General features: G+C 70.4%; 46 protein-coding genes and 3 pseudogenes. 23 read left to right on the forward strand and 26 right to left on the reverse strand.

Translation table 11 applies throughout. From position 1 onward, the window contains the following. A partial coding sequence (locus GXP76_RS09970) for a lyase family protein (protein ID WP_374360422.1) occupies positions 1-1822 on the reverse strand: 1822 nt, incomplete at its 3' end. Between the two features lie 283 nt (positions 1823-2105). On the opposite strand from GXP76_RS09970, the gene GXP76_RS09975 reads away from it, so the two are divergent. Continuing rightward, entirely contained in the window at positions 2106-3398 is a 1293-nt protein-coding gene (locus GXP76_RS09975) for an FAD-dependent oxidoreductase (protein ID WP_242571092.1), read from the forward strand. 94 nt (positions 3399-3492) lie between these two features. On the opposite strand, the gene GXP76_RS09980 is transcribed toward GXP76_RS09975, so the two are convergent. Further along, positions 3493-4542, reverse strand: a complete 1050-nt coding sequence (locus tag GXP76_RS09980) for an aldo/keto reductase (RefSeq protein WP_242571093.1) — start codon at positions 4540-4542, stop codon at positions 3493-3495. Positions 4543-4754: 212 nt separating this feature from the next. On the opposite strand from GXP76_RS09980, the gene GXP76_RS09985 reads away from it, so the two are divergent. Beyond that, a complete protein-coding gene (locus GXP76_RS09985) occupies positions 4755-5450 on the forward strand; it encodes a hypothetical protein (RefSeq protein ID WP_242571094.1) in 696 nt (231 codons plus the stop codon). 132 nt (positions 5451-5582) lie between these two features. Next, positions 5583-6533 carry an SDR family NAD(P)-dependent oxidoreductase gene (locus GXP76_RS09990; protein ID WP_242571095.1) on the forward strand — a complete coding sequence of 317 codons (951 nt, stop codon included), beginning with the start codon at positions 5583-5585 and terminating at the stop codon, positions 6531-6533. 11 nt (positions 6534-6544) lie between these two features. Here the strand turns inward: GXP76_RS09990 and GXP76_RS09995 are convergent, their stop codons facing one another. Then, the gene (locus tag GXP76_RS09995; RefSeq protein ID WP_242571096.1) at positions 6545-6955 is read right to left on the reverse strand and encodes an ankyrin repeat domain-containing protein; all 411 of its coding nucleotides are present in this window, start codon (positions 6953-6955) and stop codon (positions 6545-6547) included. A gap of 985 nt (positions 6956-7940) precedes the next feature. Here GXP76_RS09995 and GXP76_RS10000 point away from each other — a divergent pair. Continuing rightward, a complete protein-coding gene (locus GXP76_RS10000) occupies positions 7941-8861 on the forward strand; it encodes an aminoglycoside phosphotransferase family protein (RefSeq protein ID WP_242571097.1) in 921 nt (306 codons plus the stop codon). Positions 8862-8867: 6 nt separating this feature from the next. Here the strand turns inward: GXP76_RS10000 and GXP76_RS10005 are convergent, their stop codons facing one another. From GXP76_RS10005 to GXP76_RS10030, 5 genes and pseudogenes are all read right to left on the reverse strand, one after another. Beyond that, positions 8868-10241 carry a sporulation protein gene (locus tag GXP76_RS10005; protein ID WP_242571098.1) on the reverse strand — a complete coding sequence of 458 codons (1374 nt, stop codon included), beginning with the start codon at positions 10239-10241 and terminating at the stop codon, positions 8868-8870. A gap of 1541 nt (positions 10242-11782) precedes the next feature. Then, positions 11783-12910, reverse strand: a complete 1128-nt coding sequence (locus tag GXP76_RS10015) for a toll/interleukin-1 receptor domain-containing protein (RefSeq protein WP_242571099.1) — start codon at positions 12908-12910, stop codon at positions 11783-11785. A gap of 514 nt (positions 12911-13424) precedes the next feature. Further along, positions 13425-14276, reverse strand: a complete 852-nt coding sequence (locus GXP76_RS10020; protein ID WP_242571100.1) for a DMT family transporter — start codon at positions 14274-14276, stop codon at positions 13425-13427. Then, positions 14273-14788, reverse strand: coding sequence for a YbaK/EbsC family protein (locus GXP76_RS10025; RefSeq protein WP_242571137.1), 516 nt, complete (start codon positions 14786-14788; stop codon positions 14273-14275). The genes GXP76_RS10020 and GXP76_RS10025 overlap by 4 nt, the downstream gene beginning before the upstream one ends. A gap of 63 nt (positions 14789-14851) precedes the next feature. Beyond that, positions 14852-15844: pseudogene (locus GXP76_RS10030) on the reverse strand (helix-turn-helix transcriptional regulator); the annotation flags it as partial. 99 nt (positions 15845-15943) lie between these two features. Here GXP76_RS10030 and GXP76_RS10035 point away from each other — a divergent pair. Together GXP76_RS10035 and GXP76_RS10040 are read left to right on the forward strand one after the other, a co-directional pair. After that, entirely contained in the window at positions 15944-16405 is a 462-nt protein-coding gene (locus GXP76_RS10035; RefSeq protein WP_242571101.1) for a VOC family protein, read from the forward strand. Positions 16406-16486: 81 nt separating this feature from the next. Further along, positions 16487-17662 (forward strand): epoxide hydrolase family protein, encoded by a 1176-nt coding sequence (locus tag GXP76_RS10040; protein ID WP_242571102.1) that lies wholly within the window; start codon positions 16487-16489, stop codon positions 17660-17662. A gap of 183 nt (positions 17663-17845) precedes the next feature. On the opposite strand, the gene GXP76_RS10045 is transcribed toward GXP76_RS10040, so the two are convergent. Continuing rightward, entirely contained in the window at positions 17846-19468 is a 1623-nt protein-coding gene (locus GXP76_RS10045; protein WP_242571103.1) for a penicillin-binding transpeptidase domain-containing protein, read from the reverse strand. Between the two features lie 262 nt (positions 19469-19730). On the opposite strand from GXP76_RS10045, the gene GXP76_RS10050 reads away from it, so the two are divergent. From GXP76_RS10050 to GXP76_RS10100, 11 genes and pseudogenes are all read left to right on the forward strand, one after another. Next, positions 19731-20693, forward strand: a complete 963-nt coding sequence (locus GXP76_RS10050) for a MaoC family dehydratase (protein WP_242571104.1) — start codon at positions 19731-19733, stop codon at positions 20691-20693. A 66-nt stretch (positions 20694-20759) separates the two neighbouring features. Further along, a pseudogene (locus GXP76_RS10055) lies at positions 20760-22049 on the forward strand (MFS transporter); the annotation flags it as partial. Then, positions 22046-23053: a hypothetical protein gene (locus tag GXP76_RS10060; RefSeq protein WP_242571105.1), complete on the forward strand. Its 1008-nt coding sequence runs from the start codon at positions 22046-22048 to the stop codon at positions 23051-23053. The pseudogene GXP76_RS10055 and the gene GXP76_RS10060, both read left to right, overlap by 4 nt. 86 nt (positions 23054-23139) lie before the next feature. Next, positions 23140-24831 (forward strand): thiamine pyrophosphate-binding protein, encoded by a 1692-nt coding sequence (locus GXP76_RS10065; protein ID WP_242571106.1) that lies wholly within the window; start codon positions 23140-23142, stop codon positions 24829-24831. A gap of 36 nt (positions 24832-24867) precedes the next feature. Continuing rightward, on the forward strand, positions 24868-26088 hold the full coding sequence (locus tag GXP76_RS10070) for a CaiB/BaiF CoA-transferase family protein (RefSeq protein WP_242571107.1): 1221 nt from the start codon (positions 24868-24870) through the stop codon (positions 26086-26088). Between the two features lie 2 nt (positions 26089-26090). Then, positions 26091-26807: a GntR family transcriptional regulator gene (locus tag GXP76_RS10075; protein ID WP_242571108.1), complete on the forward strand. Its 717-nt coding sequence runs from the start codon at positions 26091-26093 to the stop codon at positions 26805-26807. Continuing rightward, positions 26804-28243, forward strand: a complete 1440-nt coding sequence (locus tag GXP76_RS10080) for an FGGY-family carbohydrate kinase (protein ID WP_242571109.1) — start codon at positions 26804-26806, stop codon at positions 28241-28243. The genes GXP76_RS10075 and GXP76_RS10080 overlap by 4 nt, the downstream gene beginning before the upstream one ends. Before the next feature lie 8 nt (positions 28244-28251). Continuing rightward, positions 28252-28794: a helix-turn-helix transcriptional regulator gene (locus GXP76_RS10085; protein ID WP_242571110.1), complete on the forward strand. Its 543-nt coding sequence runs from the start codon at positions 28252-28254 to the stop codon at positions 28792-28794. A 192-nt stretch (positions 28795-28986) separates the two neighbouring features. Beyond that, on the forward strand, positions 28987-29352 hold the full coding sequence (locus tag GXP76_RS10090) for an SH3 domain-containing protein (RefSeq protein WP_242571111.1): 366 nt from the start codon (positions 28987-28989) through the stop codon (positions 29350-29352). Between the two features lie 174 nt (positions 29353-29526). Further along, a complete protein-coding gene (locus GXP76_RS10095; RefSeq protein ID WP_242571112.1) occupies positions 29527-29913 on the forward strand; it encodes a hypothetical protein in 387 nt (128 codons plus the stop codon). A 272-nt stretch (positions 29914-30185) separates the two neighbouring features. Beyond that, complete coding sequence (locus GXP76_RS10100) at positions 30186-33062, forward strand: BTAD domain-containing putative transcriptional regulator (protein ID WP_242571113.1); 2877 nt, start codon at positions 30186-30188, stop codon at positions 33060-33062. A 28-nt stretch (positions 33063-33090) separates the two neighbouring features. On the opposite strand, the gene GXP76_RS10105 is transcribed toward GXP76_RS10100, so the two are convergent. From GXP76_RS10105 to GXP76_RS10180, 16 genes are all read right to left on the reverse strand, one after another. After that, on the reverse strand, positions 33091-33534 hold the full coding sequence (locus GXP76_RS10105; RefSeq protein WP_242571114.1) for a hypothetical protein: 444 nt from the start codon (positions 33532-33534) through the stop codon (positions 33091-33093). 423 nt (positions 33535-33957) lie between these two features. After that, entirely contained in the window at positions 33958-35217 is a 1260-nt protein-coding gene (locus tag GXP76_RS10110) for a site-specific integrase (RefSeq protein WP_242571115.1), read from the reverse strand. 69 nt (positions 35218-35286) lie between these two features. Further along, positions 35287-35502, reverse strand: a complete 216-nt coding sequence (locus GXP76_RS10115) for a helix-turn-helix domain-containing protein (protein WP_242571116.1) — start codon at positions 35500-35502, stop codon at positions 35287-35289. Positions 35503-35907: 405 nt separating this feature from the next. Then, on the reverse strand, positions 35908-37389 hold the full coding sequence (locus tag GXP76_RS10120; RefSeq protein ID WP_242571117.1) for an ATP-binding protein: 1482 nt from the start codon (positions 37387-37389) through the stop codon (positions 35908-35910). Beyond that, on the reverse strand, positions 37382-38248 hold the full coding sequence (locus GXP76_RS10125) for a bifunctional DNA primase/polymerase (RefSeq protein ID WP_242571118.1): 867 nt from the start codon (positions 38246-38248) through the stop codon (positions 37382-37384). Before GXP76_RS10125 ends, GXP76_RS10120 begins: the two co-directional genes overlap by 8 nt. 82 nt (positions 38249-38330) lie before the next feature. Continuing rightward, complete coding sequence (locus GXP76_RS10130; RefSeq protein ID WP_242571119.1) at positions 38331-38621, reverse strand: hypothetical protein; 291 nt, start codon at positions 38619-38621, stop codon at positions 38331-38333. Positions 38622-38843: 222 nt separating this feature from the next. Next, positions 38844-40979: an ATP-binding protein gene (locus GXP76_RS10135; protein ID WP_242571120.1), complete on the reverse strand. Its 2136-nt coding sequence runs from the start codon at positions 40977-40979 to the stop codon at positions 38844-38846. A gap of 89 nt (positions 40980-41068) precedes the next feature. Next, the gene (locus GXP76_RS10140; RefSeq protein WP_242571121.1) at positions 41069-41404 is read right to left on the reverse strand and encodes a hypothetical protein; all 336 of its coding nucleotides are present in this window, start codon (positions 41402-41404) and stop codon (positions 41069-41071) included. 16 nt (positions 41405-41420) lie between these two features. Then, complete coding sequence (locus GXP76_RS10145; RefSeq protein ID WP_242571122.1) at positions 41421-41837, reverse strand: hypothetical protein; 417 nt, start codon at positions 41835-41837, stop codon at positions 41421-41423. A gap of 34 nt (positions 41838-41871) precedes the next feature. Then, positions 41872-42234: a DUF6251 family protein gene (locus GXP76_RS10150; RefSeq protein WP_242571123.1), complete on the reverse strand. Its 363-nt coding sequence runs from the start codon at positions 42232-42234 to the stop codon at positions 41872-41874. 23 nt (positions 42235-42257) lie between these two features. After that, positions 42258-42647, reverse strand: coding sequence for an RRQRL motif-containing zinc-binding protein (locus GXP76_RS10155; RefSeq protein ID WP_242571124.1), 390 nt, complete (start codon positions 42645-42647; stop codon positions 42258-42260). Further along, positions 42647-43507: a protein spdB gene (locus GXP76_RS10160; RefSeq protein ID WP_242571125.1), complete on the reverse strand. Its 861-nt coding sequence runs from the start codon at positions 43505-43507 to the stop codon at positions 42647-42649. The genes GXP76_RS10155 and GXP76_RS10160 overlap by 1 nt, the downstream gene beginning before the upstream one ends. Beyond that, positions 43504-43854 (reverse strand): hypothetical protein, encoded by a 351-nt coding sequence (locus tag GXP76_RS10165; protein ID WP_242571126.1) that lies wholly within the window; start codon positions 43852-43854, stop codon positions 43504-43506. The genes GXP76_RS10160 and GXP76_RS10165 overlap by 4 nt, the downstream gene beginning before the upstream one ends. Next, on the reverse strand, positions 43851-44120 hold the full coding sequence (locus tag GXP76_RS10170; protein ID WP_242571127.1) for a DUF6284 family protein: 270 nt from the start codon (positions 44118-44120) through the stop codon (positions 43851-43853). The genes GXP76_RS10165 and GXP76_RS10170 overlap by 4 nt, the downstream gene beginning before the upstream one ends. Before the next feature lie 149 nt (positions 44121-44269). Continuing rightward, on the reverse strand, positions 44270-44686 hold the full coding sequence (locus tag GXP76_RS10175) for an NUDIX hydrolase (RefSeq protein ID WP_242571128.1): 417 nt from the start codon (positions 44684-44686) through the stop codon (positions 44270-44272). Positions 44687-44780: 94 nt separating this feature from the next. After that, positions 44781-45251 carry a transcriptional regulator gene (locus GXP76_RS10180; RefSeq protein WP_242571129.1) on the reverse strand — a complete coding sequence of 157 codons (471 nt, stop codon included), beginning with the start codon at positions 45249-45251 and terminating at the stop codon, positions 44781-44783. Positions 45252-45805: 554 nt separating this feature from the next. Between GXP76_RS10180 and GXP76_RS10185 the strand changes: the two genes are divergently transcribed. Both GXP76_RS10185 and GXP76_RS10190 read left to right on the forward strand, forming a co-directional pair. Then, positions 45806-46606 carry a GntR family transcriptional regulator gene (locus GXP76_RS10185; RefSeq protein ID WP_242571130.1) on the forward strand — a complete coding sequence of 267 codons (801 nt, stop codon included), beginning with the start codon at positions 45806-45808 and terminating at the stop codon, positions 46604-46606. Next, complete coding sequence (locus GXP76_RS10190; RefSeq protein WP_242571131.1) at positions 46603-47271, forward strand: YdcF family protein; 669 nt, start codon at positions 46603-46605, stop codon at positions 47269-47271. The genes GXP76_RS10185 and GXP76_RS10190 overlap by 4 nt, the downstream gene beginning before the upstream one ends. A 109-nt stretch (positions 47272-47380) precedes the next feature. Here GXP76_RS10190 and GXP76_RS10195 read toward each other — a convergent pair whose 3' ends face one another. Continuing rightward, the gene (locus GXP76_RS10195; RefSeq protein WP_242571132.1) at positions 47381-49102 is read right to left on the reverse strand and encodes a dolichyl-phosphate-mannose--protein mannosyltransferase; all 1722 of its coding nucleotides are present in this window, start codon (positions 49100-49102) and stop codon (positions 47381-47383) included. Positions 49103-49208: 106 nt separating this feature from the next. Between GXP76_RS10195 and rsmI the strand changes: the two genes are divergently transcribed. The 4 genes and pseudogenes from rsmI to GXP76_RS10215 form a co-directional block, all read left to right on the forward strand. Further along, positions 49209-50123, forward strand: a complete 915-nt coding sequence (rsmI, locus tag GXP76_RS10200) for a 16S rRNA (cytidine(1402)-2'-O)-methyltransferase (protein WP_242571133.1) — start codon at positions 49209-49211, stop codon at positions 50121-50123. Positions 50124-50251: 128 nt separating this feature from the next. Then, positions 50252-50728 carry a hypothetical protein gene (locus GXP76_RS10205; protein ID WP_242571134.1) on the forward strand — a complete coding sequence of 159 codons (477 nt, stop codon included), beginning with the start codon at positions 50252-50254 and terminating at the stop codon, positions 50726-50728. A gap of 53 nt (positions 50729-50781) precedes the next feature. Beyond that, positions 50782-51684 (forward strand): TatD family hydrolase, encoded by a 903-nt coding sequence (locus tag GXP76_RS10210; protein WP_242571135.1) that lies wholly within the window; start codon positions 50782-50784, stop codon positions 51682-51684. Positions 51685-51847: 163 nt separating this feature from the next. Beyond that, positions 51848-52064: pseudogene (locus tag GXP76_RS10215) on the forward strand (hypothetical protein); the annotation flags it as partial.

A 52064-nucleotide genomic window follows, 5' to 3' on the forward strand; every position in this document is an offset into this window, starting at 1 on the left:
CGGCTTCCGCCGCCGCGTCGCCGTCGGCTTCGTGTTCGGCGAGGGCGCGGTCCACGAAGGCCGGGGCGGAACCCGTGTATCCGGCCGGGTCGGTGAGGGCACGCATCCGCTCGGGGCCGATGAGCTCGGCGACCGCCGGGTCGGTCTCCGTCAGCGCCTGCGCGAGCGGGATGCCCGCGCCCGCCGCGAGCCGTTCGGCGGCGCCGAGAAGCTCCCGCGCGCGGGCCCGGCCGACGGCAGGGGTCAGGGCCGTCGCGAGGCGTTCGGCGGTGAGCACCCCATGGGTGAGGGCGAGGTTGTCCCGCATCCGGTCGGGGAACACGCGCAGGCCGTGGGTGAGTTCGGCGGCGTCACGGGCGGCCCCGCCGGTCAGCCGCAGCAGCTCGCGCAGCGGCTGCCACTCGGCGTGCCAGGGACCGGCGGGGCGTTCGTCCTCGGCGACGAGCGCGCCCAGCAGTACGGAGGCGAGTGCGGGAGCCTGTCGCGCGGCGGCGGCGATCCGGGTGGCCCGCACCGGGTTCCGCCGGTGCGGCGGCGCGGCCGGACCGCCGCCGCGCGCCTCGGCGACCTCCCCGATCTCGGTCCGGGACAGCACGAGCACGTCGGCGGCCACCTTCCCGAGCGCGCCCGCGGTGAAGGCGAGGGCCGAGCCGAGATCGGCGACGGGAGTACGGAGGGTGTGCCAAGGCAGCGTCGGTTCGGCGAGACGCAGCCGGCCGGCGTAGGCGGCGAGGAGACGCACGCCGGTGTCGCTGTCGGGGCTGCCGGGGCCGTCGTGGGTGGCCGCGCCGGTGCCGGTGTCGGCGGGCGTGCCGGTGCCTGGTGCGCCCCGGTCGGCCTCCGGGGCCCCGCTCCCGATCCCGCCCCGGCTCTCCGTGGCGGCCTCGCCCGAGTTGTTGGGGGCGGCGCCCGGCAGGTCGTAGATCGGCTCGTCCGGCGCGGGGTCCACCCCCAGGGCGGCCTCGGAGTCCCGCTCCCCCGGGACGGGGCCGGTGGCGGGCGGGTAGTCGGGCAGCGGCTCGGGAGGGCTGTCGAGCGTGGTGTCGAGCGGGCCGGTGAGGTCGTAGACGGGCTCGCAGGACGCGGCGGTCGAGGTCCTGCCCGGCGCCCCGTCCACGGCGATGTCGTCCGGCGCGAAGGCGGCCAACGTACCGGCCTCGCCGCCCAGTTGGGCCGGGAGCCGGACCGCCGCCAACCGGGTGCGGGCGGCCCGTACGGACGAGAGCCAGCCCGCCGCCTTCAGTCCGAACGTCGTCGGGGCCGCGTGCTGTGTGAGGGTGCGGCCGGCCGCCGGGGTGGAGCGGTGGGCCGTGGCCAGAGCGGCGAGCGCGTCGGCCGTACGGTCCAGGTCCGCCAGGATCCGCGGCACCGTACGGGCGGCGACCAGCATCATCGCCGTGTCCACGATGTCCTGGCTGGTCGCGCCCCGGTGCACGTACTGCGCCGTGTCCGCGTCCCTGCCCGCCCCTGCTCTCGTGTCCTCCTCGTCCACCGCCGCCGTCAGATCCGCCACCAGGGGGGTCACCGGGTTGCCCGCCGAGCCCGCCCGCAGCGCCACGTCCCGTACGTCGAACCGCGCGGCCGCCGCCGCCACCGCCGTGATCGCGTCGGCCGCCGCCTCCGGCGCGAGACCGACCGCGGCCTGTGCCTGGACCAGCGCCGCCTCCGCGTCGAGCATCGCCCGGAGGAACGCGGCGTCGCCGGTGGCCGCCTCGGTGGCGGACCCCGCCCGGCCGGGCGAGAGCAGCCCGGCGTCACAGGCGTGCTCGGCGGGCTCGCGGCGGTCGGCGTCGGTGCGGTCGGCGCTGTCGGCGGAAGTCAAGGAAGACCGTCTCCTCGGTACGTGCCGGGCGCGGGCCCGGCCTGCTGGTACCACGGTCTCCCGCCGGCCGGTGCCGGGCGAGGCGAGCCGCCGGCCCGTGAACCGTTTCGGCCGCGTCCGACGGGTGACGCTCGGAGGATGTTTAACACCCTTTGACAGGGTCTGGGTACGGGACCGTTTGAGTGAATGAACCCTGCGCGAGTAGGAATCGGACCGGCATCGATCAGGAAGTGAGCCGTGATGAACACGACACGAATCGGGGGCGCGGGGTCGGCGAACGGCGGTGACTGAGACACGTGGAACAGATGGAACGCTTCGTCATATCGCCGTCGTCGGCACATCCCTCGCCGGTGTACGCGCCGCTGAGGCGCTGCGTCGACGGGGCTTCCGGGACCGGCTGACGCTGATCGGCCCGGACACCGACTTCCCGCCGTACGACCGCCCTCCGCCCTCCCAGGCCGTGCTGACCGGCGGGGACGTGGACGGCGCCCGGCTCACGGTCGCGCCCGACCTCGACGCCGAGCTGTTGCTGGACACGACGGCGGAGGGGCTCGACCTCGACGGCACATCCCCCGGCACCGGTGGCACCCTGCGGCTGTCCGCCGGCCGGACCCTGGACTTCGACGGGCTGGTCATCGCGACCGGCGCCGGCGCCCGGCAGCCCGCTCCCCTGAAGGGCGGCCACCCGGACGTGTTCGTCCTCCGTACCTTCGAGGACTCGATCGCGCTGCGCGCCGCCCTCCTGCGCGGACCACGGGTCGCCGTCGTGGGCGCCGGATTCGTCGGCTGCGCGGTCGCCTCGCACTGCCGGTCCCTCGGGCTCGACGTCACCGTCGTCGAGTCGGGTCCCGGCCCGCTGGGGCAGGTGCTCGGTCCGGCCATGGGGCAGGAACTGGTCGCCCTGCACCGTGACCACGGCACGGCCGTGAAGACCGGCGCCTCGGTCGCCGCGCTCCACCCCGACGGGGTCGAGCTGACCGACGGCAGCCGCGTATCCGCCGATGTGGTGGTCGTCGCGGTCGGCCGCGCGCCGCGCACCGAGTGGCTGCGGGGGAGCGGTCTCGACATCGCGGACGGCGTGCTGCTGGACGCGACGTGCGCGGCGGCGGGGGCCTCGCGCGTCGTCGCGGCCGGTGACGTGGCCCGCTGGTTCAACCCGCTGTTCGGCGCGGTCATGCGGGTCGGGCGGCGCAGCGACACGGTGGAGCAGGCCGCTGCCGCCGCCGAAACCTTGCTGGCGGACGGCGAGAACGCCCCGCCCTTCGAGTCGGTGCCGTACTTCCGTTCGGAGCAGTACGGGACCACGATCCAGTTCGTCGGGCGCGGGAACGGTGTCCCGTACATCGTCGCCGGGACGCTCGCCGAGCGCCAGTTCGTCGCCGCCTACACCGACGGGCAGCACATCACCGGCGCGCTGTGCGTGAACAGGCCCTCCCAGCTCATCCGCTTCCGGCGGATGGTGGCGGCGCGTGCGCCGACGGATCTGGTCCTCGCGCCGGAAGGCGGCCAAGTCAGCCCTCTAGAGGAGGACTTGGCCGCCTACGAGGCCGCTGCCGCCTCACCTCAGACCGTATGACGCGCGGTCAGACGGTCGAGACGGGAGGCCGAGCGGATCCGAGCAGAGCCGAGCAAAGGCGGGTCATGCCGCGCTGTCGGCCCCGCGCCGCGGGTCACGCCGCGGCGCGGTCGTCGGCCGGGCGACGGCGGCGTGCGGGGTCCGTGAGCACGGGCGAGCGCCAGGCGCCGTCCGGCTGGTAGATGTTCGTCCCGGGCGGCACGATCTCGTCGATACGGTCGAGCGTCGCGTCGTCCAGACTCAGCGAGGCGCCCTTCAGCAGCCCCTCCAACTGCTCCATCGTGCGCGGACCGATGATGACCGACGTCACGGCGGGATGCGCGACGGTGAACGCCACGGCCAGCTCGGGCAGTGAGCAGCCGATGCCGTTCGCCACCTCGACCAGCCGCTCCACGATCTCCAGCTTCGTGATGTTCACCGGCAGCGACGGATCGAACCGCGCCGGGGTGAGCGCGGCGCGGCCGGTGGTCATGTCGATCGCGCCGCCCATGCGGTACTTGCCGGTGAGGAAGCCGGAGGCGAGCGGGCTCCAGGTCAGCACACCCATCCCGTACCGCTCGCACACCGGCAGCACCGACGTCTCGACGCCGCGCGCCAGGATCGAGTACGGCGGCTGCTCCGTCCTGAACCGCATGAGCGCGCGACGCTCGGCGACGACGTGCGACTCCACGATCTCCTCGGCGGGGAACGTCGAGCAGCCGAAGGCGCGGATCTTGCCCTGCCGTACGAGATCGGTCAGCGCACCGAGCGTCTCCTCGATGTCCGTCGTGTGGTCGGGCCGGTGGATCTGGTAGAGGTCGATCCAGTCGGTGTCCAGCCGCCTCAGGCTGTCCTCGACCGCCTTGATGATCCAGCGCCGGGAGTTGCCGCCCCGGTTGCGGCCCTCGCCCATCGGGAAGTGCACCTTGCTGGCGAGTACGACATCGTCACGGCGGCCCTTGAGCGCCTTGCCGACGACGACTTCGGACTCACCGGCCGAGTACATGTCCGCCGTGTCGAGAAAGTTGACGCCCTGGTCGAGGGCGGCGTGGATGACGCGTACGCAGTCGTCGTGGTCACTGTTGCCGACGGAGCCGAACATCATGGTGCCGAGGCAGTGGACGCTCACCTCGATACCGGTGCCGCCGAGAGTGCGGTAACGCATGTCGTGCTCCCTTGCTGGTCAGGCCTCCGCTGGGGGGTACGCGGGCACTCTAGGACTTGGAGTGCGATCGAGGTCAAGGCGCGACGGGCCGTCCGGACGGCCCGCGCGGCGAACCGGAGGCCGGTCGTCGCGCACGCTCCCGATACTTTGGTCACGTCCGCGGATCCCTTCGGACGATGCCCGCCCCGGCGCCCGCTTCCTAACCTCGGTGCATGAAGCCAACCGCCAAGGACCGCGACGCCACCGAACTGGCCCAAGGACTCTGGATCGTTCCGGCCTTCGCCGCGATCGGAGCGGTCGCCGGCTGGCTGGTCAAACTCCTCGCCAACTGGCTGGTCACACTGCGCTGGGCACCGATGAAAGGTCCGGCGGAGCTGCTCGACTCGATTCCCGAGCCCTGGCTCACCGTCATCGCCGTGACGGCGGGCCTGCTGCTCGGCGTGTTCGTGGCGTTCATCGCGCTCCACGAGGCGCTGACCGTACGGCTGACCGACACCCACGTGACGCTGACGATCCGCGACGAGGCCCGGGAGCTGAGCCACGCCGACCTCGGCCCGGTCTTCCTGGACGGCAAGTTCCTCGTACTGCTCGGCCGCCACGCCGAGGAGATGGCACGCGAGCCCTGCGACCTCGACGCCGCCGACCTGGCCGCCGCCTTCACCGCCCACGGCTACACCTGGGCCGCCGAGGACCCGTACAAGGACGACTTCCGCCTCTGGGTCCCGGACACCCCGGGGCTCCCGGCAGGCGCGAACGCGCTGATGAGCGCCCGCGCGACGGCGATGCGGAAGACGGGTACGGAGGAGGACGTCCGGGCGCTGCGCGGCGAGTTGAACCGTCTGGGCCTCGCGGTCCGCGACGAGAAGAAGCGCCAGTACTGGCGGCTGCCGCCGGGGCCGTCCGCGTAGGGCGAGCCCGCCGGGGCCGCCGTACCGGGGCCGGGTCCGGTACGGGTACGGCGACCGGGCTGATCAGCCTCCCCTGAATGACCCACGTCCGGTGGTTGGCTTGAGGGAGACGCGAGAGAGGCAGGCAGCCCCATGACCACCGACTCCACCGGCCCGATCACCACCCCCTTCAACGCCGGGTCCACCGCCGCCGAGGTCGTCGCCGGTGTCGACCTCACCGGCCGGCGCACCGTCGTGACCGGCGGCTCCTCCGGCATCGGCGTCGAGACCGCCCGCGCGCTGGCGGGCGCGGGCGCCGAGGTGACCCTCGCCGTACGCGACGTCGGGGCCGGCGAGCGCACGGCCCAGGACATCGGCGCCACCACCGGCAACGAGCGGGTGCTCGTGGCGCCGCTCGACCTCGCCGACCTGCGGTCCGTCGCCGCGTTCACCGACGCGTGGGACGGTCCGCTGGACATCCTGATCAACAACGCCGGGGTTATGTTCACGCCCGAGCTGCGGACACCGGAGGGCTGGGAGCTGCAGTTCGCCACGAACCACCTCGGCCACTTCGCGCTCGCCCTGGGCCTCCACCCGGCGCTCACCGCCGCCGGCCGGGCGCGGATCGTCGCGCTCAGCTCGGTCGGGCATCTGCGGCAGCCGGTGGACTTCGACGACATCGACTTCCGCCGCCGGCCGTTCGACACCCGGCTTGCCTACGGCCAGTCCAAGACGGCGAACGTCCTCTTCGCGGTCGAGGCGAGCCGGCGCTGGGCCGGTGACGGCATCGCCGCCAACGCCGTCCACCCCGGCGCGGTCCTGTCGAACCTGACGCGCCACATGAGCCAGGACGAACTCGACAAGGCGATCGCGTCTGGCTACTCGTTCAAGACGCCCGAGCAGGGCGCGGCCACCTCCGTACTCCTGGCGACATGGCCGGGGCTCGAAGGCGTCGGCGGGCGGTACTTCGAGGACTGCCAGGAGGCGCGCCCGCACCGGGAGGGCGACTCGGGCGGGGTCGCCGCGCACGCGCTGGACCCCGTGGCGGCCGAGCGCCTGTGGCAGGTCTCGCTCGACATGCTGGCGTCGGCGCCCCGCGCCTGACCCTCGCCGCCTCAGGCCCCGGCCTCCTCCAGCAGCCGCACCGTCTCCGGATACGGCCCGGTCCGCGCCCATTCGAGCGGCGACTTTCCGCTGCCGCCGTCCTCGCGCAGCCGCGGATCGGCGCCGTACGCGAGCAGTTCACGTACGGCACCGGCACGCCCCCAGCAGGCCGCCCCGCACAGCGGCGTGCCCTCCGTACCGTCCCCGCTCTCGGCGTCGGGCAGCGCGCCGGCCGCCAGCAACAGGCGTACGGAGTCGGCGTCGCCCTGCACGGACGCGGCGTACAGGGGCGTCGACCCCTCGTCGTCATACGCCTGAGCCGGCGCCCCGCCCCGCAACAGCGCGGCCACCTCCCTGGCCCCGCCGAGCCTCGCGGCCGACACGAGACGCCGCGACAGCTTCTTGCGCCGTCTGTTGTTCATCCCGCGCCCGCTCCTTTGCTCAACTCGTGCGCAGCATCGTCCCGATGGTGACGGCGCCGTTCTGAACGCAACGGCAAACGCCAGGTTTCGCCACCCTCGCGCGTTCACTAGCTGGATGTTCGTATTTCGCCACCCTCCACCGCCACCGTTCGCCAAGATCATTCGCCAGCATAAAAATCGACAAATCTCCCCGTGGTCGTCTGTGAGCACTTGATGACCCCGTTGACTTGCGGTTATCTCATCCCGTAGCGCCTACGAAGCCAGAGCTCTTGGTGCTCTGAATCTCCCCGCACACGCACAAAGCCTGGCTTCGGGATGCAGCCCGAAGCCAGGCCGTGCGCGGGGCAGGGTGGGTCCGGCCGAGTAGGCGTCGGCCGGGCTCACCTACTTGCCCAACCAGCCGTCCGGCTCACCCTCTGTGCGTCACGAATAGTGTTGGACGCACCCCGCGATGGCAGTGATCGCCGTGAGGAACAGTGCCGCCAACTGCGCCCAGTCCGGTGACTGGCCGTGTCGGCGACGCCTTCTCCGACTCCTCGATCGCCCCATCTCGTCCGGTCTCCTGTCTCTCTGCGTTCCCAACCCTGTTGGGGCCTGCCCGTCGCAGGCAGGCGTTCCGGGAGAGACATGACCGAACGTCTGGCAACCTACCGGCCCGCCGGACACCCGCACGAATGGTGCGACTGTTCGCCATGATTCGCCACACCTCACCCGGGCAATCGCCATGCCGGCAGCATTGGAAAGCCCGCCCACGGTGAGGCCGGCGGGCGGTTCCTTGCTCAACTCGTGCGCAGCATCCGGCCGATGCCGATCGCCATCAGGTCCCGGCCGCCGCGATGCGGGGTCGGTGTTCGGCTGAACGACACACCCTGGTCTCGCCTGTCTTCGTCAGCCGTGGGTACGGTCGCCCTGATGGCTGCTGCCGACCACTGTTGCCGGTGGTTCGCATGACAGTTTCGGCGGGATCCAAGGGAGTTGGCGGGGCATGCCGTCTGGTGCTGAGCGGAGCGTGGGAGAAGGGTTCACCTCAGCCGTCGCCATGGGGGTGGCGGCTGCGGCATGCCTACAGGCGGGGCTCGATGGTGACGGGGCCCGCCTGATCCGCCTGGGTGAGAACGCTCTGTTCCGTCTGGCCACTCACCCGGTGGTGGTCCGGATCGCTCGGTCGAGCGAGTATCTGGAGTCCGCCCGGGGGGAGGTCGCCGTATCGCGCTGGCTAGCCCGTGAGGGCTTCCCGGCGGCGCGGGTTCTGGATGATCTGGAGCAACCCGTGATCATCGATGGTCACCCGGTGACGTTCTGGCACCTGATCGAGGAGAGCGACCGGAAGCCGACGTACGGCGAGCTGGGAGCGATCCTCCGCGATCTCCACTCGCTCAGCCTGCCCGCCTCGCTGAGTCTCCCTCCGTACCCGGTGCTGGACCGGACGGACCGACGCATCAACGCGGCGACGGAGATACCTGAGGACGATCGCGCGTTCCTGCGTAAGCGCGCGCATGAACTCTGCGGCCGGGTGGGGGAGTTGCGCTTCGAGTCGCGGAAGGGGCCCGTGCACGGGGACGCCCACGTACAGAACCTCATGGTTGACCGCACTGACCGGGTGATCCTGATCGACCTGGAAAGGTTCAGTTACGACCACCCGGAGTGGGACCTGATGGTCACGGCCACGGAGCACCACAGCTTGGGGTGGCAGACTCCACAAGAGTACGGCGGGTTCGTCGGTGCGTACGGTCGGGATCTCCGCTCGTGGGCGGGGTTCTCCACATTGCGGTCGTTGCAGGAGTTCAACATGACGACGTGGCTGATGCAGAACGTCTCGGAGAGCGCCGACACAGCAGCGGAGTACGCCCGTCGCATCGCCTCGCTCCGCGACGAGGACGCCCCGCGCGCCTGGAACCCGGGCTGATCCTGCTTATTCGTCGTCCAGGCGTCGCATCGCGTCGTGCACGTTGCCGTTGAACTGCCGGACGACAGGGTGGTGCGCGTGGACCGACACCTCACGCTGGAAGTCACTCACATACCGCTGAAAGCGCGCGGACTGGAGGGCGTCGCCGGCTTCGACGGCAAGGCCGGCGGTCGTCACGGCCGCCTCAAGGTCGCCGTTGAGTAGTTGGCTCTGAGCGAGGACCATGCGGCAGAAGCCCAGTGTCCGGGCGTACTTGGGATCGGTCAGCTCGACGGCGCGTTCTGCGAACCGGACGGCATCAGGCCCCTGTCCGAGGTCGCGGAAGCAGTGGCAGAACTCGCCGATCAACTCCGCCTCGTCCATGTAAGCCAGCCACTCAGGATCCTCGGCGCCGTCGGCGTGCTCGAAGAACCTCTCTGCCTCGTTCATCGCACGCTCTGCGCCCTTGTTGTCGCCTGCGGTGGAGAGCGCACGAGCTTCATGCGCGCAGAACAAGGCCATGGCGCGCGGTGTTGCGGTGGCTCGGCCCCCTTCTACGGAGGCGCGGGCGAGCATCACGGCGCGAGGTGCCTGGCCAAGGTAATTGGCCTGGTGGCTCATGTTGGTCAGGATGCGGGCGCCCATCACGCGGTCACCGATGATCTGTGTCAGACGGAGCGTCGACATCAAGTAGCGGTCGGACAAGGCGTGGTTGCCGCTGTCGTACGCGCTCCACGCGAGGAGCTGGGACATCTCCGATGCGGCCTGGAAGAGAGCCACCCCAACCTTGGCGCTGTAGCTGCTGCTGAGCAAGGGCAGTACAGCTTCGCGGAAGTAGTGGCGGAATGCCTTGTGCGCGTGGCCACCACCGAACTGGAAATCAAGCTGCATGAAGAATCCGGCGGCGGTGCGGATCGCGGCGACGTCACGCATACCGACCCGGCGTGTGGCGGGTGCGTCCGTGGGCAAGCCGTCCGGACGCGAGACGAGCCACGACAGAGCGGCCGAGTGCACATCGCCGTCGGGTAATTGGGGTTCGTCTGCGGGGCCGTCTTCCGGGCGCTGATGCGTGAAGGTTTCAAGGGTGCTCAGTGTCTCGGCGAGGGAACCGGCGTATCGGGTGGCGCCTGTGGGTGCCCGAGCGGGTGTCGTACCTGAGAAGCCCAGATCCCTCGGCGTGATTTTCCGCCGCAGTTTGTTACTCAGCGCTTCGGCCACGTACTCGGCGGTCTGGCGCTGAATACCGCCACCGTCCAACCACCGCTGTACAGCGACGTGTGTGGTCCCCAAGCCGTCGCCGTGCCGCTGAGCGACTTCGCGAACTCTCCTGGCCAGCCCTTTGTTCGAAGCCCCGGCCTCGGCCATGACAGCGGCCAACTGATGGTTCGGGTCTTTACTCACGCCCCGCCGTCACCCCCGATGTCACGTCACGTGTTCATCCTGTCACAGCAGTCCTTTCCGAAAAGGGGGGTTCACTGTGAACCCCCCTGGACCGGCCTCCTGAACCCCCGTGTGTACACGAACCCCCTTGTGAACGCTGCCGCCCGGCCAACGACGGTCGTTGACTGTCGAGACAAGACACCCCGGCGGTGCGTGACGGCACCCCGGGGCATGGCCTACCTGGTGAAAGCAGGTCGACATGCGGAACCATATCGGCAGGATTTTCGAGCGACTGATCAGCCTGTTACTGCCCTCGCCCGGCTACTACCGCGCGGCGGACGCAGCGACGATGGCATCGCCTCACGCGCGCGACCCGTACGTCTGGCCCACGATGTGCGGCGAGGACGAACGACTCGTCCGACCGCACGTTGTGCCCCCGGAGCGCCGGCTCGAACGACACGAATGCCGCTGCCGAGCGGGACTGCGGTGCGCCGTCCACACGTTGGCGGTGTCGATGTGAGCACACAGGCACGACTGCTCCCATGGCCGGGCGAGGACGGACAACGCTCCTACCTGGTCACCAATGAGGGCCAAAGCTATCTGTCTACCCTGGCCAACGAGATGGAAGAGGTCCAGCTCCAGGCAGGCGGCACTTTGCTCGACCATGCGGCGGCGATGCTGGGGGACGACAAGGTCAGCACCCGAGAGCTGCGCTTTCTCAGCACGCGACTCTCTGAGGCTCTACGCGACGCGCTACGCGTGGCCGAGAGCAGAGGCTCACGACTCCCGTCACCGGACGACGATGACGAACCGGCAGGCGCCCTGCCCGTGGCAGAGACCCACCCCAACGCACCCGACCACACACGCGCCACCGCAACGCCAGGTCAGCCCCATTCCCACCCGGCCCCCGACCGGTAGGCCCACCACTCACGCAACACCGGACGATCCCCGCGCCTGGGAGTAACTGGGGTGGTCCGGCTAAGGGCCGCTCCCTAACGATCACGAGGCCCAGTGCCGACGGCACTGGGCCTCGTGATCGTGTCGCGGCGTGGCCGGACACGATCAATGGTCAGCCAGCTTGCGCGGAAAGGGACTTGTGGCAATGGACAGCACTGGAGACGACGGATTCGACGCGGCCGACCTGGCCCCTGACGCATGCTCGGGGTCTGCGGCGTGCACTACGTGCCCAGCTGGTGGGACGCATCTTAAGTTCTGACAGAACTGACCGTAGCCCTGACAGTGATGGAGAGCCAACACCAGTGTGGAACTTGGACCTGTAGTCCCCGAGCCATACGTGAAGAGAGCCCAAGAGCCCTCCGCAGTTGCCTGTTTCGCAACGTGCGGCCTGTGCGCGATAGGGAACGCCCTATCTTGCCCGTCTATCCACCCTAGGGCGATCCCCCGTGGTTGAGGAACGACCCCGGTTTTCCGGACTGGCACTTCGGGCGCGTACGGAAAAGATGGATGCGTGTAATTTTGTCGGCCTATGCGCCCTCTGGTGGAGCGTCGCGAGTGATCCGGTAAAGACGCCATCCCAGCGGGGATGCAACGAGCTGTTCGAGTTACTCTTCACCTTCTTCCATGTCGCCGATCATGCGACTCCACTCATCGATGATGGCCTGTCCATCGATGACCTTCTGGACCGCAGCCTGAATCGTTCTGAACTGCGGTCGTAATTGGCGGCTACCCTGCGCGGCGGCGCCCACGTTATCCGAGAAGGACTGCAATTGTGCACTCGTTCCCCTGGTGACGCCAGCCAGTTCTTGGATCACCTTGAAGAACTCCCGAGCGCTTTCCTTGTCTTCTGTCGAGAGGTTGCTTTGACTGGACTGCCTGATGATGCCGATTACCCCCGGATCAATTGTGGAGAGCTCGGCCCAGTACTTCGTCCCCAATTCATCGACCTTGCGCACGGGATCGGTGAGGCGGTTCGTTAGTTCTTCAGTCACCCTCATACGCCCAGCGAAACCGCCCCCTCGGGAGTCGGAAAGCGAAATTTCGTCAGTCGCCTGCTGTGTCTCTGTGCCAATTAGCTCGATGATGGCGGAAAACTGCTGAACAGTATCCTGCCACGCGGGAAGGGTCGCTTCCATCTCTGCCATAATCTCCAAGAAGCCGGGAGGGTCTTCCTCGTTCTGGTTTGGTGAAGCGATTTCCACTGGTGTAGCTGGAGGTGCATTCTCCAGAATTTCAGCGAGTTTTGTAGCCAGTTTATGCACGGCCTGACGATAAGCTGGCGAATCCTCGTCCTCTAGGCGAAGCTCGCGCCAATCCACCCACTGCCGCTTTGCGATGAGCTCCACAACCTCATCTGCGGGTTGATTTTCGACTTCGTGTGCGAGTTGAGGCACATTGACGTAATGGATCGGAAGTAGCAGCTCTTCCAGGCCGAGGCTGGCTGCATGCCCGGCGAACTTAATTACTTCCCGTCTGCATTCTTGACTTTGCAGGAATTTAGGCGTGACGATTGGGATTAGGAAGGTCGTGCCGGTAAGGGCGGAGTCAAGGCGTGCACGCCAAGCATCTCCCCACTCGATCGATTTCTTGTCGATGAAAATCTCAAGCGGCTCTCCCGTGATAATTTCGAATGCGTTAGCGATCCGTTCGGAGAGGCGAGTGATGCGTCCCCCGTCTAATTGATCATCGCGACGGGTGTAGCTCCAGAACCCTGCTGGTTGTTCATTGGTCATGGTGGAGAATCTTAGCCATGTGGATGACTGAGTGCATAAGCTTCTAAGAAGGTTGGTGAAACGGCTTTGGGCTGGAGCCGCTTTGGGGTGAGTGATCATGGCACCGTAAGCTGATGGCGAGTCGAGTGGTCTGTGGGCCTCCCCGGTAAAAACGCGACGGTGGCGCCATGACCTCAGAGGCTCGCCCCAAAGTGGCTGCCCAAAGCCGTGAAGCCGACCGCCCTAGCCACAGACCTTTTCTCCCCATCGCCGGCGTTCGTTCTCCGGTCGTGCGACCGGCGTAGCCGGGGCCTGGAGCGGGGCGGCGACAGGAGCGGCGGGGCCCGCCGGGGAGCCGGGAGCGAGCGAGGCGCCCTGAGTAAGTGGAGACAGGTCTCGACAGTTCGTGTGGTGCTCCTACTCAGAGGGCGTGGAGTGTGCGAGGGGTGTCTGCGGTGATGCGGTAGGCCAGTTGGGTGCCGTCACGGTGACCTCCGTCGCGCCTCGCGGCCCACACCGGGCCCCGCTCCCCGTCTCAACTCGTGCGCAGCATCAGGCCGATGCCGATCACCATCAGGCCGGCCGCCGCGATGCGGGGCATGCCGAAGCGTTCCTTGAAGAACACCGCTCCTATCGCCGCGCCGACGATGATCGATGATTCTCGGAGTGCCGCGATCGGGGCGAGGGGCGCGCGGGTCTGGGCCCACAGCACCAGGGCGTAGGCGCCGACCGAGAGCGTAGCGCCGAGCAGGCCGAGGCGTGCGTGCGGGCGGAGTTGGGTGAGGAGCCGGCCGCGGCGTGCGAAGAGCGCGTACAGCGGGATCAGCGAGCCCTGGAGGATCATCAGCCAGCCGATGTAGCCGAGTGGCGTGCCCGATTCGCGGACGCCCACGCCGTCCACGACCGTGTACGCCGCGATCGCCACCCCCGTAGCGACCGCGGCGGTCAGCGCGGGCCACTGCGGCTTCGTCTCCGCGTTCCGCATGCCCCACAGGGCCACGCCCACCAGCCCCGCCGAGGCCACGGCGACGCCGGTCGCCTGCCAGCGGTCGAGCGACTCGCCGACGAAGACCGCCGCCAGGACGGTGACCAGCAGCGGGGCCGTACCGCGCGCGATTGGGTACATCTGGCCGAAGTCGCCCAGACTGAACGACCGCATCAGCAGCGCCTGGTAGCCGACGTGGACCACCGCCGAGACGATCAGATACGGCCACGCCCCCGCCGCGGGGAACGGCGCGAAGCACACGGCGACCGCGCCGATCAGTGTCCCGCCCCCGGCAATCAGGGTGAAGGCGACCACCTGGTCCTTGATGGTGTGCGCGATGGCGTTCCACGTGGCATGGGTGACGGCCGCCAGGAGGACGGCGGCGGCGACGGCCGGGGTCACGCCATGCGCTCGCGGACGTCCACCAGCGTGCCGCCGGCGTACGAGACCACGCTCTTGGGGTCCATCGGGAAGACGGTGTGCGGGGTCCCGGCCGCCGCCCACACCACGTCGTGGTCGAGCAGTCCCCGGTCGGCGAGCACACGAGTGCGGGTGCGGTGGCCGAAGGGCGGTACGCCTCCGATCGCGTAACCGGTGGTCTCCCGTACGAGGTCCGCACGCGCCCGCTTGACCTCCCCGGCGCCCAACTCCTCCCGTACGCGCTCCACATCGACGCGCGAGGCGCCGTCCATCAGCACCAGGACCGGGACACCGTCGGCCTCGAAGATCAGCGACTTGACGATCTCGCCGAGTGAGCAGCCGATGGCGGCGGCGGCCTCGGCCGCCGTACGGGTGGCGTCGGGGAAGGCGCGGACCTGGCCGGTCAGGTCGTCGAGGCCCAGTTCGCGCAGGGCCTCGACGAAACGGGGATGGGCGGCGGGGGCGGCGTCAGGCGTGCCGTCGGGGTTGGTCATGACGGGCACGCTAGCGGCAGGGGGAGCGGCGGTGCGAGCGCGTTTCACCGGCTTTCGGACACGTGGAGGGCCCGTCGTACCGGCCGCCCGCAGTCTGTCCGCCAGCGCGCCGCAGCGCTCCGCCAGCTCCGGTGGGTCGAGCACCTCGAAGTCGTGCCCCAGCAGCAGGACATGCATGAGAACGGTGTCGAGGCGGGCGCCGCCGCTCAGTACCTCGCAGCGTCCGTCGCCACGCTCCTCCACGACGGCCGCCGCCGCCGGTATCTGCTCGCGCACCCGGTCGGCGGACGCGTGCACGAGGAAGCGCGCCCGGTGCGCGTACACCCGGCTCGCCACCCCCTCCTGCACGTACGCCGCCGCGTCGGGCGCCGGGCGCGGGCGGAAACGCCAGGTCCGCAGCGCCACCTCCGTCATCCGGTCGACGCGGAAGGTGCGCCAGTCGTCGCGGTCGAGGTCGTGGGCGAGGAGGTACCAGCGCCGGTCGGAGGCGACCAGGCGGTACGGCTCGCAGCGCCGCCGTCGCGTCTCGCCCCCCGAGGGGTAGTCGAATCCGGTCTCGACCTCGTCGCGGCACGCCCTGGCCAGCTTCATGAGCACATCGGGGTCGACCGGCGACCGGCCGCCGCCGAAGAACTCCACCGAGCCGGAGAGCGCGCGGACCTCGTGCCGCAGCCGGACGGGCAGCACCTGGTCGAGCTTGGTCAGCGCCCGGAGCGCGGCGTCGCCGGCGCCGGTGACCGCGCCGCCCGCGCCGACGAGGAGCGAGACCGCGGTGGCGATCGCCTCCTCGTCGTCGAGGAGCAGCGGTGGCAACTCCTGCCCCGCGCCGAGCTGGTAGCCGCCGCCGACGCCCTGGCCGGCCCGTACCGGATAGCCGAGTACGCGCAGCCGCCCGACATCGCGCCGCACCGTGCGCGTCGTGACGCCGAGCCGGTCGGCCAGCTCGGGCCCGGTCCAGACCCGGCGCCGTTGCAGGAGCCCGAGCAGGGTGAGTACCCGCTCGGTCGTGCCCCGCTCCGTCGTACCCGCCCCGTCGTCGCTCGCCTCCGTATCCATGGCGACACCCTGACAGAGAAGGCGGACCGATCCTGTCCGCCATGGGTGTCAGGGTGACATGTGAACGCGGACAAGACCCACCACGAACGGAGCCATCCCATGAGCCGCCACATCCAGATCACCTTCGACGCACACGACCCGCGTGCGCTGTCGTCCTTCTGGCGCGACGCACTCGGCTACGTCCACCCCAGCCCGCCCGGCGTCGACCTGCCGGAGGGCGCCGACCCGCTGGCCGCGTGGGACGACTTCCTGGCCGGGATCGGCGTACCGGAGGAGCAGCGCAACGCCCGGTCGGCCGTCGAGGATCCGGACGGCAACGGCCCGCGGCTGTTCTTCCAGCAGGTACCGGAGGACAAGGTCGCCAAGAACCGCGTCCACCTCGACGTCCGCGCGGCCCCCGGACTGGAGGGGGAGGCGCGGATGGCGGCGCTGGAGGCGGAGTGCGACCGGCTGACCGCGCTGGGAGCGACCCGCGTCCGCCGCGACGACCCGGCCCCGCCGCTGAGCGCGGGGTTCATCGTGATGACCGATCCCGAGGGCAACGAGTTCTGCCTGGACTGAGGGGGGAGGGGTGGGCCCCGGGGACGCGTACCCGGAGTGGCACGGCCGGGTGCGGGCCCGTCCGCTCCGTAGGATGCGGGCATGCCGGATGTCCCGACCCGTCCCGAGCCGTTCACCGCGCGTGCCTCCGCCGCCGCACTCGATGATCTCCGGGCGCGGCTGCGCGCGACGCGGTGGCCGGACGCGCCCGAGGACGCCGGGTGGGGGCTCGGGACCGACCTCGGGTACCTCCGTGAGCTGGTCGACTACTGGGTGGACGAGTTCGACTGGCAGGCGCAGGAGGCGGCCCTCGCCCGGTTCCCCCGCTTCCGCGTCCCGGTCGGCGGACTCGGGATCCACTACGTGCACGCGCGTGCCGTCGCGCCGGCCGGGTCCGTGCTGCCGCTGGTCCTCGGCCACGGCTGGCCGGACTCGTTCTGGCGGTACTCGAAGGTCCTCCCGCTCCTCACCGATCCCGGGGCGCACGGGGCCGACCCGGCGGACGCGTTCGACGTGGTCGTGCCGGACATGCCGGGTTACGGGTACTCCGACCGTCCCACCGGCGCGCCCCTCGACTCCATCGCCGTCGCCGGGCTCTGGGCCGAGCTGATGGATTTTCTCGGTTACGCGCGGTTCGGCGCGGCGGGCGGGGACATCGGCAGCCATGTGAGCCGCTACCTCGCGCTCGACCACCCCGACCGGGTGGTGGCCGTCCACCGCACCGACGCGGGCGTGCCCGTCTTCGCGGGTGACCCGGCGGATCTCGCGCCCGAGGAACGGGCCTGGTTGGAGGCCGTCGCGGCGTGGGGCGGGCGCGAAGGCGCGTACGCCGCCATGCACCGTACGAAGCCCCAGACGGCGGCCTTCGGGCTCACCGACTCGCCGGCCGGGCTGGCCGCGTGGATCGTGGAGAAGATGCGGGCGTGGAGCGACTGCGGCGGCGTCGTCGAGCGCGCCTTCACCAAGGACGAGATCCTCACGAACGTCACGCTCTACTGGCTCACGGGCACGATCGGCTCGTCGATGCGCATGTACGCCGCGAACGCCGCGATCGCGCCCGCGCAGCTCGCGCGCCGGGTCGAGGTGCCGTCCGGCTTCTCGCTCTTCCCCGGCGACATCCTCCGTCCGCCGCGCGCGTGGCTGGAGCGCACGGCGAACGTCGCGCGTGTGACGGAGCACGAACGCGGCGGTCACTTCGCCGCGTTCGAGGAGCCGGAGCTGTACGCGGAGGAGCTGCGCGCGTTCTTCCGGCCGTACCGGGCCCCGTCGCTGAGCTAGGCCGCGTCCGGGCGCCGGGTGCGGCCGGTGGCCGGTTGTCCTCGATCGCCGGACGGGCTGATAGTGCGGTCCGTCCGGCGTTCATGTGCGGGTGCGTGGCGCGGTGTTCGGGGTGCCGGGTTGGGCCGGTGGCCGGTTGTCCTCAATCGCCGGACGGGCTGGAAGTGCGGACCGCCCGGTTCGTCAGCCCGCCGCGAGGACCGCCGCGACCACCGGGCCCGCCGCGTCGCCGCCGTGGCCGCCCGCCTCCACGCTCGCCGCTGCCGCCAGGTCGTCCTGGAAGCCGGTGAACCAGCTGTTCGAGGTGGCCTGGCCGTCCACCTCGGCGGAGCCGGTCTTCGCGCCCTTGTCGCCGCCGAGCGCCGACATCGCCGCCTTGCCCGTGCCCCACGAGGCCGTCGCCCGCATCATGTCGCGCAGCTGCTGTCCCACCGCGCCCGGCAACTGGCGTTCGGCCACCGCCAGTTCGCGGTTGTCGAGGTCGCGCGGGACGATGACCGGCTGGCGGAACGTGCCGTCCTTCGTGGTGGCCGTGACGGACGCGATGTTCAGTACGTTCATCTGGACCGTGCCCTGACCGATGTACTGCGCGGCGGCCCCGCCCCCGGCGGACTCCGGCACACTGCCGTCCGCCGACGCTATGCCGGTCTGCCAGTTCAGCCCGAGGCCGAAGACCTCACGGGCCTCCGCGGGCAGCGCGTGGTCGTCCTTCGTGTCGTCGATCAGCTTGATGAAGGCGGTGTTGCAGGAGCGGGCGAAGCTCTGGGTGAAGTTGCCGCCCTTGATGTCGAACTGGTCCAGGTTGTGGAACGAAGTGCCCTGGTAGAGCACCGTCTTGGGGCACTCGGCCGGCTCGTTCGCGCCGACGAGGCCCTTCTCCAGCAGCAGCGCCGCGGTCACTATCTTCATCGTCGAGCCCGGCGCCTGCTTGCCGAGCATCGCCGCGTTGAAGCCGTCCTCACGGTTGTTGGCGACGGCGACGATCTCGCCGGTGCTCGGCTTCACGGCGGCGACGGACGCCTCGTCGTACTTCTTCACGGCCTGCTCGGCCGCCGCCTGCACCTTCGCGTCGAGCGTCGTCCTCAGCTCGCCGGGCCTGCCCTTGGAGAGCGTCAGCAGGGTCGTGCGGGGCGCGCTGTCGCCTTCGCTCTGGATCCACGTCTCGACGCCGGACCTGCCGCCCGCCTTCTCCCCGTACTTGTCCCGCAGCTGGTCGAGCACCGGCGCGAGTGACGGGTACTTCTCGGCGGTCAGTTCGGCCCCGTTACGGTCGACGGCCTTGATCGGCGGCTTGGCGGCCTCGCCGGTGACCAGGCTCGTGTTCTTCGCCAGCTTCGGGTGAATGACGGTCGGCACCCAGTCGACCAGCGGCTTCCCGCTGGTCAGCCCGCGTACGACGGTCAGCTCGGAGGCGTACGACAGGGGCTTGCTCAGCCCCTCGAACTTCACCGTCGCCTCGACGGTGAAGGGCACCTTCGCGCCCGTCGCCTTCCCCGGAGTGATCACCGCGCCGGTGATGTGCGCCTGCTCGCCGTACCCGGCGACGGCTTCCTTCGCGGCGGCCGGGTTGTTGGTGTACGTGGCGGCGAGCTCGGGGTCCTTGCCCTCGGCCCACGCGGCCAGGAACTGATCGGCGGCGTTCTTGACCTCTTCCGCGCTCAGCGGCCCCGTCCGGACCTCGGCCGATGCCGACCGGGTCCCTGTGTCTCCGTCGCCGGCCAGGACGTTGTACGCCCCGTATCCGACACCACCGGCCACGACGACGAACACGCCGCCGACGATGGCGACCTTCGTTCCACTGCGCATGGGTGCGGTCCCCTCCCCCCAGGAGCGCCCCCGCGACGTTTGAACGTGTTCAAGGGGCAATTGTTTCGCACTCTACGGGACGCCGGTGAATGCGGAAGAGGCCGTTATCGGACCGCGATGACACGGCCGCCGGCGCCGGGGATGAAAGTCCGCCGGCACGACCGCCGGCACGACCGTTGACACGGCTGATTCCGCGAACGTAGCGTAAGGACTAGTCGTCTAGACTTATTTGAGCCCGCCGGGCTCCGACGCGGAGGTGACCATGGAGTCGCGGACATCGCATCTGAAAGAAGCTCGCTACGAGCTGGTCGAGATTCCCGAGCCGATGGGCCCGGTCACCGTGACCGTGGACCGGCGCAAGGTCCTCGACCACGCCTACAGCGAGGACGACTTCGGGTCCTGGTACTTCGAGGACTCCCCGTTCGGCGGCCCCGTGGGACACCCCCTCGTACTCGCCAACGACCTGCTGTTCCTCTTCTACGAGAAGTACGACGGCAACACCGCCCAGGGTCTGCACACACACGAGCACCTGACGTTCCACTCGCCGGTCCGGGTCGGCGAGACGGTCACGATCGAGGGCGGCTACACGCAGAAGTACGAGCGCCGGGGCCAGGGCTATGTCGTCCTGGAGGCCGAGGCGCGCGGCGCCGACGGCCGGCTGCTGGTGCGCCACACCGGCAAAGAGATCATGCGCACGGTCGCCGGTGAGATCACCGGACAGAACCGTACGGCGGGCGACGTCCGGTCACGCACCGTGCTCGGCACGGTGGACACCACCGTCCCCGTCCTCGACCGCGCCCGCCCCGACGCCCCCGCGCGCGCCGCCCTGCCACGGCGGACAACGGTCTTCACCCAGGACCAGATGTCGGTCTTCTCCTGGGCCGGGCGCGGTTACGCCAACGTGCACACGGCCCCCGAGAAGGCCGCCGCCTCCGGCCTGGACCGCACCATCATCCAGGCCCAGCAGCAGACCGGTTTCATCATCGCCAACCTGATCGACGTGTTCGGGAAGGCGTTCTTCACCTCGGGCGAACTCGACCTCCGCTTCGTCTCCCCCGCCTTCGTCGGCGACGAACTCACCGCCGGCGGCGCCGTCGCCGGTGTCACCGGCGACCGGCTCGAACTGGAGGTCTGGGTCGACAAGGCCGACGGCACCCGTACCGCGCTCGGGTGGGCATCCGCCCGGGTGGACACCGACCCGGAGCGCCCCGTCCGGCTGGTCTGACCCGCCGCACCGCCCACCACCGAGCAGGAACGGACCAAGCTCGCCAAACGAGCCGCCGTCGCCAGCCTCGTCGGCACCGCCGTCGAGTGGTACGACTACTTCATCTTCGGCACCGCGGCCGCCCTCGTGTTCGGGGAGCTGTTCTTCCCCAACGAGGACGACCCGATCATCGGCACCCTGTCGGCGTTCGCCGTCTTCGGTGTCGGCTTCTTCGCCCGCCCCGTCGGAGGGGTGGTCTTCGGACACTTCGGTGACAAGTTCGGCCGCAAGGCCGCCCTGGTCACGACGCTCATGCTGATGGGCGTCTCCACCTTCCTCATCGGCCTCCTGCCCACCACCGACCAGATCGGTATATGGGCTCCGATCCTGCTCGTCCTGCTGCGGCTCATCCAGGGATTCGGCGTGGGCGGCGAGTGGGGAGGCGCCTCACTGGTCGCCGTCGAGTACGCCCCGGCACACAAACGCGGCGCCTACGGCAGCTTCCCGCAGATCGGCAACGCGGTCGGGCTCGTGCTCTCCACGGGCATCTTCGCGATCGTGTCCACGCTGCCCGACGACGCGCTGATGAGCTGGGGCTGGCGCATACCGTTCCTGCTCAGCGCCGTACTCATCGCCGTCGGCCTGTTCATCCGGTTCAAGCTCACCGAGACGCCGACCTTCCAGGCCGCGCAGGAGGAGCTGGAGAAGCAGCCGGCCGAGGAACAGGCGCGCGAGCGCATGCCGATCGCCGAACTGTTCAAACGGTTCCGCAGGCCCCTGCTGCTGGCCATGGGCATGCGCCTCGGCGAGGCCGTCTTCGGCTACATCATCCTCACCATCGGCCTGACGTTCGCCGAGAACTACACCGACATCCCGCGCACCCATGTCCTCGTCGCGAGCAGCGTCGCCGCCGCGCTCGCCATCTACACGTACTACTTCTTCGGGAAGCTGTCCGACCGCATCGGCCGGCGCACGGTCTTCATCATCGGCTCGGTCGTGGGCATGGTCGTCACGTTCCCCTTCTTCTGGGTCTTGGACGCCGACGCCCTGGTGCTGATGTACGTGGCCTACGCCGTGGCGTACGCGATCGGTGTGGGCGCCGTCTACGGCGTCGAACCGGCCTTCTTCGCCGAGCTGTTCAGTACGAAGGTGCGCTACACGGGCCTCTCGCTGGCGGCGCAGATCCCCAGCGTCCTCATCGGACTGTGGCCGCTCGCCTCGACCGCCCTGCTGGCGGCGACCGACGGGGACCCCTGGCCCATCGCGGCCATCACCGTCGCGGCCCTGCTCATCGGACTGGTGTGCGCGTACCTGGCCCCCGAGACCAACCGCATCGACATGACACGTGTCGGTGACGAGACGGAGAAGGCACGATGACGGAACCGAATCCCCGTCCCTGGCGGGATCTGACCGACCCGCGCCGCGCGGGCGCGACCGACAGACTCGAAGAGGGGCTCAAGGAGCCGGAGTTCGAGAACCTCGACATTCCCGAGGCACTCGGCACCGTGCGGGTCGTCGTCGACGACCACAAGATCAAGCGGTACGCCTTCACCCACGACGACCATTCCCCCTGGCATCTGACGGAGAGTCCGTTCGGCGGGAAGCGCGTCGGGCACGCGGCGCTGCTCGGCAACGACCTCGTGCAGCTCTTCACCCTCGTCTACGCGGCCAGCCAGGTCGTCGGGTACCACACCGAGGAACAGATGTGGTTCGACAGCCCGGCCGTCCTGGACGAGGTCGTCACCCTCAGCGGCACGTACACCGAGGCCTACCGGCGCCGCGGCGAGGGTTACGTCGTCATGGAGGCCACCGCCACGGGCGAGGACGGGCGCAGCGTCGTGCGCCATCGCGGTGTCGAGATCCTCAAGACCGACCCCGGCGCCATCGGCGGACGCGGATCGGCGGCGCCCGAACGCCGCGTCACCGGCGAGGTCCCGGACGGCGCGCGGACCTCTCGCGCGCTGGGTCCGGACGTACGCCCCGGTGACGTACTCGCTCCGCTGCACAAGACGGTGACCGCCGAACAGGCCGCGGTCTTCAGCCGCGTGGGCGAGTACGTACGCAACATCCACAACGACATCGACGTCGCCCGCGCGGGCGGGCTGCCGGTGCCGATCGTGCAGGGACAGCAACAGTTCGGCGTACTGGCCCAGTTGCTCACCCTCCGGGCCGGACCGTCGTTCCTCACCAGCGGCTGGCTGCGGGTCAAGTTCCTCGCTCCACTGGAGGTGTTCGAGCCGTTCACGTCCACCGGCGTCGTCACCGCCGTCACCCCGGTCGACGACGGTCTCCGCGTCGATCTGGAGGTCTGGGTACGCCGCGACGCCGACAACCGTCTCCTCACGGCCGGCTGGGCGGCCGTGACCGTCCCGGCGTCCTGACCGGACCCCGGCACACCCCCGTCTCCCACCGCGCACCGCTCAACGACCGCACCACCGCACCGACACAGAAAACGGGATCTTCGCAGATGAGCACTTCCAAGACCGGCGGCCAGGTCGTCGTAGACATGCTGACCTCCCTCGGCGTCGAGTACGTCTTCGGCGTCGTCGGCGGCCAGACCCTCGCCATCACCGACGCGATCATCGACACCCCCGGCATCCAGCTCGTCCACACCCGGCACGAGAACGCCGCGGCCGTGATGATGGACGCCTACGGCAGGCTCACCGGCACCCCGGCCGCCTGCATCTCCACGACCGGGCCCGGCGCCACCAACCTCATCACCGGCGTCGGCGGCGCCTACCGCGACTCCAGCCCCGGATTCGTCCTCACCTGCAACAACAACGGCGAGAACATCCACAAGGACGACGCGCAGAACGCCGACCACGTCGAACTGCTCAAGCCGCTGGTCAAGTACTCCCGGCTGGTGGCCCACAGCTCGTCCATCAAGCAGGCGATGGAGGAGGCGTACGTCAACGCCCTCACGGGCAACCCCGGCCCGGTCCACCTCGACTTCGCCCGCGACACCATCGAGGGACAGGTGACCGACCCGCCGGTGGTGCCCGCCGTCCACCCCAGCCGCGCGTGGGTCGGAGAGCGGCCGTCCGCCGGTCCGGTCGCGCTGGCCAGGGTCGCCGAACGGGTGCTGCGCGCCGAACGGCCGGTCATCTGGCTCGGCAACGGCGGCAACCGCGCGCGGGCGAGCGAGGACGTACTGGCGCTCGCCGACGCGCTCGGCATCCCGGTCGTCACCACCTTCAACGGCATCGGGTCCGTGCCGACCACGCATCCGCTGGTGTTCGGGGCCGTCAGCCGGATGGGCACCACGCTCTCCGGCGAGGTCCTCGGCGACGCCGATCTCGTACTCGCGCTCGGCAACAGCCTCAACGCCGTGTCGACCACCCGCTGGCGGCGCGAACTCCCCGAGGTGATCCAGGTCGACGTCGAACCGGCCATGATCGGGCGCTACTACTCCGAGATCACCCAGGGCGTGGTCGGCGACCTCGGCGCCTTCGCCCGCGACCTGGTCACCGCGACCGCCGGGCACGCGGCCGGGGCGAAGGCCGGGCGCGCGGAGTGGATCAGCTCGCTCGCCAAGGCGCGCACCGACTGGTGGCAGGGCTCCGAGGTGGCGGACACCGCCGCCGAGGGCCCGCTGTCCCCGGCCGACATCGTCCGCACCCTGCGCGAGGTGTCGCCCGAGGAGACGCTGCTGATCCCGGACGCCGGCAACCCGGGCGTCTGGTCCTTCCTCTGGGAGATCCAGCGGCCGGGAAGCTACATCAAGCCCGTCGGCTTCGGGAACATGGGATTCGCGCTGCCGTCGGCGATCGCCGCGTCGCTGATCGACCCGCGCCGCCCCGTGCTCGCGCTGATCGGTGACGGCTCACTCGGCATGAGCATGGGCGAGATCGAGACGCTCGCCCGCGTCGGCGGCAACGTCTGCGTCGTGGTCCTCAACGACTCCAGCTACGGCAACATCCGCCAGGAGCAGGAACTGCACTTCGACGGCCGCACCACGGGCGTCGACTTCGGCACCGTCGACTTCGGCATGGTGGCGCGCGCGATGGGAGTGGACGGCGAGGTCGTCACCGGCCTGGCCGCGCTGCGGCAACGGGTCGCCGACGCCTTCGAGGCCGGTACGCCGGTGATACTCGACGTGCCGATCGACCGTTCAGCCAACGCCTGGACGTTCCCGTCGTTCGTGGCGCCGAAGAAGTAGCAGCAGGAGCAGGAGAAGGAAGCAGGTACAGCGGCAATGTCGAACGCGAACCCGGTACCGGACCCGGCGCCCGGTCCCGCGCCCCTCGACGGCGTGAAGGTGCTCGACCTCTCGCGGTTCATCGCGGGCCCGCTCTGCGCGCAGATCCTGGCCGACTTCGGAGCCGAGGTCGTCAAGATCGAGCGGCCGGGCGGTGAGGACTCGCGGCACCACGGCCCGTACCACCGGGACGAGAGCGTCTACATGTTCCTCTACCACCGGAACAAGTACGACGCCTCCCTGGACACCCGCCACCCCGAGGCGCTCGGAATCCTGGAGCGGCTGATCGCCTGGGCGGACGTCGTCGTGGAGAACTACCGGCCGGGCACGATCGAGAAGATGGGCATCGGCTACGAGCGGATGAAGGAGCTCAACCCCGACATCATCCTGGTGTCGATCTCAGGCTTCGGCCAGACCGGCCCGGACTCGCGCCGCGCCCTGTTCGACGCGATCTCGCAGGCGTCGTCGGGGCTGATGGACATGACCGGCGAGCCGGACGGCAAACCGACCCTCAGCGGCACCTACATCGCCGACTACACCACCGGCTACCAGGGCGCGATCGGGGCACTGCTGGCGATCCTGCACCGCGAGCGCACCGGCGAGGGCCAGCTCGTGGACATCGCGTCCTTCGACACGATGTTCTCCGCGCTCGGCATCCGCCTCATGTCCGAGCTCATGCTCGGCCAGTCCATGCCCCGCAGCGGCTCACGCGATCTGCTGACGGCGCCGGTCAACGTCTACGAGGCCGCCGACGGACCCATCTACATCCAGGCGGGCACCGCCTCGCTGTTCCCGAAACTCTGCGCCGTCATAGGGCGGCCGGACCTGGCCGAGGACCCGCGATTCGCCCGTGTCGAAGGGCGGATGACGCACCAGGAGTTCCTGGAGGGCGAGATCGGCGCCTGGGTGGCCGGCCGTACGAGGGAGGCCATCGCGCGCACCCTCGACGACGCGGGTGTGCCCTACGCGAAGGTCGCGTCGGTCGCGGAAGTCGCCGAGTCACCGCAGATCGCCGCCCGTGACATGATCGTTGAATCGGAGCATCCCGAACTCGGTACCATCCGGATGCCCGGTAATCCGATCAAAATGGAGAAGACCCCGCCCATGGTCCGCAAGGCGCCACCTCGGGTCGGCGAGGACAACGCTCACGTCTACGGGGGCATCCTCGGGCTCTCCGCCCAGGACATGGCCCAGCTGCGCGGGTCGGGAGCCATCTGACCATGGCGCGCGCACCCAGGTATCAGGTGATCTACGACGACCTCGTCTCCCGGATCCGGTCCGGCGCCCTGGCCCCCTCGGCGCGGCTGCCCAGCGAGACGGATCTGGCCAGGCAGTACGGGGTGAGCCGGATGACCGTGCGGCAGGCCCTGGACCTGCTCGACTCGGAGAGGTTCGTCGTACGGCGGCAGGGCAGCGGCACGTACGTCAGCGGCCAGGGCGACCGCGGACGGCGGCTCAACCGGCTGCGGTCCTTCGCCGAGGAGATCGAGGGCACGGGCGGCGAGCCGTCCACCCGGCTGATCCACTGCGGGACCACGACCGCGCCCGCCGAGGTGACCGAAGTCCTCGGAGGCACGGCCGAGGACACGGTCAACCGGCTCACCCGTGTCCGTCTCGTCGACGGCTCGCCCGCCGCGCTCCAGGACGCCTGGATCCCCTACTCCGTGGCGCCGTCACTGTGCCGGGAGCCGCTGCTCGACGGCTCCCTCTACCGCACCCTGACGACCCGCTTCGGGGTCGAACTGCGCCACGCCGACCAGTCCATGACGGCCACTTTGCTCAACCCCGAACAGGCGGAGCTGCTCGCCACCGAACCCGGCGGGGCCGCGCTCGTGGTACGCCGCACCACCTACGGGTCGCGCGGCGAGATCGTCGAGTTCACCACGAGCTGGACGCTGCCCGGATTCCCCTTCCTGCTGAGGATCGACGCCGAATGAGCGCGCGTGTCGTCGCGGTCGACGTAGGCACCTCGGCCGTGCGGGCCGCCGTGATCGGCGCGGGCGGACAGATCGTCGCGCAGCGGCGTATCGCCCGCACCTCGGGACTCGGCGGCGACACCTTCGACGCCGGCGAACTGGAGCGGGACGTACGGGCCGCGCTGGCGGGGGTCTCCGGCGGACCGGCCCCCGCGGCGCTCGCCATCGCCGCGCACATCGGCACGGTCGTGGTCGACTCCGCTCTGCGGCCCCTCGGCCGCGGCGGCGGCTGGGCCGACACCCAGGGCGTGGCACGGCTCGCGGCGCTCGGCGACGCGACGGTACGGCGGCTGCTGCACGCGGCCGGCCGGCCGGCGCTGACCGGCGGTGCCCTGGCCCATCTGCTCGGCATGGAGCCCGGACCGGCGTCGAGGGCGCACGCCGTGCTGTCGCCCAAGGACTTCCTCGTCGCCGGGCTCACCGGACGGCTCACCACCGACACGATTAGCGCCGCCTACACGCTGGCCTCCGACGTGCGCCGCCGCGAGTGGAACACCGGTCTGCCGGCCGAGGCCGGGCCGGCCCCCGTACTGCTGCCGCCGCAGTCGGAGCCGACGTCGGTGGTCGGCACCCTCAGCGCGGAGGCGGGGGCGGCCACCGGCCTGCCCACGGGACTTCCCGTGATCGCCGGAGGCCCCGACGGGTCAGTCGGCATCGGGCTGCTCCTGGGCGGGGCCGACGACGTCATCGCCGACGTCGCGGGCACCACCGACGTCGTCGGACGGCTGCTCGCCGACCCCGGCGACGTACCGGAGGGCGCCGTACTCAACCCGTCCGTCCTGCCCGGCCGGTTCGTCGCCGGCGGGGCGACCGGGCTCACCGGAGGCGCCGTCGCCCGGTGGCGCTCCCTGGTCGGCACCGTCACGGACGACGCGCTCGCCGCGGTGCCACCGGGCGCGAACGGGCTCACCGTCCTGCCCGGCATGACCGGCGCGCGCTTCCCGACCTGGCGGTCCGGCACCCGGGGCGCGGTGCTCGGCCAGCGCCCCGACCACGACGCGGCGTGCCTGCTCCGGGCCGCCCAGGAGGCGGCGGCCTTCACAGTCCGCGAGGGAATGGACCGCCTCGACCCCTCGGGCGGCCTGCCGGTCGCGCTGGCGGGCGGCTCGTCGCGCAGCGCCCATGTGGCACGGCTGCGCGCCGACATCCTCGCCCGGCCGCTCCTGATCTCCCCGGAGCCCGACGTCACCCTGCTCGGCGCCGCGGCGCTCGCGTTCATCGGCTCCGGCCTGGACACCGGTCTGGACGCCATCCGCGCCCGCCTGATCGGCACCCCCCGCAGGATCGACCCCGACGCGGCCCGCGCGGCGCGCTACGAGCGACTGCACGCCCACTGGCTGGAACTGCGCGACGCGACGGACGAACTGTCGACCGCGTCGGGTGCCGCTACCGGTTGACGGCGGGCATGCCCGTCTCTCTCGACGTCCAGTGCGCCGGCGTTCTGTTCGAGCTAGGTGCGGCGCTTGGCACCCGGGATCGGGACCAGGTCGCCCCGTATCCGCGCCGGACCGAGGTGCACCTCCGGGGCCGGGGGCTGATCATCACGCCCACCGTCTTCTCCCCGCGCGCGGTGAGCTTCCTGTGGGATCCGCACAGCACCGGCCAGCCGCCCCGGCTGACCGTGCCGGCCCTCCGCGAGCCTCTGGCCGGTGCCGGTGCCGGTGCCGGGGAGGCCGGGCCGGACACCTCTCCGGGCCGGAACGTGGAGGCGCTGCTCGGCCGTACGCGGGCCGCGGCGCTGCGGATCACGGCGGAAGGCGCCACGACGACGGAGATGGCCCGCCGTCTCGACGTCTCGGCCGCGGCCGCCAGTCAGCACGCGACGGTGCTCCGCCACGCTGGCCTCATCAGCACCAGCCGCCGGGGCAGGGCCGTGCAGCACGTCGTCACGCCCCTGGGGCTGGCGCTGCTGAGGGCCGGGAGCGGTCACGGAGCGGCCGACGGGTGAGGCGCGGAAGTGGACTGGGGCCCGGCCTTTAAGGCAGGGCTTAACGGCTTGTCGCCGACCGGCGGATCTCAGCACAGTACGGGTGGCCGAAGGGCCTTGAGGGCCGGGCGCGTTCGTACGGATCCGCCCCGCCGGTCCGTATCGGCGGCACGTCAGCCCACCCCTGTCCGACCGACGAAGGAGACGAAGACCGTGAGGTCACTCGCCGTCAAGTTCCTGCCGCTCGCCGTGGCAGCCGCGTTCGTGAGCCCGTTCGCGCTGGCCGCCCCCGCGTCGGCGGCCCCCGCCCATTACCCGTGCGGAGGCACCCCGCCCGACCTCGACCCCGCCCAGGGCACCGGAAAGGCCAACGGGGTCAACATGCGGACCGGCTCCAGCACCTCGTGCGCCAGCCGGGGACTGGCACATCTCAGCCACACCATCAACTACCACTGCTACACGGTCGGCCAGGACGGTCTCACGTGGAGCTACGCGCGCAACCTCAGCACCGGTTCCGCGGGGTGGATGCGTGACGATCTGCTGAGGGACAACGGCAGCCGTGTCCCCTGCCCCCAGTAGGGGCACGCACCGGGCCCTCACCGCGTGACCGGGGAAGCAAGGTTTTCGCGAGATTTCCGCCCACACCCCCGGCGCATCGTGTGAACAGGTCAACGGGCCGGCGCGGTCGAACGACACCGACCATCGGCGAGCACACAGTTCACCGCGCGGCCCCACCATCACACAGGGGGAACCATGTCCTTCCGCAAAGCGGTCCTCGTCACCTTCTCGTCCCTGGCCCTGGCCGGTGCCGGGCTGGTGACCTCGGCCTCCGCCGCCCCGATCGGGGACTCCACGCAGTCCGCGGCAGCCAAGTCGCACGGTTGCGAGTCCGGCTACGTGTGCCTCTACCCGGGAGCCGGCTGGAACGGTGACAAGCCCGTCTTCACCTACTACAAGTACGGGTACTACAACCTCTCCAACGTGACCGGGACGTGGCGCATCTACAACAACCAGACCGACAAGGCGACCATGTCGACCTGCCTCGGGTACAACGGCACGCGGTGCGAGGGCAATCTCCAGGCCGGCGACTACATCAACAAGAACATGACCCCGATCAACTCGATCACGCTCCAGCGCTGACCAGGCCGGCCTACGACGGGGCTCCCGGAACCGATCCGGTTCCGGGAGCCCTCTCGTGACTCCCGGCTCGCCCGCCTCCCCGGGCTCCCCTGGCTCTTCACGACTCCTCGTGAGGACCGGCCCCGAGCCGTGGAACCCGGCACTCCGCACGGCGCCGTGAAACCGGGCGACGCTTCGTCCATTCCCTGATTCACTGGAACTTCGCGTGCCGGGGGGCACGTGGGGCGGGGGCTCCGTCCTCGGACGGTGTCCCGTGACTTCGGGGGAAGCGGATGCCGGATTTTCTGCTGTTGGGAACGATCGAGTTGCGGGGGCCGGGCCGCACCGCCGTGGACCCGGGCCCGCCCAGGCAGCGCACGGTTCTGTCGGCCCTGCTGGTGGACGCGGGTCGCTGGGTGCCGGCGGAGACCTTGATCGACCGGGTCTGGGGCGAGGAGGTGCCCGCCCGGGTGCGCGCCTCGCTGTACACGTACGTCTCCCGGATCCGCCGGGCCCTGGCGACCACCGCCGGGCCGCTCCCCGCCGGCGACGGCATCCTGGCCGACGCGCCCCGGCTGCGGCGCGGGCGCGGCGGCTATCTGCTGGACGTCGCACCCGGCCGGGTGGACGTTCACCTGTTCCAGGACCTGGTCGACCGGGCCCGGAGCACGGGCGGGTCGGACGCCGGACGAGTGGCGCCGCTGACTGAGGCGATCGGGCTGTGGCGCGGGGAACCGCTGGCGGGCGTGCCCGGTGCCTGGGCGGAGCGGACCCGGCGGAGCTGGGAGCAGCGGTACATCGAAGCGGTGCTCGCCTGGGCGGACGCGGAGGCCCGGACGGGCAACGCCACCGCCGTGATCGGCCGGCTGACCGGTCTGGTCGCCGAACACCCGCTGGTGGAACCGCTCACCGTGGCCCTGATGCGGGCACTGCATGTCACGGGGCGCGCCTCGGAGTCGCTGACCTGCTACGCCGCCCTGCGAGAGCGGCTGGCCGAGGAGCTGGGTACGGATCCGGCCGCCGAGACCCAGCGGGTGTACCAGGCGATCCTGCGCGGCGAATCCGTTCTCCCCGCGACCGCGACCGCGACCGCGACCGCGACCGCGACCGCGACCGCGGCCCCGGTCGCGGTCGCCACGGGCCGCGCGGTGCCGGCGCAACTACCGCTGGAAGCACGGGGATTCACCGGGCGGCAGCGGGAACTGGCCGGGCTGGACGCGGTCCTCGCCCCCGCTGCCGAAGGTCCGGCGGCGGTGTCGGCGCTGTCGGGAACGGCGGGAGTGGGCAAGACGGCGCTCGCGGTCCACTGGGCCCACCGAGTGGCCGACCGGTTCCCGGACGGCCAGTTGCACGTGAATCTGCGGGGCTTCGGCCCTTCGGGTACGGCGGTGACGCCCGACGAGGCGCTGCGTGGTTTCCTCGAAGCGCTCGGCGTGCCGGCCCAGGGCGTCCCGGCGGACCTCCAGGCCCGGGTGGGCCTGTACCGCAGTCTGCTCGCCGGGCGGCGGGTACTGGTCGTGCTGGACAACGCCTGCGACGCGGACCAGGTCCGGCCTCTGCTGCCCGGCTCCCCCGGCTGCTTCGCGGTGGTCACCAGCCGCGACCGGCTCACCGGGCTCGTGGCGGCCGAGGGCGCCCACCTCCATGTCCTGGACCTGCTCACCCGGCTCGAAGCCCAGGACCTGCTGGTCAACCGGCTGGGTGAGGACCGGGTCGCCGCCGAACCGGAAGCGGTGGAGGAGATCGTCACCCGGTGCGCCCGGCTTCCACTGGCCCTGGCCATCACCACCGCTCGCGCCGCCGCCCAGCCCGGGTTCCCGCTCAGCGCCGTCGCCGGGGAACTGCGCGCCAGTCAGGGAAGTCTCGACGCCTTCGACGGCGGGGATCTCAGCACCGACGCGCGGGCCGTCTTCTCCTGGTCGTACCAATCACTGTCCGCCCCGTCCGCGCGCCTGTTCCGGCTGCTCGGCCTGCACACCGGGCCCGACATCTCCGTGCCCGCCGCGGCCGCCCTGGCCGGACTCGAACCCCGGCGCGCCCACGGCCCGCTCGCCGAACTCACGCGGGCCCACCTCCTCATGGAGCACGCACCCGGCCGTTACGGTCTGCACGACCTGCTGCGCGTCTACGCCACGGAACGGCTGTCGGCCGAGGAGCCCGCGCAGGAGCGCGAACACGCCGTCGGGCGGCTGCTGATGTGGTACCTGCACACCACGGACGCCACGTGCCCGCACTTCACCCCGGGCCGTCAGCGATTCCCGCTCAACCCCCTGCCCGCCTCGTGCCGGCCCCTCGATTTCGGCTCCTGCGAGCAGGCCGTCACCTGGTGCGAGAGCGAACGCTCCAATCTCGTCGCCGCTGTCCACCACGCCGCCGCCACCGGCCGGACGGCCATCGCCTGGCGGCTGGCCGCCAGCCTGTGGGGCTTCTTCTATCTGCGCAGCTATCTGCACGACTGGCTGGACACCGCCCAGTGCGCGTTGAGCGCCGCCCGGCTCTCCCACGACCGCGCGGGCGAGGCGCGGAGTATCAGCGACGTGGCGTGCGCGCTGGCGGAGATGCACCGGTACGAGGAGGCGATCGAGCACTTCCGCGAGGCGATGGCGATCAACCGGACACTCGGCGACACGCACTCCCTGGCCGAGGCGATGACCAACCTGGGCTACGCCTACCGTCACCACGGCCGCCCGGACAGGTCGGTCGAGTACTGCCGCCGGGCACTGGCCATCTACCGCGTGCACGGCAGAGACTGGGGCCGCGAGGGAAACCTCTGGGCCAACCTCGGTGACTCCTACGAGCGACTGGACCGATTCGACGACGCCGTCGCCTGCCTGCGCAGGGCACTGCCCGTCCTGCGCACCGAGGGCGACCGGTGGGGGGAGGGCTTCGCACTCGACGTTCTCGGCACCGTGTACCGCCGCCTGCGGCAGCACGACGTCGCTGTCGAGAACTACCGCCGGGCGATCAGGACCCACGCCGAGATCGGCAACCGGTTCGGCCAGGCCCACACCCTCGGCAATCTCGGCACCGCGTATCTGGAGAACACCGAGGAGGGCAAGGCCCGCGAGTCCTGGCGACAGGCTCTCGACATCCTGGGCGATCTCGACCATCCGGAGGCCGCCGAACTCCGTTCCAAACTGAACGCCATCACGCGCCCCCGCCCGGCGTGAGCGCACGCCCGCCGGCGCGCCGAGCGGCTCATTCCCGGTCGGCGGGGTCACCGAGGTCGGCGTCGTCCTCGTCGTCGAGCCCCTCGACCTCGACCGGCCCCGTTCCGTCGAACGTCACGAGGACTCCGTAGGGGTCCGCGAGCCGCAGTCTGCTCTCCGCGAAGCGGATCGCCCAGGTCCGGTCGGCCCACACGATCGCCTCGGGAACCCCCAGAGACAGCTCCGGGTGGTCCAGCCAGACCTGTTCCTCCGCCGTGAGTCCGAACCGCGGTTCCCGCAATCGGGTGCGGCAGTACTCCAGAGCCTGGTCGACGAAGCCGTGGAAGCCGTTCACGACATCGTGCGCCAGCCGGAGAGTGGCCTCGTCCGGCGCGGCGGCCGGCTGGACGACCAGACTCAACCCGGCCTCGGCCGCGTCCGCCGGCTCGCGGAAGCAGCCGCTCCAGCAAGCCAGGGACGAAGGGCTCTCCACCCTGCTCAGCACAGTCCCGGCGACACGCACGGTCGCGGGCGGCTCCCCGCCGGCGCCGGGATCGTCGGCGGGAGGCGCACCGGCCGGCACCCCGGTGCCATCCGTCGCTAGGGCCTGTCTTTCGGATCTTGCCGGGCTCGCGGTCCCTGGCACGCACGCTCGCCGCGTTGTCGTCAGTCGGCATGGCTCCGCCATGCCTCCCTCCTCCGCCTTGCGATCGCACGCACCAGACCCCGCTCCCTGATCCGGCCTGATCCAAAAGACAGGCCCTAGACCCACGTGTCGAACCACATCCGGTCCTGCCACTCCCCGACGGGAATCGTCTGGCCCGTGAAGACCGGCCAGAAGTAGATGAAGCTTCGCGTCGTGAGCCCTCAATGACCCCGACCAGCATGTTTGCTGCCGATCGGGGCCGTTGAGAGGCTACTGGGCCGCCTGGGGGCCGTGATCATGGTCCACGGGCGGCCTGTAGAGGGCCTCAACGGCCTTGCGGGTGCGCCCCTCGCTGCTCGGCATGAGGTGCGTATAGATCCGGAGAGTGAAGCCGGGATCACTGTGCCCCAAGTAGGAACTTAGGGCCCTGATGTTCTCACCCGCGTCCAGCAGGACGGACGCGTAGAAGTGCCTCAGCGCGTGCATGCCGTCCTCCGGGGCCGCCGCGTACCGCTCGCCTTCCTCGGGTTCCGGGATGATGCCTACGGCGGCAAGAGCGGGCTTCCACATGAAGTCGTTGAAGTAGCTCACCCGCACGTGGTTGCCCGACGCTCCGGTGAAGATGAGCGACTTCGTGACGGGCGGCCCGTCAGGGGTTCGCCACGGCAGCGTGACCTTGACCGGCGGGAAGCGTTCCGAGTGCTCACGGAGTGCGGAGCCCACGGCCTTGGGTAGAGGCACGTCCCGAACTTTGCCGCCCTTGGGCAGGGCGAAGACGAACTTGCCCCGGATGCGCTTGAGTTGATGCCGAACTCCGAGCCACTCGCCCTCGTAGTCGAGTTCATCCTCCGAGAGACCGAAGACTTCTCCCTGACGCAGACCGCATCCGCCGGCCGCATCCACCGTGGCTCGCAGATGCTCGGGCAGCGCGGCGCGCACACCGAAGACCTGGGATGACGTCCACGGGCTCACTCGTGGTGGGGCTGCTTTCGGAATCTGCACCGACCGTGCGCGGCAGGGGTTCTTGGCGAGCAGGGCGTCATCGACGGCCGCGCTGAGGGCGGCGGAAACGGTCCCGAAGATGATCCGACGGTGGGAGGAAGCGGGAACGACGGCTTCCAGCTTGCCCAGCCACGTGCGGATGTGGCCAGGCTGGAAGGAGGCGAGCGGACGCGTTCCGATGTACGGGTACGCGTGCAGCCGCAAGCGACGCTCGGCAGCCTCACGGCTGTTGATCTCAGTCGTATGGGTGGCTACCCACTTCTCCGCGAACTGCTGAAAAGTGATCCGTGCGGCCCGAGGGTCGATGTACTGGCCGCGCGACATGTCGGCGGCTGTCTCGTTCAACCACCCCTCAGCAAGCCGCCGTTGCCTGTCAGGGAATGACTTGCTCTTCTCGGTGCCGTCCGGACCGACGTACCGGGCGCGGTAGCGCATACCCGTTCCGTGCCGGTCGGTCTTGACGCGGCGGGACTTACCCTCAGCGCCGGTTTCGGTCTTGTACCAGCGGTCTTGGATGTGGCCTGCCATGGGTGGGCTCCTTGGGCAGCAGTGCGGCCAGGGGCGAGCAGTGCTCGCCCCTGGCCGTGTGGTGGGGTGTCAGGCCGCGTCTTGGGCCATGCGGTCGTTGGTGTAGGCGCGGACTGCGGTGGGGTCGTATCGGATGTGTTTGCCGATGCGGAATCCGGGCGGTCCGGTCCGCTTCTTGCGCCACTGGTAGACGGTCTCTTTGGGGACTTTGAAGATCCTGGCGATGTCGTCGGGAGTGAGGAACTCGTCAGGAAGTACGGCCATCTCGCCTCCGTGTGCCTTCATGCCTGGCCTGTGCGTGTCCGAGGTTCGGATTTCTGCGTCACCGCGTCATCTGCGTCATCTAGGGCTCTGACCTGCTGGTTTGGGTGACGCGGCGGGTCGGGGCTGCGTCACCGGTGCGTCATCGGCTGCGTCACCGGGTGACGCAGGTGACGCAGGATGACGCAGAGCCGACCGTCTGCGTCACCGCTGTCGGCGCAGGTCAGCGGTCGTTTTCCGGTCCGGGTGACGCAGGTGACGCAGCGTCTTCCTTCTTAGGACAAAGAAGGGGCTGTCTGTAGTAGTTCGGTGCGCCTCAAAGCGCGATGAAGGGGCCGCTTCGCGGCGCGACCTTGGGGCGGCGTTCCGCCGAACAGCAAGAGGAGCACGTGCTCCTCTTGCTGTTCGTCTGAGCGCGCGCGTTCGCGGTCAGAACGCCTGCTGCTGTTCGTGTGGGGGCAGGGTCAGGGCGGCCGTGCGGGTCATTTCGAGGTAGCGGCCCGCCTTGGTGCGGCCGGAGTCGATGAGCACGCCCCTGGCCGCCAGGGTGGGCTGGAGGCGCTTGAGCCGGTCGGAGAGGACTTTTCCGGTGGTGGGCCACCCTTTGGGCAGGGAGCGCAGTTCGTCGCCGCTGTAGAGGCGGCTGAGGCAGGACAGCCACTCGGTGGACGTCATCTGCTGTGCCGCGCACGGCTCGATGGTCTCGGCATGGCGGAGGACGGTCTGCGCGAGTAGGTCACCCTCGATCACGTCGTCGTTCAGGTCGTCCAGGCTCGCCCGGTACGCGGGCAGAGCCCCGAGGCCGGTCGCCGCGTCGAGCTGCGCGCAAAGGTGCGCGAAGTCCGCCATCCGCAGATCGGTCGGCGTCTCCGCCTCAACGGCGCGGACCTTGGCCGCGAGGTCCAGGAGCGAGCCGAGAACCACGGGCAGCACCTGCGCGTACTCCGCCCACAACTCGGCCTCGGTGCGCCTGACTCGGGGGCGTTCCAACCGCAGCGGCAACAGCCGCTCCGCCAGGTCCGGGCGGATGACGCCGACGTCGATACCGGTCAGCAGGAGCGGCCGGCGGTAGCCGACGCGGAACACGTCCCCGTCGGTGAACAGGGCCCGCTTCACGCTCTCGGCGCCGGTCACGATGCAGCACATGGCGTCGGACAGGTCCGGCGTCATGTGGGACAGGTTGTCCAGCGCGGTGACCCACCCTGCTGCGACGGCGGCGATGAGGTTTTCCTCGTCCTTGGGTGCCCGGCGCAGGTCGCCGCTCATGCCCTCGATGATCCGCACGAGCATCCGCCCACCGGTGGACTTGCCCGCGCCCTGTGGCCCGGTGAGGAACGGCGCGGGCACGGGAACGGACGGTCCGAGGCAGCCGATGAGCCAGGCCAGTGCCAGGCACTCGGTCTCTGCGGTGGCGAAGTTGCACAGCCGCATCAGGAGGTCGATGCCCTTGCCGTCGGTGTCCTTGACGGGCAGGGGCAGTTCCCCGGTGAGCTGTGTACGGCGCCAGCACACCTCACGCGGGTCCGGAGTGACGATGTCCCACCCGGTGGGGTGGATGCGCACGGACTTCCCATCGTCGCGCCCGAGGTCCAGCCACGTCACACCGTCGAATCCGGGCGCCACGCGGATGTGCACGGGCTGCACGTCCTCGGACAGCGCGAGCGCTTCGATCAGGTCCAACGCCTCTTTGAGCGCCGACCCGTTGAAGACGCCAATGCCGTCCTTGAACAGGCCGACCATGAGTTCCTGCCGGTGGCTGCCCGTCGTGCCCTGCGAGCGGATCGGACGGGCCACGGGGTGGCCGTTCTTCTGCGCGTACACGGTCCCGTCGGCGGTGCGGAAGTACCGGAAATGCTCCTGCGCGTAGTCCGCGATGACCTCGCGGGCGGGAGTCTTGTCGTCGTCAGACATGGCCCAGTCCCAACGTGGTCATGGCGTTTGTCCACGCGTCCGTGCAGTGCCGGGGGGATTCGCCCTTGGCCTGCGCGGCGGTGAACAGCCGCGCGGTGTGCGTCTCGGTGAGGCAGCCGCACCGGCCGTGCGTGGACAGCACAGCGAGGAACACCCGGTACACGGTGGCGTGGACCCCTTCACGCGCCTCTGTGATGCGCTGCTCCGCCATGGCGATGCCACGGTCCAGGTACGTGGGTGTGCGGTGCGGGCACTCCCCGCCCCGGACCATGGCGGGCACCGTGACGGCCACCGATCGGGCCGGGGCCGGCGCCTTCACGGTCAGCGCGCGCACGACGTCCGGCAGGGGCGCCATCGTGCCGGTGCCGGGGCCGAGCCAACGGGCGTAGGACATGGTCGACTTGATGTCGACGCCGGGCCGTACGCCGTTGGCGCCCTGCATGGCACCGAGGTAGAGCCAGTGCTCACCCCGGGTCGTGGCCACGGTCCGGGTGGCGGGCAGGCTCGCACGGGCCCAGGCGATGGCGTCGGCGTTGTCGAGGTCCACGACGGTCAGCCCGGCGCCGCCGGGGTGGTAGGCCACTGCCCGCGCTTCCCGCCACGCCCGCCGCCACGACGTCGAGTCGAGGACGTTCGGGTCGGTGGTCGCGGCGGCCCAGGCGTGGCACGGAGCCTGGCAGACGCACGCGCCTGCCGTCTTCATGTTCGGCCGGCCACCGCAGACGTTGTTACGGCAGGCCGGGCAGTTCCCGAACGGCAGCTTCCCCGCCCGCAGCGGCAGCACCGGCACACCGGCGGCGGCCAACTTCAGGGCATCGGTGAGCAGGCGCTCTCGCCTGATGGGGATCGGTTGAGTCATGCTGGGTGTCTCCTGTTCTGAGATGAGCGGAGAACCAGGGCGGCCCCGGACTTTGCCGGTACGGGGGCCGCCCTCGGTCGTGTCAGAAGGGCGGTTCGTTGGAGTAGCCGCCGGGCGTGGCCCACGGGTCGTGGGCGGTGCGGCGGCGACGGAGCCAGCGGGGGCGGCGGGGCAGGGGGAGCAGGAGGGCGGCCCACTGCGTCCAGCACAGGCAGGGCTCCCATTCGGTGCCGGCGTACTCGCCGGTGTGGTCGCCGTAGTCGTGCGCGATGCCGCCCTGGCCCTGGCAGTCGGGGCAGTCGGGCCGGGGTGTGTCGGTCAGGATCAGCGCCCGGCGGGGGCAGTGGGTGACCTTGATACGGGCTCGGATCACGGGATCTCCTCTCAGAAAGCGGAATGCGCGCGTCGGCGTGGGCAGGGAGCGGTGAGCACCCCCTTGGGTGGTGCCTGTGGAGGGGGTTTCGGGGTGCTGACCTGCGGAGGTTCCCTGAGTCCCTGAGAGATCATGTGTGCAGGTCAGAGCCAGGGATGCGGGTCAGGGAGCGGGGCAGGGACTTCACCCTGTCTCCCTGACCCGCCGGGGTGTTGCTCCCTGTCATCCGGTAGCGGAAGCGGAATCGTCGTCGCCACGGTTGGCGAGCGCCCGCAGGATGCGGTCACGGCCGACGACCATCCGCCCGTCGGACTTGTACGGCGCCGCGTCCGCGTCGTCCAGCACGCGGCGAAGGTCGGCGAACGTCCACGAGCCGTAGGCGTCCTCGCTCAGCGTGGCGAGCCGTTTGATGACGTCCATGGTCAGCACGCGCGGGGAGTCCCCGAGGACGGTGGCGATGTCGGCGAGCGGGTCACGGTCCTCGCCCCGGTCGATGACGTGCAGGGTGGTGACGCCGTCCCGCAGGGCCTTGGCCCGCTCCGCGATGACCTTCGCGTCGTCGGTGCTGATGTAGTGCGTGCGCACCGTGAGGGACGACTGCCCCTTGGGAACCTCGATGCCGGAGGACGCGACGACGAGGGTTCCCTGGTCCAGCCCCGGACGCAGCAGGTTCGGGGCGGCCCCGCCGTCGACGGCCTTGTCGCCCAGCGCCATACGCGCCTGCGACTCCGTGCCCAGCGCGAGGGACGCGCGGGTGTGGGCGCCCTCGCGGACGAGCTTGGGAAGGTTCTGGTCCGTGGGGTCCTGGGTGCCCTGCCAGAGCAGCACGTTCACCGCACGGCCCTGGTTGTGGATCTTCCGCGCGGCCATGAAGTACCGGGAGGTGGCGGACGACCCGCCATACGGGCGCTTGTCGTCACCCTTGACCGGGCACATGAACGCGACCTGCGCTTCGTCCACGATGACGATGAGCGCCGGGAACTGGGTGCCGGGCGGGGCCTGGATGCGGCGGTTCATCTCCTCCACGGCGTCTTCGGCCATCTCCGTGACCTGGATGACGTGATCGTCGGTCGGCCCCTGGATGAGCCGGGTGGCCAGGCCGTCGAACATGTCCCAGTCGCCCACGCCCTTCAGGTCGCCCATCCAGAACTCCACCGACCGGTCCAGGGCCAGCCACAGGGCGAGTGCCCGCAGGGCGGCGGTCTTGCCCTGGTTCGACAGTCCGGTGATGAGCAGGTGGCGCTGATACACGCTCAGAGCGGCGAGGTCGCCGCGAAGGTCCTGCCCCCACGGGGCGCGGCCCTTGGCGTAGTCGGCGGTCATCGTCGTGTCGGTGACCAGCGGGGACGGGCCGATCGGCTCGTCCAGCGCCCCGGAGTCGGCGATCCACAGCCGCACCGTGCGGGCCGCTTCGGGGATCGTGATGAACACCTCGTGTTCGTGCCGGGCGAGGTTCTCCGCGAGCTTGCGGCGGCGGGACTGGACTTCGTTCGTTGCCACCCCGGACGGCAGCGTGACGTCGACCTCGACTCCGCATCCGGCGATCCGGATAGGCCCGAGCATCGACGCGCCGGCGTCGCCCATGTCCTTGATGGCCGTCCGCAGTGCGGCGACCCCCAGGTCCCGCATCGCGGTGACCACCACGGACGGGGTGATCGGGGCACCCTCGCTGCTGCGGGCGTTCGCGGGGAGTGCCCACTGGGGTGCGGCCTGGCGCTGACGGCCGACGCCCCACAGGGCGAGCAGACCGAGCCACGGGCCGATGGTGACCAGCGGTCCCCACACGACAGTGGCGATCATGACAGCCCAGTTCACCAGGTCGATGAAGCCCATGATCGGGGTGCCGATGTCGGCGACGTCACCGGAGTGCACGGCCATGGCGATACCCAGCCCGAGCAGTCCGCCACCCGTCAGCGCGGTGCCGACAGCGGCGCCCTTGGCGAGGCGAACGGGGGCGGTCAACAGGTCCATACGCCGCTGATGACGCGCCGCACGGAACGCCCTGCCGCGCTCCTCCCACTCGGCCGCGATCTCGGGCTGTCCGGCCGCTTCGGCGGTGCGGATCATCCGCTCGTACCGGGCCGCACTGCGGCCGTCCCACGCGCGCCGGGTGACGATCCTCGTTCCCCCAACCACGTACATGCTGTGCCGGACCGCGAGGCGCCCCGCGGTAAGAGTCCTCTTGTGCGTGACGGCCGTCCGGACCGCGCGACCGGAGCGCACCCACAACGGCGTGACCGGTGTCTGGTCGTCGGTGGGCTTGGCCAGGGAGAGCGGCGACTCATGGCCGCCGGGGCGGTGCTCGTTGATGTGGTGGACGGTGGCCACGGCGTTCTCCTGCTCTGTCAGGTCGGTCATGATGGGTGGTTCCTGCTCTCTCGAATGAGTGCGGCGGGGCCCCGGACGGCCGGCGTTCCTTGGCCGGTAGGCGGCCGTCCGGGGGTTGGTCAGAGTCCGAGCTTCCGCGCGGCCCGCTCCGTGCGCCTGAGCGTGTCCTCAGCGGTCCGCAGGGCCTTCTTCGCGGCGTCGCGGCCGGACCGGTCGGCGGTCCGCAGTGCCGTCTTCGCGGCGGCCACGGCGTCCCGGTCGGTGTCCATCTGGCGTCGCATGGCCTTGAGTTCGCGGGCTCCGCGCTCCTCGGCACGGGCGTCGATCCGGTCGATCGTCTTGGCGTGGCGGGTTGTGGGCGCGTCGGCGGCGGCGTGGCGCACCCCGCCGAACACGGCGCGGGCACGCCGGGCGCGCTCGGAGCGGGTGTAGCTGCGGTAGGTGTCACTCGACATGACGTGTTCTCCCAGGTCAGCGGGTCACGGTGAGGGTGCGCTGTTCGCTCAGGTAGTCGGTGATCTCCCGGATGAGGCCGTGGGGGTCGTCCGGGTCGTCGGGCCCGAGACCGTCATCCGGTCCGTCGTCGTCGGGGTCGTCGCCGCACCACTCGCAGGCGATGTCCGCCCAGATCAGGCCTCGGTCCCACAGGGCGTGGGCGAGGGAACCGGCGACCGAGACGAGCGCGGACGGGGCGAACACGGCCAGCGCGACGAACGTCGCGGTAGTCGTCAAGGGACGTGCGATCAACAGATCGACCACGCAGAACCCGGCGATCCCCAGGAGAGACGCGATCGAGTGCGACCTGTTCAGCAGCACCTGACGCGGGAAGCGGATGATGTCCCGCCACAGGCACAGGTAGTCGGCGATCAAGCGAGGCAGATGGTTCATGAGCGGGCCCTCTCGGGTGCGGTGAAACGGCAGGTCAGCGCTTGCGGAGCGTCTTCGCGGCGGCCTTTCCGTCCGCACCGCCCACGCTCTTCACGACGGTGACGACGGCCCAGCCGGTGACGACGACGACCAGGGCGACGACCGCGAGGGACATGGCCATGGACGTGATCGCGGCGATGAGCATCGGGCCGAAGTACACGGACGCACCGACGGCGCCGGCGCCGACCCCGGACCCGAGCGCGACGCGCTGAACCGTCCTGTCCGGGGCGGCCTGGTGGATGTGCACGACCTGAGGCCCCGTCTGCTGCGGCAGGGCGTGCGGGTCGATGTAGGCGTGGGTGCCGTCCGGGAGCTGGACGACCGTACGCGGGGCGGGCGTTGTGGGAAGGGATTCCACGGGTTTCCTCCAAGACGTGCAGGTCAGGCGGCTTGGTGGGCGGGGGTGGCGCACGGGACGCACATGCCGAGCGTCAGCGGGATGCGGTACCCGGCATCGGTCCGGCACTCGGGGCACACCCGTTGGGCCGCGTTCGCCCTGGCGAGCGCGGCCCACTTCGCCGGCGTCATCGGCCGTACCGGTCTGGCCAGGTCGACGCGGTAGAGGTACGCGACGCGCAGGACGGGCGGGGAGCCCGGTTTCCGGCGGCGGTTGGAGTACCAGAGGAGTTGTGCGGCGACCGGCTGCCCGCCGGGCCGAAGCCCGGCGGTGCGGAGCTGACGGCGCGTCGCGTAGCCGCCCGGTGCCATGCGGAACGGGAACGTCGGGAGCCCGTACACCTCTCCGTCCGGATCGAGGAACCGGGCGGACATCAGGCGACGCGCTTCCACGCGGACCGCAGGCGGACCTCACTCGCGGAGTGGCCGGCGGCCCGGAAGCGGGCGGCCATCTCCCGGTACGACAGAGCGGGCGACTCACTGTGACGAATGCGGTCCACGAGCGCGTCCAGCGCATCGTCCGACAGCGCGGACGCGGCTTCCAGCGCGAGCGGGGAGACGGGCTCCGTGGGTCCCCACAGGGGGAGTTCCCAGCGGGGTGTGACGCCGGGTGTGACGGGGGTCGTCACGCTGGTCAGCGCCCTGCCGGTCTCCGCACCCTCCCGCGCCGTCGCGAGCGTCGACCACGCTTCGGAGAGCCGTTCAGCGGTCTCGGCCTGAACGCGTGCGACGCGGGCGCCGGCCTGCGTCACGGCCGTCAGCCGCGTCTCTTCCGTGGCCGCTTCCGCCCGCAGCCGGGCACGCGCCACGGCCGCTTCGTCCCGCGCTTCCTGCTGAATGCCCTGAATCGCGCCCAGCGCCTCGGACGTGAGCGCGGTCCGCTCCCACAGCCCGTGCACCAGCCACAGCGCCTTCGCGGCGACAGGCAGCCACGCCACGGCCAGCCACGCGCCGGTGTTCTCCTCACCGGTCAGCGCGTGCGCCACCAGGACACCCGTGGCGACCAGGCCGAAGGACCAGCCCACGGCCGTGACGGCGGTGGAGTGGTCGCCCTGCGCGGCCAGACGACGTTCGTAGGCGAGGGTGGCCAGCCATCCGCCGTCGATCCCCAGACCGACGACCAGCGCGACGGGCCACGGCATCGCAGTGCCCAGCCACATCACCACCACAGCCAGAGTCAAGACCATGGACACCGCCGTCATAGCGACAGCGGGCAACGCGGTCTTGGCGCTCATGCCGGCACCCCCGTACCGGTGTTCACCGTCTGCGGGACGTGCGCGTATGCGACCAGCTCGATGTCCGCGCCGGCGTAGGTGGCGAGCGCCTCCAGAACTCCGGTGAGCCCGTCGCACTGCATGTGGAAGGTGACGGCGTCCGGCCCGATGTCCAGGGCGTCGCGCCACTGTTCGAACGCGGCGAAGCTGTCGCCCACACTCATCGAGTGCAGCGAGAGCGTCAGCCGGTTCGGGTAGACCGTGGACACGCCGAGCGAGGGGGCGGGCAGGTCGGGGAAGTCGACCGTGATCAGGCGCAACGCCCGCAGCGGCACGGTCAGCGTGTCCAGCGTCAGCACCTTGCTCATGCCGCACCGCCCGGCATGCTCTTGTCGGCGCCCTGGTTGGTCAGCTCGCGGCGGGCGACCAGCGCCCGGTGGCGGGCCCGGCGGATACGCCGGGTGTCCAGCTCGTTGGCCGGCCGGTCCATGGCGGTGATCTGCGCGTCCAGCAGGTCGACGTCCGCCAGGATCGCGGGCATCTCCCTCTCGATCACGTCCAGCTCAGCGCCCGTCGGCTCGATGTCCGGGGCGAAGGCGGTAACAGCCTGTTGAACAGTGACGATGTGGTTCATGAGTCGGGTTCTCCCTAGCAGGTGGCACGGCTCAACCAGCGCCCCCGGAGTTGCCTCTCCGGGGGCGTGCGCCGTTCATGGATGGAGTGCCCCGGGCCGGATTCGATCCGGCGCCCTCACGGCTGGATGCCGGGGCGGTGCTGCGGGGGTTAGACGGTGGCGATGATGTCGGCGTGGTCGAACGCAAGCGGCGGCAGATCGGCCAGGGGCCACCATTCGGCGCGCACGGCGTCGTCACCCGGCTCGATGATCGTTCCGGGGATGACGGTCAGGTGGTAGGCGACGGTGACGTACCGGCCGCGCGGGTCGCGGTCGGGCTGGTCGAACGTGCCGATCTGGTTCAGCTCTTCCGGTGCCGCATATACACCGGCCTCTTCGGCGAGTTCACGCCCGGCGGCGGCACGGCTCGTCTCACCGGGATCGACGTGACCCCCGGGCAGAGCCCACTGGCCCTTGAACGGAGGCCAGCCGCGCTCGATCAGCAGGACGTACCCGTCGGTCGTGGTGACGACGACGTCGGCGGTGTAGCGGATGGTCTCAAGCGTCTCGGTCTCGGTGGTGGTCATGGGTTCCTCTCGGGATGTCAGGTGGTGCGGGAAGTGCCCCGGGCCGGATTCGATCCGGCGGCATCACGCCGGGTCCGGGGCTGTGATGCGGAGGTCAGACGGTGGCGATGATCAGCGCACCGACCAGCAGCCACACGTGGTGGAAGGACTGGTCCAGCGCGTAGGCGCCGGTCCCGAGCGTCGGCGCGTAGCCGCCGCTGGCAGTGGCGGGGGCCGCCGGGTGAGCCGGGGTCCCGAGGCTGTAGAACTCGCCCTTGCCGGCCACCTTGGCCAGCCATGCGAGCGTCGAGCGGCGGTCGGCCCACCAGTGGGTCACGGCGTCGACCCCGAACCCGAGGGCGAGACCGAGGGCGCTGACCCGCAGGTCAAGCAGTAAGGCGACCGGCAGAAGCAGGATCATCTTCGTGAGCGTCAGGCCCAGGACGTGCCGGGCGTCGGCGAGACGGCCGACCCAACCGGGCTTTCCCTTGTCAGCGGCCTGGCAGGACGACTGCACCCAGTGGTCACCCACGGAGTGGCCGACGTACAGGGCGGCGAACACGGCGGCGAACGTGGCAGCGAGCATGTGTGGATCTCCTGTCGCATGGAGGGTTCGGAGACGGTCCGGCTCCCCTCAACGCCGCTCGTACGAGACGAGCAGCGGAGGCAACCGACCCCAGCGCGGCTACACGCACTGCGGAATGGATGAGCCGCCCGACCGGCGCCGGAGTGAACCCCGGCGCCGCATCGCGCGGCGGGTTGTGCGGTGACGCTTAGGGCGTGGCCGCAGTGCCGGTCAAGCACGGGCGGCGGCCCTGGTATGTCGCTTGCTCATCGGGGCTCCTCTGTTCGGCCTGGTTGGGGTGACGCACTGCAAGGGGGACCTCGTCCCCACACTCCGGCCGTTGCTCGCGGTCGCCGGGCCACCTCGCCAGTCGGGCCGAAGCCCATTGCGTCCTACCTGGCCTTTAGCGGGATTGCAGCGTCCCCGCCCTCCACTCCGGAGCAGCCCGAAGAAGGCCCCTCCTGGCTCGCTGTCCTAGGACTGCGAAGCGCTTGCTAAGGCAATGGCGCACAGTCCCAGGACTGTCAACAGTCCTGGGACTGTGTTTGACTTGGGTCTGTCGAGAGGAGTTCTTCATGGCGCCCAAGTGGCGAGAACTGGCCGACCGGATCGCGGACCGCATCAAGAGTGGTGAGCGCGGTTACGCGCCGGGTGAGCAACTGCCGCACATCCGGGATCTGGTCGAAGCTGGCGAAGGTTCAAAGTCCACCGTCCACGCCGCTTACAAGGCGCTGGAGGCCGAAGGGCTGGTCACCTCGTCGCGCGGACACGGCACTGTCGTGCGGCAGCGGACACCGCTGAAACGGCTCAGCACCGAGCGGTACGACAAGGTCAAATGGCGAGACGGGGACGAGGTCGCGTTCATCGCCGACCGTGTTGCTTCGGGTCGCGCGTATCGCCGTGACGAGCAGACTCAGGCCATCAGCCTCGGTCCGGCCCCGGTGGCTGCCACGGCCGCGCATGGCCTGGCTCCGGATGCCGAGTTGTACGCCCGAGCGCGTCTCGTGAAGGAAGGCGACCAGCCGACGCACACCTTGACCAGCTACTACCGACCCGAGCATGTCGAGGGAACGCGGCTGGTAGATCCCACTCCCGGACCGGCCGGCCGTGGCGGCGGGTTCCGGGTTCTGTACGACGCGGGGTACGAGATCGACCACATGACGGAAGAGCTGTTCGCTCGCATCCCGACGTCAGAGGAGGTGAAGCTACTCCACTTGCCGACCGGTGAGCCTGTCGTTGAGCTGCACCGGACCACCTACACGGCAGATGGCACGGTTGTTGAGTTCGCCTTGGGGGTGCATGCCGCGTCACGCTTTGCGTGGAAGTACGACTTCAGGGTTCCTGACTCCGCACAGGACGGGAGGGAAGATCGATGATCTCGACGCAGGCATGGGCAGATGCCCGGAAGCTGTGGGACTTCCATCAAATGCATCATGAGCCGAGACCGTGCTCCGTCGCGGTCGGCCTCGGCAGTCATGACCTGGGAGTCGCTGATACCGCCGTGGACTTCTACCGGCGCGGCATGGTGCCGCTCATCGTCTTCACCGGAGCGACCAGCCGAACGACGGAAGAGCGGATGCCACGTGGCGAAGCCATCCACTACCGGGAACGCGCAATCACGCTCGGAGTGCCCGCTGCTTCCGTGCTGGTCGAGCCGCAAGCTCGCAACACGGGCGAGAACATCCGCTTCTCGCGTGCGCTTCTCGCAGAGGCTGACGTGACGGTGTCGTCCGTGCTGTTGATCAGCAAGCCGTACGAGGAACGGCGCGCGTACGCGACAGCGCGCAAGCTTTGGCCCGAAGTCGAGATCGTGAGCGCGTCGACACCGATGACCTTTGACGCGTACGTGGATTCCATCGGCGATGCGCGCCTTGTGCTGGACATGCTCGTCGGGGCGCTACAGCGTTTGATGATCTACCCGAAGCAAGGGTTCATGATTCCGCAGCCGGTACCGGACGACGTGGCGGCGGCCTACGGGCGGTTGCGTCAGGAAGGCTTCACGAGCCGAATCGTGCCGGACGGGACTCCGGCCGGTCGTTGAACCGGGGCCGTCTGTGGGCCGTCAAACGACGGCCCATGACGACCAACGACGACCACCAACCACTACGGCGATGCCCGCGCAGTCCGCGCGGGCATCGCCGTTTCGCCTGCTACACCCAGGTGTCGAACCACATCCGGTCCTGCCACTCACCGACGGGAATCGTCTGGCCCGTGAAGACCGGCCAGAAGTAGATGAAGTTCCAGACGATCAGCAGCACCAGCACCCCCGCCCCCACCGCGCCGATCGTTCTGCGTCTCTCGTCCGAGCCCGCCGGGCCCAGCATCGCGCCGATCATCATCGACACCGCCAGGCAGAGGAACGGCACGAAGACCACCGCGTAGAAGAGGAAGATCGTGCGTTCCTGGTAGAAGAACCACGGCACCCAGCCCGCCGCGATCGCGCAGGCGATGGCGCCCGCGCGCCAGTCGCGGCGGAAGAACCAGCGCCACAGGACGTACAGGATCGCGAAGCACGCGGCCCACCAGAGCAGCGGCGTGCCGATCGCCAGGACCTCCTGGGCGCACTTGTCAGCCGGGGCCGCCGTACAGCCCTCCGTACCGCCCCTGGGGTCCTCGTAGAAGTACGAGACGGGGCGGCCCAGAACGATCCAGCTCCAGGGGTTGGACTGGTAGGTGTGGCCGGAGGTCAGATTGACGTGGAAGCTGTAGACCTCCGTCTCGTAGTGCCACAGGCTGCGCAGCCAGTCCGGCAGCCAGGACCACATCCCGCCCCGGCCCTGGGTGGCCGCCCAGTCCCGGAAGTAGCCCTTGTCGGTGACGATCCAGCCGGTCCACGAGGCGACGTACGTGCCGATCGCGACCGGGACCGTGGAGACGAAGGCCGGCAGCAGGTCGCGCTTGAGAACGGCCAGGTACGGGCGTACGGCGCCGGCGGTGCGCCGCGCGCCCACGTCCCAGAACACGGTGAGCAGACCGAACGCGGCCAGGATGTAGAGCCCGTTCCACTTCGTCGCGAAGGCGAGCCCCAGCATCAGACCGGCCGCGACGCGCCACGGCCGCCAGCCCAGCCGCAGGCCCTCCGCGATGCCGGTGTCCGGCCGCAGCACCCCCTCCGCGTCCACCGGCAGGGCGTTCGCGAACCGCCGCCTGGCCCAGTCCCTGTCGAGCAGCAGACAGCCGAACGCGGCCAGTACGAAGAACATCAGCACCAGGTCGAGCAGCGCCGTGCGGCTCATCACGAAGTGCAGCCCGTCGACGGCGAGCAGCCCGCCCGCCAGACAGCCCAGGAACGTCGAACGGAACAGCCGGCGGCCGATGCGGCAGAGCATCAGTACGGAGAGCGTGCCGAGGACGGCCACCATGAAGCGCCAGCCGAACGGGTCGAAGCCGAACATCAGCTCGCCGAGCCCGATGATCCACTTGCCCACCGGCGGGTGCACCACGTACCCGGGGTCGGTCGGCACCGGGATCTTCGAGGGGTCGGCCAGGATCAGCTTGTCGACGTCCTTGGGCCAGCTCGCCTCGTACCCCTGCTTGACGAGCGCCCACGAGTCCTTCGCGTAGTACGTCTCGTCGAATATCACCGACTTGGGGCTGCCCAGATGCCAGAACCGCATCAGCCCGGCGACCAGCGCCACCAGCAGCGGACCGAGCCAGGCGGACCAGCGGGTCAGCCGGTCGGCGAGCAGGGGGCGCACGCCGAGCACGATCCACAGGCGCTGGGACGGTTCCGTGTACGGCGGCACCAGGCGCTCGCGCAGCCCGATCACCGGTCTCGGCGCATAGCCGAACCGCCGCAGCCGCTGGGGCCATGACGGCGGTCTGTCCTCGGCGTCCCGACCCTGGAGGGCTTCTGGCGCAGTACTGGTCACCGCGCCATCGTAGGGAACGCGACTGTGTGACGTGGGCACACGGCGCCCGAGACGGTGTTCTCCACCGCGGAAGGGGCCGCCCCGCCGCCCTGCGAGGATGGCGTACGTGACTACTGAGCCCTCCCGGAAAACGGCCCCCGCAGCCCCGGCCGGCGTCCTCGTCCTCGCCGGGACCCCCATCGGCGACACCTCCGACGCCCCGCCGCGCCTCGCCTCCGAGCTGACGGCCGCGGACGTCGTCGCCGCCGAGGACACCCGGCGGCTGCGCAGGCTCACCCAGGCTCTCGGCGTGCAGACGACGGGCCGGGTGGTGTCCTACTTCGAGGGCAACGAGAGCGCCCGTACGCCCGAACTCGTCGAGGCGCTGGCCGGCGGAGCCCGGGTGCTGCTCGTGACGGACGCGGGGATGCCCTCGGTCTCCGACCCCGGCTACCGGCTCGTGGCCGCCGCCGTCGAACGCGGCATCAAGGTGACCGCGGTGCCCGGCCCGTCCGCCGTGCTGACCGCGCTGGCCCTGTCCGGGCTGCCCGTCGACCGCTTCTGCTTCGAGGGGTTCCTGCCCCGCAAGGCGGGCGAGCGGCTGGGGAGGCTCCGCGAGGTCGCCGGCGAGCGCCGCACCCTCGTCTACTTCGAGGCACCGCACCGGCTCGACGACACCCTCGCGGCGATGGCCGAGGTCTTCGGCCCCGAGCGCCGGGCCGCCGTCTGCCGCGAGCTGACGAAGACGTACGAAGAGGTGAAGCGCGGCGGCCTCGGCGAACTCGCCGCATGGGCGGCCGAAGGCGTACGGGGCGAGATCACCGTCGTCGTGGAGGGGGCGCCGGAGAGCGAGCCCGTGACGGACCCCGTGGAGCTGGTGCGCCGGGTACGGGTGCGGGAGGAGGCGGGGGAGCGGCGGAAGGAGGCCATCGCCGCGGTCGCCTCGGAGGCGGGGGTGCCCAAACGAGACGTGTTCGATGCGGTCGTGGCGGCAAAGAATGCGGCCGCCACAAGCCCCCGTGACGGTAAAGGACTATCTTGAAAGGCAAAGCGCAGACCGTGTGCCGAGCCCTTTCGGCATGAGGAGGCCAAGAGCCTGCCATTAATCGACAGCGCTGATGCGCTCCCGCCCGAATAGGCGTCCACTGGATCGAGTGGAGAGGAGCTGGCATGAGTGAGATAACGGGCAACGCCGTCGCCCACGAGGCATATGCGTTCTGTTGCATGCGATGCGGTCACGGCTGGGAGCAGGCGTACGACATAGAGCACCACACGGACGCTTCGGGTCAGCAATACGTCGTCTACAAGGCGGACGGACTGCGGGTGCCTTCACCGCTGTCGAGTCCGACCTGCCTCAACTGCGGGCACCACGTCGTGCGCATCATGCGCTCGGGACAGGTGTCCTCGGTGCACGCGTACTCCCTGATGAACCAGCAGCGCAACTCCGTCAAGGCGCCCAGAACGCCGAGGCAGCCCAAGGCGCGCAAGACCCCGAAGGCGGCGAAGGAGACCGCGCCCGCCAAGCCGGTGCCGGTGACGGACGAGGCGGGCGGGGCGGCCGTCGGCGCGGTCGCCGAGAGGGCGCGGGCGAAGGCGGAGCACCACTGGCACCTCTCCGATCTCCTGCACCCCTTCCACCGCAAGTAGGCCCCCGCACCTGGGGTCGGCCCCGTGGACACGGTCCTCGTACGATCGGGACCATGAGCCCGAAGAGCGCCAACAGCACGAGAGGCGCCGCACGCGCCGAGGAAGCGCCGCCGGCCCCGGAACCACTGCGGGTGCCGGTCGCGGATTCGCACACCCACCTGGACATGCAGAGCGGCACCGTGGAGGACGCGCTCGCCAAGGCGGCCTCCGTAGGAGTGCCGGTCGTGGTCCAGGTGGGTTGCGACGTGAAGGGGTCCCGCTGGGCGGCCGACACCGCCGCCGCGCACGAGTCCGTGCACGCGGCGGTCGCGCTGCATCCCAACGAGGCGCCGCGCATCGTGCACGGGGACCCCGACGGCTGGTCGCGCCAGGGCGCGCGCGAGGCGGGCGGGGACGCGGCCCTGGACGACGCGCTCGCCGAGATCGACCGGCTGGCCGCGCTTCCGCAGGTGAAGGCCGTCGGCGAGACGGGGCTCGACTTCTTCCGTACGGGGCCCGACGGCATGGCCGCGCAGGAACGCTCGTTCCGCGCGCACATCGAGATCGCCAAACGGCACGGAAAAGCACTCGTGATCCACGATCGCGAGGCGCACGCCGACGTGTTGCGCGTCCTGGCCGACGAAGGCGCTCCGGAACGGACCGTTTTCCACTGCTATTCGGGCGACGCGGAAATGGCCGAAATCTGCGCCGCCGCAGGCTACTTCATGTCCTTCGCGGGAAATATGACCTTCAAGAACGCGCGTCCGTTGCGCGAGGCGTTGGCCGTCGCCCCGTCCGAACTCGTTCTGGTCGAGACGGACGCGCCTTTTCTGACGCCCGTTCCGTACCGTGGACGGCCCAATGCGCCGTATTTGATTCCGGTCACGGTGCGCGCGATGGCGGAGGTGCGCGGAATCGGTGAGGACGCGATGGCGGAGGCGATTTCGGCCAACACCGCGCGCGCTTTCGGTTACTGAGGTGGCCGGTCCCGTGCGGTCCCGCCGGATCCGCGCGGCGGATTCGATGCGGACTCGAACAGCGACCCTGTGTAGTCGCGCTGCTTTGGAGAGTGACCGCGGCTCCGCTAGTGTCCGCCCGAGCATCGGGGGCCCGGACCGGACTTGTGGAGCGTCGAGCGTCGTGAGCAATGCGCAGGGCAGTCACCGTGCCGGACGGTACGAGTACGAGTACGAGTACGGCCACGGGTACGAGTACGGCCACAGGTACGGGCAGGCGTACGGGAACGGGCAGGCGTACGGCCACGCGTATGCCTACGGGCCGGAGTACACCTACGCGGGCCACCTCGACGTCGTCGCGTGGCCGCACCCCGAACCCGCGCCCACCGTGCCGTGGTTCG

The sequence above is a fragment of the Streptomyces sp. NP-1717 genome (genome assembly GCF_022695985.1).
Taxonomy (GTDB): Bacteria; Actinomycetota; Actinomycetes; order Streptomycetales; family Streptomycetaceae; genus Streptomyces.

Excerpts from the sequence above, each read along its gene's own strand:
- GXP76_RS09980 (WP_242571093.1), bottom strand. The coding sequence starts at position 4,542 with ATGCGTTACCGCACTCTCGGCGGCACCGGTATCGAGGTGAGCGTCCAC.
- GXP76_RS09985 (WP_242571094.1), top strand. The coding sequence starts at position 4,755 with ATGAAGCCAACCGCCAAGGACCGCGACGCCACCGAACTGGCCCAAGGA.
- GXP76_RS09990 (WP_242571095.1), top strand. The coding sequence starts at position 5,583 with ATGACCACCGACTCCACCGGCCCGATCACCACCCCCTTCAACGCCGGG.
- GXP76_RS09995 (WP_242571096.1), bottom strand. The coding sequence starts at position 6,955 with ATGAACAACAGACGGCGCAAGAAGCTGTCGCGGCGTCTCGTGTCGGCC.
- GXP76_RS10000 (WP_242571097.1), top strand. The coding sequence starts at position 7,941 with ATGCCGTCTGGTGCTGAGCGGAGCGTGGGAGAAGGGTTCACCTCAGCC.
- GXP76_RS10015 (WP_242571099.1), bottom strand. The coding sequence starts at position 12,910 with ATGACCAATGAACAACCAGCAGGGTTCTGGAGCTACACCCGTCGCGAT.
- GXP76_RS10025 (WP_242571137.1), bottom strand. The coding sequence starts at position 14,788 with ATGACCAACCCCGACGGCACGCCTGACGCCGCCCCCGCCGCCCATCCC.
- GXP76_RS10035 (WP_242571101.1), top strand. The coding sequence starts at position 15,944 with ATGAGCCGCCACATCCAGATCACCTTCGACGCACACGACCCGCGTGCG.
- GXP76_RS10040 (WP_242571102.1), top strand. The coding sequence starts at position 16,487 with ATGCCGGATGTCCCGACCCGTCCCGAGCCGTTCACCGCGCGTGCCTCC.
- GXP76_RS10045 (WP_242571103.1), bottom strand. The coding sequence starts at position 19,468 with ATGCGCAGTGGAACGAAGGTCGCCATCGTCGGCGGCGTGTTCGTCGTC.
- GXP76_RS10050 (WP_242571104.1), top strand. The coding sequence starts at position 19,731 with ATGGAGTCGCGGACATCGCATCTGAAAGAAGCTCGCTACGAGCTGGTC.
- GXP76_RS10060 (WP_242571105.1), top strand. The coding sequence starts at position 22,046 with ATGACGGAACCGAATCCCCGTCCCTGGCGGGATCTGACCGACCCGCGC.
- GXP76_RS10065 (WP_242571106.1), top strand. The coding sequence starts at position 23,140 with ATGAGCACTTCCAAGACCGGCGGCCAGGTCGTCGTAGACATGCTGACC.
- GXP76_RS10070 (WP_242571107.1), top strand. The coding sequence starts at position 24,868 with ATGTCGAACGCGAACCCGGTACCGGACCCGGCGCCCGGTCCCGCGCCC.
- GXP76_RS10075 (WP_242571108.1), top strand. The coding sequence starts at position 26,091 with ATGGCGCGCGCACCCAGGTATCAGGTGATCTACGACGACCTCGTCTCC.
- GXP76_RS10080 (WP_242571109.1), top strand. The coding sequence starts at position 26,804 with ATGAGCGCGCGTGTCGTCGCGGTCGACGTAGGCACCTCGGCCGTGCGG.
- GXP76_RS10085 (WP_242571110.1), top strand. The coding sequence starts at position 28,252 with ATGCCCGTCTCTCTCGACGTCCAGTGCGCCGGCGTTCTGTTCGAGCTA.
- GXP76_RS10095 (WP_242571112.1), top strand. The coding sequence starts at position 29,527 with ATGTCCTTCCGCAAAGCGGTCCTCGTCACCTTCTCGTCCCTGGCCCTG.
- GXP76_RS10100 (WP_242571113.1), top strand. The coding sequence starts at position 30,186 with ATGCCGGATTTTCTGCTGTTGGGAACGATCGAGTTGCGGGGGCCGGGC.
- GXP76_RS10110 (WP_242571115.1), bottom strand. The coding sequence starts at position 35,217 with ATGGCAGGCCACATCCAAGACCGCTGGTACAAGACCGAAACCGGCGCT.
- GXP76_RS10115 (WP_242571116.1), bottom strand. The coding sequence starts at position 35,502 with ATGAAGGCACACGGAGGCGAGATGGCCGTACTTCCTGACGAGTTCCTC.
- GXP76_RS10120 (WP_242571117.1), bottom strand. The coding sequence starts at position 37,389 with ATGTCTGACGACGACAAGACTCCCGCCCGCGAGGTCATCGCGGACTAC.
- GXP76_RS10125 (WP_242571118.1), bottom strand. The coding sequence starts at position 38,248 with ATGACTCAACCGATCCCCATCAGGCGAGAGCGCCTGCTCACCGATGCC.
- GXP76_RS10135 (WP_242571120.1), bottom strand. The coding sequence starts at position 40,979 with ATGACCGACCTGACAGAGCAGGAGAACGCCGTGGCCACCGTCCACCAC.
- GXP76_RS10140 (WP_242571121.1), bottom strand. The coding sequence starts at position 41,404 with ATGTCGAGTGACACCTACCGCAGCTACACCCGCTCCGAGCGCGCCCGG.
- GXP76_RS10145 (WP_242571122.1), bottom strand. The coding sequence starts at position 41,837 with ATGAACCATCTGCCTCGCTTGATCGCCGACTACCTGTGCCTGTGGCGG.
- GXP76_RS10155 (WP_242571124.1), bottom strand. The coding sequence starts at position 42,647 with ATGTCCGCCCGGTTCCTCGATCCGGACGGAGAGGTGTACGGGCTCCCG.
- GXP76_RS10160 (WP_242571125.1), bottom strand. The coding sequence starts at position 43,507 with ATGAGCGCCAAGACCGCGTTGCCCGCTGTCGCTATGACGGCGGTGTCC.
- GXP76_RS10165 (WP_242571126.1), bottom strand. The coding sequence starts at position 43,854 with ATGAGCAAGGTGCTGACGCTGGACACGCTGACCGTGCCGCTGCGGGCG.
- GXP76_RS10170 (WP_242571127.1), bottom strand. The coding sequence starts at position 44,120 with ATGAACCACATCGTCACTGTTCAACAGGCTGTTACCGCCTTCGCCCCG.
- GXP76_RS10175 (WP_242571128.1), bottom strand. The coding sequence starts at position 44,686 with ATGACCACCACCGAGACCGAGACGCTTGAGACCATCCGCTACACCGCC.
- GXP76_RS10180 (WP_242571129.1), bottom strand. The coding sequence starts at position 45,251 with ATGCTCGCTGCCACGTTCGCCGCCGTGTTCGCCGCCCTGTACGTCGGC.
- GXP76_RS10185 (WP_242571130.1), top strand. The coding sequence starts at position 45,806 with ATGGCGCCCAAGTGGCGAGAACTGGCCGACCGGATCGCGGACCGCATC.
- GXP76_RS10190 (WP_242571131.1), top strand. The coding sequence starts at position 46,603 with ATGATCTCGACGCAGGCATGGGCAGATGCCCGGAAGCTGTGGGACTTC.
- GXP76_RS10205 (WP_242571134.1), top strand. The coding sequence starts at position 50,252 with ATGAGTGAGATAACGGGCAACGCCGTCGCCCACGAGGCATATGCGTTC.
- GXP76_RS10210 (WP_242571135.1), top strand. The coding sequence starts at position 50,782 with ATGAGCCCGAAGAGCGCCAACAGCACGAGAGGCGCCGCACGCGCCGAG.